Source organism: Hymenobacter ruricola, assembly GCF_015694525.1.
Classification (GTDB): domain Bacteria; phylum Bacteroidota; class Bacteroidia; order Cytophagales; family Hymenobacteraceae; genus Hymenobacter; species Hymenobacter ruricola.
Genome location: NZ_JADQDM010000014.1, coordinates 54,527 through 110,459, shown reverse-complemented (window position 1 = coordinate 110,459; position 55,933 = coordinate 54,527). Strand labels below are relative to the sequence as shown.

Genomic DNA, 55,933 nt, shown 5'->3' with positions numbered 1-55,933 from the left:
GGCGGCGTTTCTTACTTCCGCGTCCTTGCCATAGGCCAGCTCGGTTTGGGCCAGGGCCACCCCCGTTTGGTGATGCACCTGCATAATCGTGGCAAAATCAGCATCAAGGGTGCCGGGCAGGGGCGGTGGCTGGCGCAGGGGAGCCAGCGCGGCTGTGATGCGGCGCACAAACGGGTCCTGGGCGTTGCCCGGCCGGTATTCCTGGCCCGCTGGCGGCTGCCGGGTGAGGGCCAGCGTGAGCACGTGGTTGTCGCGCTCATGGCCCTTGAGCACGTGCTGGGCCAGGGCGCGCAGGGTTGAGTCTTTGCCGTGCGATAGTTCTACCGCCGCCAGCCGCTGGGCCCCGCCGTGGTGCACGCTCATCAGGCGGGCAAAGTCCTCGTCCCAGCACCCGAGGCGGCGCGCCGTATCGAGTTGCTGCGCGAGCAGCTGCAGGGTATCGCCCAGGGCCGGGGGCGCGGCCACGGGTGCCGGCTTCGGCTTAGTTCCGGCGTGCACTTCCAGTTCGTGCTCATCGGTATCGTGCCGAGAGCTGCAGCTGCTGATGAGCCCGCTTCCTGCCAGTAGCCAGACCAGAATCAAGAATGAAACCTTCATGTTTCGTGCTTCGGGTAATGTCTGATGGGCTTACGTTTTGGCGGGTGCGGCTTTGCTGGTGAAGTCCATCCGTTGAATCCGCACGGCGTTGAGAATGGCCAGCAGGGCCACGCCCACGTCGGCAAACACCGCTTCCCACATGGTGGCCACGCCGCCGGCCCCCAGCGCCAGCACGATGCCCTTCACGATAAAGGCCAGCCAGATATTCTGCCACACCACGCTATGGGTGGCGCGGGCAATGCGGCGGGCCGTGGCAATCTTGCTCGGGTGGTCGGTTTGAATCACCACGTCGGCCGTTTCGATGGTGGCATCGGAGCCCAGCCCGCCCATGGCAATGCCCACGTCGGCCAGGGCCACCACCGGGGCATCGTTCACCCCGTCGCCCACGAAGGCCAGCTTGCGGCCCTCGGAGAGGTACTGCTGCACGTATTTGGCCTTGTCTTCGGGCAGCAGCCCGCCGTGGGCTTCGGTGATTCCTAATTCTTTGGCTACGCGCTGCACGATGCTGTCCTTGTCGCCGGAGAGCATGACCAGCTTGCTGATGCCGTCGGCTTTCAGCTCCTGCACGGCGCGGGCCGCGTCCTCTTTCGGGGCGTCAGCCACCGTGAGGTAGCCGGCATATTTTCCGTCCACGGCCGCCACCACAATGCTGTCCACCACCTGGTCGACTTCGGGCGGGTAGGCCACGCTGAACTTGGTCAGCAGCTTGGTGTTGCCCGCCAGTATGTCGTGGCCATCCACCTTGCCGCGCAGGCCGTGGCCGGCAATTTCCTCCACGTTATCGACGGGCACGCCCGCCGCAGCCGCCCCGACGTGGGCCACTACCGCCTTGGCAATGGGGTGCGTCGATTTGGTTTCCAGCGCCCCCACCAGGCGCAGCAGCTGCTCGGGGGTAGTGCCGGCCGCCGGCTGCACCTGCTGCACGGCAAACACGCCCTGCGTGAGCGTGCCGGTCTTGTCCATTACCACGGTATCAATTTCGCGCAGCACGTCCAGGAAGTTGGAGCCCTTAAACAGGATGCCCGCTTTCGAAGCCGCGCCTATGCCGCCGAAGTAGCCCAGCGGAATGCTGATGACCAGCGCGCAGGGGCAGGAAATGACCAGAAACACCAGCGCCCGGTAAAGCCAGTCGCGGAACACGTAGTCGCTCACCACGAAGTAGGGCACCACAATCAGCAGCACGGCCAGCCCCACCACGATGGGGGTATAGATTTTGGCAAACTTGGTGATGAACTGCTGCGTTTTGGCTTTGCGGCCCACCGCGTCCTGCACCATGGCCAGGATTTTCGAGAGCTTGGTGTCTTTAAAAGCGGCCGTCACGGTCACCTGAATCAGGGATTCCAGGTTAATCATGCCGGCCAGTACGGCCTCGCCCGGCTGCTTGGTTTGCGGGGCCGACTCGCCGGTAAGGGCGGCCGTGTTAAAGCTGGCCTCCTTACCGTTGAGGGTGCCATCGAGGGCTACTTTCTCGCCGGGCTTTACTTCCATCACGTCGCCTACCTGCACCGCTTTGGGGTCGAGCACCAGCGACTGGCCGCCGCGCACCACGGTCACTTCGGTGGCCTGAATTTCGAGCAGGGCCTTGATGCTGCGCTTGGCCCGGTTCACGGCCGCGTCCTGAAACAGCTCGCCCACAGTGTAAAACAGCATCACGGCCACCCCTTCCGGGTACTCGCCAATAGCAAAGGCCCCGAGCGTGGCCAGACTCATGAGCAGAAACTCGTTGAAGATGTTGCCGCTGGGAATGCTGAGCACGGCGGCTTTCACCACCTTCCAGCCCACCAGCACGAAGGCCAGCCCGTACCAAACCAGGCGCACATAACCAGCAAAAAAGCCGACTTTATAGTAGTCTAGCGCGATGCCGGCTAGCAGCAGCGCGAAGCTGATGCCCGGCACCAGGTAGGGGTTGTCGCCGGCCGGGCCGTGGTCGTGCCCGTCGTGGTCGTGGCCCGCGTGGTCGTCATCTTCCGCGTCTCCCAGGCTCAGTTCGCCGGGGTCGTGCTGATGGCCGGCGTGGTCGTGGGGCGCTTCGGCCGGGGCGTGGTCGTGGCCGGGTACGTCGTGGCCCTGGGGAGCGGCCGCCGCGTCGGGCGTGAGCTGCGCCCGGGTGAGCGCGCCTGCGTTTTCGGGCTGCACCTGCTTGGCGGTGTTCAGCTCCTCGTCGAGGTTATTGGATGAAGGGTCAGGCATGGAGTCAAGAATGAGTGTTCAGAATAGAAAAAGAACCGGGCGCAGCTGGCGCTACCAGTCCACGAAAAAACCGGCCACGCCCACCAGCACCAGCACCGCGCCGGTTAGCCGCCGCTCGTACCGGGCCAGGCCGTCGAGCCGGAGCCGGCCGAGGCCCCGGTGCGCCAGCGCCACCAGCGCGCACATGGCCGACACCGAGGCCAGCAGGTACACGCCCATCAGCCCGGCCAGCGCCGCCGGGCCGTGGGTGCCAGCGGCCAGAAAAAAGGTTTGAATTTCCAGGCAGGGTGCCAGGAACATGGTGGCCGCCAGCCCCAGCACCACCCGGCGGCGGGACCGGCGCAGCTGCACGGGGGAGGGGTCCGGATGCGTGTGCCCCCGTCCCGAAAAAGCGTAGAGCACCCCGATGCCGATGAGCAGACCCGGCCCCACCCACCCCGCGGCCCGCGCAAACCGCCCGGAGAGCTGCCAGCCCAGCAGGCCCAGCGCCAGCCCGATGCCCACCGTGCTCAGCACATGGGCCAGCCCGGCCACCGCCGTCACGCCCACGGCCCGCCGCAGGGGCCACTTTTCGGCGCGGGCCACCGCCAGCACCGGGGCCCAGTGGTTGGGGATGGTGGCGTGCAGCAGGCTCAGCAGCAAAGCTCCGGTGAATAATTCCAGCATGGGGCAGGTTGTCAGGGGTTAATCTTCCTCCTCGGCGTTTTTGAGCTTGCCGAGCAAGGCATAAGCCCCCTCTACGACAAAGCGCAGCGGTTTGCCCTGCTCGGTGGCCGGCAGGTGAAACTCGGTGTAGCCGTCTTCGCTCACGCCGCGCGTCACGGGCACGAGGCGGTAGGTGGCCCGGCCGGCGGCCGGGCCCGAATCGGTGGCCACAAACACGTAGGACTGGGCCCCGTACTGCACCACCGCTTTTTCCGGCAGGGTGGGCACGGTCACGCGGTTGGTTTCGATGACGGCCCGCACGAAGGTGCCCGGCAGCAGCTGCTCGTCTTCCCGGTCCAGGTGGGCGTGCACCCGCACCGTGCGCTCGTCGCTGATGGTTTTGCTGATGAGGTACACGTGGGCCGTGCGCTCCCGGCTCAGCGAGTCGTTGCCCAGGGAAAAGCGCACCAGTTGATTTTCCTTCACCTGCGGAATGTCCTTTTCAAACACGGTCAGCTCGACGTGCAGGTGCTCGGGGTTGACGATTTCAAACAGCACGTCGGTGGGCGTCACGCTCTGGCCGATGCTCACGTTCACGGCCTTCACGAAGCCGCCTTTAGGGGCACGCAGGATGGCCGTGCTCACGATGTTCCCGCCGATGGGCAGGCCGGCCAGGCGCAGGCGGGCGGCCTGGGCATTGGTTTTCACTTGCAGGGCCTCGTACTCAGCCTGGGCACGCTGGAAGTTCTTTTGGGGCGCTACCTCTTGCCGGTATAGCTCGCCCTGGCGCTCGTATTCAGCCTTCGCAAACTTGAGCTGGCTGCGGGTTTCCTGGTAGTCCTGCTGCAGCTGCACGAAGTCGGGGTTGCGGATGACGGCCAGCACCTGGCCGACGCGCACCCGCGAGCCCTGCAGCAGGTCGGTCCGGTCCACAAAGCCGCCCAGCGGGGCGCTGACCGATACCAGGTTTTCGGGCGGCACGTCGAGTACGCCGTTCACTTTTAGCCCCCCGCTCATGGGGCGCTCGGTGAGGGCGCCCAGGCGCACGCCGCCCACCTGCTGCTCGGCAGCGGTGAGCGTGACGCGGTCGGCGGGGCCTTTCTCGGCCGCTTCCCCGCCGGGGGCTGTGGAGGCCGTTTCTTCTTTTTCCGTGGGGGCTTCCTTGGAGCCGCAGCCGCTTAGCAGGCCGAGCAGCACCAGGGGGAGGGCTAGGTATCGCATGATGATTCTGAGGTTGAAGGGAGAAGGCGTAGCGCGGCGCGGGCCAGGCTACTGGCTGCCCAGGAGGTATTCCAGCTCGATAACGGTCTGGTTGTGCTGCAGCAGCGCGTCGAGGTAATCGAGGCGCAGGCGGCGGGCGCGCTCCAGGTTGAGCAGGTATTCGGAGTAGCCGGTTTCGCCGGCCTTGTAGGCAATCGTCGACAGGCGGGTGATGACCGTGGCCTGCGGCAGGGCCGTGCTTTCGAAGTAGGCCAGGTGCTGCTGCTGTTCGGTGCGTCGCAGCAGCAGCTCATCGAGCTGGCCGGCCAGCTCGGCCCGGTAGCGGTCGAAGCCGGCCTGCGCCACCTGCTCCTGCAGGCGGGCGGCCTGCACCCGCGCTTTCTGGGGCCGCCGCCACAAGGGCACGGCCACCCCAGCCTGCACGCCCTGGAAGCGGGAGCCCCCGCCGAAGTAGCGCTCGGTGCCGGCCGCGTCGAGGCGCTGGTAGCCGATGATGCTCTGGTTGAAGTAGCCCACGGTGAACTCGGGCAGCCCGGCCGCCTGCGCCACGCGGGTTTCCGCCCGTCGCTCGGCTACCTGCTGGGCCAGCACCCGCGCCTGCGGGTTGGTGCGCTGGAGCAGCGTGTCGGCCCGGGCCGGGGCCGTGGTATCGGCCAGCTGGGCGGCCCCCAGCAGCGCGAGCGGCCGCAGCACGCTGTCGGCAATGGCCACGGCGGCCGGCACTTGCAGCAGCGCCTGCAGCTGGCGCTGGGCCACCCGGAAGTCGGTGCGGGCTGCCCGCAGCTGGGTGCGGACTTCGCCCTGCTGCACCAGGGCCGTGGCGGGTTCGAGCCGCGCCGCCTCGCCGGTCTTGAAGCGCAGGTTGGCCGAGCGCAGAAACTCCGAGTAGAGGCTGTCCTGCCCCCGCAGCACCCGCAGGCGGTGCCGGGCGTGCACGGCCTGCTCGTAGCTCAGGCGCACCTGCCGGCGCAATTCGGCCTGCACCTGCGCCAGCTGCGCCTGCTGGCCGGCAATGCGGGCGTCGGCCAGCGCAGCGGCGCTGCGGTACACGCCGGGCAGGGCCAGCGACTGGGTGAGGGTGAACTGGTTGTCGCGGTTCTGGGAGTTGTACTGCCCGTAGCTGCCGGTAAGCGTGGTGCGGCCGAAGTCGTAAGCCGTGCGGCGGATGGCCTGCTGGGCTTCCAGCGCCCGGGTGCCGGCCAGCACGGTGCCGTTGGTTTGCAGGGCCTGGCTCACGGCCTGCGCGCCGGTGAGCGGACCCTGCGCCCGACCCAGCAGCGGCAGGCCCAGCAGCAGCAAAAGCAGCCCCGGGGCCACGGGCAGGCTTTTCGCGGGGGCAGTTGAAGTAACTTCTGGTTGCGGCTCCGCATTCGGGCCGCCGGTTTTTACGCGCTCGGAAAGGGCGTAGAGCACGGGCAGCACCAGCAGCGTGAGCAGCGTAGCCGACACCAGTCCGCCGATGACCACGGTGGCCAGCGGGCGCTGCACTTCGGCCCCGGCAGACTGGGCCAGGGCCATGGGCAGGAAGCCGAGCGAGGCCACGGTAGCCGTCATCAGCACCGGCCGCAGGCGCACTTCGGTGCCGCGCAGAATGCGCTCCATCAGGTCGTTCACCCCTTCGGCCTTAAGCTGGTTGAAATAGCCGATGAGCACGATGCCGTTGAGCACGGCCACCCCGAACAGGGCAATGAAGCCCACCCCGGCCGAGATACTAAAGGGCATGTCCCGCAGCCACAGCGCCGCGATGCCGCCGATGGCCGAGAGCGGGATGGCCGTAAAAATCATCACCGACTGCTTGAAGGAGCGGAAGGTGAAGAACAGCAGCACAAAAATGAGCACCAGCGCCACCGGCACGGCCACACTCAAGCGGTCGGTGGCCTGGCGCAGGTTCTCGAACTGGCCGCCGTAGGTGGTGTAGTAGCCGGGGGCAAACTTGAGCTGGCGGTCAATCTTGCCCTGCAGCTCTTCGACCACCGTTTCCACGTCACGGCCGCGCACATTGAAGGCCACGCTGATGCGGCGCTTGGCGTCGTCGCGCTGAATCTGGTTGGGCCCTTCGCGCAGCTCCACGCTGGCCACCTGCTCCAGGGGCACCTGCCGGCCGTTGGGAGCGGCGATGAACAGGCGGCGCACGCTGTTGATGTCCTTGCGCAAATCCTGGCGCAGGCGCAGCACCAAATCGAAGCGCCGCTCCTGCTCGAATACCTGGCCGGCGGTTTCGCCGGCGAAGGCCGTTTGCACGGTGCGGTTTACGTCGGCCACGTTCAGGCCAAACTGGGCGAGGCGGTTGCGGTCCAGCGCCACCACGATTTGGGGCAGGCCGGTGACCTGCTCCACGTACACGTCTTCGGCCCCCTTCACCTGGCGCACGAGCCGGCCGGCCTGCTGGGCGTAGTCGGCCAGCTGCTGCAGGTCCTCCCCGTAAATCTTGAGCACCACGTCCTGCTTGGCCCCCGAAATCAGCTCGTTGAAGCGCATCTGGATGGGCTGCTGAAACCCAAACGTGACGCCGGGCATGACGCTTAGGGCATCGGCCATCTTATCGGCCAGCTCTTCGCGGTTGTGGGCGGAAGTCCATTCCTTCTGGTCCTTGAGAATCACCATCACGTCGGCGGCTTCTACCGGCATGGGGTCGGTGGGAATCTCGCCGGCCCCGATTTTGGCGACTACTTCCTTGACTTCGGGAAACTGCTTTTTGAGGATGCCCCCGGCCTTTTGGGCCTGCTCAATGGTGTAGCTCAGCGAGGAGCCAGTGAGCACGCGCATCTCCACCGCGAAATCACCTTCGGTTAGCGTCGGGATGAACTCGCCCCCTAGGGTGCGGAACAGGAAAAAGCTTCCCACCAGTAGGCCCACGGCCGTGAGCAGCACCGCGGCCTGGTGCCGCAAGGCCCCTTTAAGCAGCGGGTGGTAGAGGCGGGTGTAGAAGGCCATCATCCGGTCGGAGATAGTCGGTTTGGTTGTAGTCGACCGGCTCAGGGCCAGGGCCGACATCATCGGCACGTAGGTCAGAGACAGGATAAATGCCCCGAGAATGGCGAAGGCCACGGTTTCGGCCATGGGCCGGAACATCTTGCCCTCGATGCCAGCGAGGGCCAGCAGCGGCAGGTACACGATGAGAATGATGATTTCGCCGAAGGCGGCCGAGGAGCGGATTTTGCTGGCCGCGTGGTAGGTTTCCTCGTTCATCTGCTCGGTGCTCAGGCGGTTGCCCGGCACCGTGAGCTGCCCGCCGTGCAGGCGGTGAATGATGGCCTCGACGATGATGACGGCCCCGTCCACAATCAGCCCGAAGTCAATGGCCCCGAGGCTCATCAGGTTGCCCGACACGCCAAACAGGCGCATCATGCTCACGGCAAACAGCATGGCCAGCGGAATGACCGAGGCCACCACGAGCCCGGCGCGCCAGTTGCCCAGAAACAGCACCAGCACGAACACGACAATCAGGGCCCCTTCCAGCAGGTTCTTGCTCACCGTGTGAATAGCGCGGTCCACCAGGTTGGAGCGGTCGAGGAAAGGCTCCACACTCACGCCTTCGGGCAGGGTTTTGCGGATGGTGGCCATGCGCTTCTGCACGTCCTTGATGACTTCGGCGGCGTTGGCCCCCTTGAGCATGAGCACCAAGCCGCCTGTCACTTCGCCCTGGTCGTTGAGGGTCATGGCCCCGTAGCGCACGGCCGCGCCGTAGCGCACTTCGGCCACGTCGCGCACCAGCACGGGCAGGCCGGTGCTCGTGCTGCGGATGACGATGTTGCCGATGTCGGCCGGCGAGGTGGCCAGGCCCTCGGTGCGGATGAAGGCCGCGGTGGGGTTCTGGTCGAGGTAGGCCCCGCCGGCGTTCTGGTTGTTGGCGGCCACGGCCTGGTATACCTCGTTCACGGTGACGCCCAGCGAGCGCAGTCGCTCCGGGTCGAGGGCCACCTCATACTGCTTGAGCAGTCCGCCGAAAGAACTCACGTCGGCCACGCCGGGGGTGCCCAGCAGCTGCCGGCGCACTATCCAGTCCTGAATGGTGCGCAGCTCGGTGGCGTTGTATTTCTTTTCGAAGCCCGGCTTGGCGCGCACCAGGTACTGGTACACCTCGCCTAGGCCGGTGCTGAGCGGGGCCAGCTCGGGGCGGCCCGTGCCGGCCGGAATCTGGCTTTCGGCCTCCTGCAGTCGCTGCGATACTTGCGTGCGGGCCCAGTAAATGTCGGTCTGGTCCTCGAACACCACGGTGACCACCGAGAGGCCGAAGCGCGAAAACGAGCGCACTTCAACCTGCCCCGGGATGGTGGCCATGGCCTGCTCCACGGGAAAAGACACCAGGCGCTCAATCTCCTGGGCGGCCAGCGAGGGAGCCACCGTGTAGACGACAACCTGGTTACTGGTAATGTCGGGCAGCGCGTCAATCGGCAGCCGGCTCAGCGAGTAGCCGCCCCATGCCACCAGGGCCAGGGTTAGCAGCCCGATGATGAGCTTGTTGTGTATAGAAAAATGAATCAGCCGGTCGAACATCCGCTGGTTGGGGGTTAGGTCTAACGCTTCCGTGAAACCCTGCGGCCCGGTGGCTCCGGCACAAGCGGCGGGAGCAAAGGGGGCATAACCGATTCAGCGCCAAGCGCTAAATCGCCCGTCACGCACCGCGACGGGCCACCCGGAGGGGGTGGTCAGCAGGAAAATAGGGGAAGGGTTAGGCCTGGGGCGGCTGCCACACGGACCCGAGCGCCCGCGTTGGAGCGGCCACAACCAGCCGGCCGTGCCGGAGGCTGGTAGCCCACTCAGTGGGCGGAGTATAGGCCACCTGATTGCCCAGCGGTACGGGCATCACGGCCCCGCCGCAGCAGTGGCACTGGCACAGCGGCGAGCACCAGTCGCCCAGCGCGCCGGCCCCGCAGTCGGAATGCGAAGCGGCCACGGTTGTTTGCTGCTGGTCCTTGCATACGGGTACTTCGTCCGTGCAGGAAAGGCACGAGAGGCAGGCGAAGTAGAAGGCAAAAAACAGGGCGAGCAGGCGCATGTGCTGGCAAAGATAGCGAATCCGGGTAAACGAGCCGGGATTTTGGGCCGGGTCACTTACCGCGCAACGCCTCAAAAGGGGCGTACTCCGCTAGGTACGGGGAACCGACGCGGACAGCTGATACGTCAGGGATTTTCCGTGCTGGCCCCGCATAAAGTCCATGAATACCGCCAGGTCCTCCGTCACCCGGCTCTGCTCCAGGGCCTCGAAATACGCCTGACGGTCCTCCCGGAATACAATGGTCAGCGGCTGGCCGTAGTAGCGCTGCACGTAGTTCATCAGCAGCCGGGAAGTACGTCCGTTGCCGTCGTTGAAGGGGTGAATGCTCACCAGCCGCTGGTGGGCCTCGAAGGCCAGCTCCAGCTGCTCGCGCAGGGTGGCCACCGCCGGCATCCGCTCGCGCAGCTCCCCCACCAGGGCCGCGACCAGGGCCGGCACCTTCTGCGCGTTGGGAAACGAGCTGGCCCCAACGATGAACACATTGTTGCGGCGCAGGTCGCCCTGCGTGGGGTCCACGGTGCCCAGGGCCGTATTGGTAAGCCGGCCGGTGCTGCGCATGACGGCCCCCGCCAGCTCCCGCAGAAAGGCCGGGCCGGGCAGCTGCCGCGCGTCGGCCCGCTCCAGGGCTAAGTCAAGGGCGCGGGCGTGGTCGCCCAGCATGTCGTAGCCTTCCAGCGGCTTGCCCGGCCCTAGGGTGGGGGCTTCCCCTAATAGGAAATCCATGGCTTCGAGCACCGTCACGCGGGAGCCCTCAATCATGGTGGAGTGGGCCGATACCATCACCTGACTAAGCTGCTGGCTGGTTTGCTGGCGCACCGGGGGCAGCTGCTGCACCAGCTCGGTGAGGTGCTCAATCTCGGTCCACGTCATGCGGCCTGCCGCAGGGTGGCCGCCCGGAGCGCCGCCACGTCCACCGTGGCCAGGGGCAGGGGCGTAGCCAGGCCCGCCCCGTGAATCAAATCGCCGGCCCAGGCTGCCAGGTCGTGGGCGTAAACCATGCGCCGCCCCGCCTCGTCCTGGTACTCGGTTTTGCCGCGCATGAAGGCCTCCAGGCTCGGCCGCAGCGCCGCCGGTACCTCCACCAGCGCCTGGTCGGGGTGGGTGGGGCTGAGCAGCGAGTTGAGGTAATCCCGCAGGGCCTGATAAGCAGCTTGGCTGGCAGAAGTCATGGGCTGAAGGATTGGAGCGAGTGGCTGAAAGTGTTGCCAAAAGTAGCAAATCCAGGGTTAATGCCATGCTCAGCGATGGGGTAGCAGCTATTGTGCTGGAGAATGGTTGGGCGACCCTATTCGGGCCGGGCTGTCCGGAACTCCGGCTGCGCCTGCGGTCCTGCGGACTGGATTCCTCCCATCCCTTTCGCGAACCAAAGGAAAAAGCCGGGCGACGAATCCCTTAAGAGGCAACAAGCAGCGAGTGGATTAGGCCGGAGAGGAGCGAATAAAGAACAAAAGGGAAAAATCAGAATCCATGCCAGATACAACGATAAAATGCGCAATAATAGACGCTTTAATTTAAAGATTATTGAAACATTAATGCGGGCTTTTGCGTTTAAATAGTATAAGCAGCAAGCACAAAACCAACCTGTTAAGCCATGAAAAAGCCCGCTCCTTTTGCTCCCCGCCCCGACGTGTACGAAATCATCACCAACCGCATAATTCTGGCGTTGGAGAATGGCGTGACCCCGTGGAAGCAGCCGTGGAACGCTGCCCACGGCGCGCCCCGTAACTACCGCAGCAAGCACGTGTATCAGGGGGTGAATGCCCTGCTGCTGGGGATGCTGGAGTATGAGCACCCGTATTTCCTGACCTACAACCAAGCCAAGGAGCTGGGCGGGCAGGTGCGCCGGGGCGAGAAGGGCATGCCGGTAGTCTTCTTCACCGTGACCAAGAAGGACGACGGCAAAGGCGAGGAGAAGAAAAAGGCTTTTTTGAAATACTCCACGGTGTTCAACGTGGCCCAGATTGACGGCGTAGCATGGAGTTTTCCCGAACTGCCCAGCCGCGAGCACACGCCCGAGCAGGCCGCCGAGCAGGTGCTGGCCGGCTACGCGGGTGGCCCCCGCGTGCTGCATAAGGGCAGCGAAGCCATGTACCGCACCAGCACCGACACCGTGACCATGCCCGCGGCCAGCGACTTCCACTCGGCCGAAGACTATTACCACACCCTGTTTCACGAGTTGACCCACTCCACCGGCCACGCCAAGCGGCTGGACCGGGCCACGCTCACCGAATTGGCGGCCTTTGGCAGCGAAACCTACGCCAAGGAAGAACTGGTGGCCGAGTTGGGGGCCTCATTTCTAAGCCACGCGGCCGGGCTGGACTTAACCCGCACCGAGCCCAGCAGCGCCAGCTACATCGCCAACTGGCTGCAAGCCCTGCGCAACGACAAGCAATTGATTATTTCGGCGGCCAGCCAAGGCCAGAAAGCCGCCAACCACATTCTGGGCATCGTGCCCAGCTACGAAGCGGAGGAAGCCCCGAGCGCCGAGGAGGCTCCGCAGTAAGGCCAACGGCCGCCCGATGGAGCTATTCCGTCGGGCAGCCATTGGGGCGGGCAACAAAAGGAAATTGCAATTGCAAAAAGGCAACTGCTAATGCTATACAAGAGGGAAAAATGCGGCCATAAGATTACCGGCATTCCCTGCTTAAATAGTCAATAATTATCATTTTAATTTAAATAAAATTGAAACATTATTACTGAATTTCGCGTTTAATAGGTATGAGCAACGAACGATAAAACAGCTCTTTATCCATGGTTGATGCAGCTTTTGATTTAGCCCCCGGCGAGGTATGGGCCGACCGATTTGACCCCGCCGACGAAGCGCCCGGTGCACCCCCGGTAATATCCGCCGCTGAACTGGCCGCCTGGGAAGCCGCCCCCTGGTTTTAGCCGCTCTTTTCACCTCAAACCCGTTTTCAATATGAACGCCCCCGCCGCATTCCGCCCCGCCCGCCGCATTCCCGCCGCCCGCTTAGCCCGGCTTCGGGCCGCCAACGCCGCCAAACGTCAGGCCCGCGAGGATGCCTGGCAAGCCCGCCAGGATGCTGCCGCGCAGCTGACCAACCCGGTGCCCGAGTTCGAGGCCGCGCCCCGCTTAACGATGCTGCCCGGTGGCTTGCATTGGTCGGCCCAGCAGCCCGTGCCAGCAGTGGGGACCACGGTAACGGTGAACCGCGACGGACACCCGGAGCGGGCCGAGGTGAAAGGCTACACGCATGCCGCCGGCTTTTTGGGACTGGTAACCGAAACCACTCACCACGCCAGGACCGCCAGCCGCCGGAAGCGCAGCAGCCCCCGCGCCGGCGTGGTATTCGGCAGCCAGTTGGCCCTTGCCGCCTAGCCCCCGGCTCGTCTTATCACTACTCCCTTTTCCCTTCGATATGATAACCCCCGCCCCCAAGCAGCCCCAGATTAGCCCGCTCGATTGGTCCGGTGACCCCGAGCAGTGCCCGCAGTGGGTAGGCTACCCCACTCGCGCCGGCTTACCGGCCGGCCTGCTATGGTCAGGCAGCGGTGAGGTGCCCGCCATCGGTGCCCGCGTTCACGTCCACATGAACAGCATCGGCCCGGCCGAGGTGAAAGCGTACTTTCACGCGGAGGGCTACTTAGGGGTACTTTGCCAGCCAGATAAGATGCCGGAGCATCTGGCGAAGCACAGCGTCACACTAGGCCATTTTTTCGGTCGTGAGCTGGAGCCCTATACGCCCGGCCCCGCCGCGCCGGCCCAGGTGCCCGAAGTGGTAGAAATCATCTTGCAGGACTACCGGGTGATTCCGGCCCCGCTTTACTACCGCAACATGCCCACCGGCCGCATTACGGTGGTGTACGGCGGGCTGGCCGACTACTACGGTTTCTACGATGTGGAATACTTCGCCGGCACGGACCGCCAGGACGCGGCCCAGCTGGCCGACCCGGCCAACTGGAAAGACCTTCCCGAGCACCATTACCTAGAGATTCACGAGGCCAGCCACGAGCGCAAGGGGCCGCAGATTTTTGCCCTTCGCGACGGCACGGCGGACCAGGTGGACTACCTGACCGAGCAGTTCCACGGCCCGTTCCGCATCCCCGGCCGCGAGGCGTACATTTTTGACCAGTACGACACGCTAGGGGCCCTGGCCGAAGCGATGAAAGAGCAGGGGGAGCAGTACCGGGGCCGCATCGTGGAGAATAACGAGTGGCGGACGTGGGTAGCGTTTGAGGAAGAAATGGGCGGCAGCGGGGAATGCCTGTGGGAGCGCGTAGAGCTCGACTTGGGGCAGCTGCCGCTCGACAGCTACGTCTACATTTCGGGCCGCCGGGCCACGGCCGAGGAAGGGGAGGGCAACGGCCGGGTTACGCTTTGGCAGCAGCCCAGCGGGCAGTACTACGTGGAAACCGAGCCCCGTTTTCACTATGGCCCCAATTACCCCACGCTAACCCCGCTAACGCTGGCCCAGGTGCAGGAGCGGTATGCATTCGAGTTCATCCCCAACGGCCAGGAGCCCGCGCCGGTCGAGCACGGCGACTGGATTCCGGAATACCCGCCCCAGGAGGGCGACGAGCTGGCCGACAACCAGGACAGCACCGAGTACCCGGAATACCCGGCCGACGAGCAGCGTGACTAACCCCACTTTTTACAATTGCAAAATCTGATGTTACCGAACCTTCCCGCCATCGAAACCCACGCCGGCCGCATTGTCATTGGGGCCACCGTCCGCAGCACTCGTTACCGCGATGTGCAGAGCCTGGTGACCGCTGTTTACTGGAACGGCAATCACTACGCCATCAAGGTAAACGACCGCCACAGCGACGACGCGGGCCAGTACGAATTGCTGTCCCCGCCCACACACCAGGGATTCAACTACGTTAATTCGAACACCCAGCAGGTGCTGGGCGGCAGGTTTGAGGTACTGCTACCAGGGGAGGGGACCGGATATATTTTGTCGACACCGTCGAGCAGGGCATTGCCCTACTCGCGGCCACCATCGGCCTACGCAACCAAGCGCGGGAAATCGAATACCTGAAGCAGCGGGCCGAAGCCGGCCCGGTGGACGAACTTCCTTGGCGCGGGCAGGCCGTGAACAGCATTGTTGGCCAACTGGCTTACGTGAGCACCGGCAACGGTAGGCAGCCCAAATTGCTTAGTCTCGGGCTCATCAAAGCAGAGAATTTTCCGGGCCACTAAATAAGTGGGCTGCTACAGGCTTCAACGATAAGCCGATATAAACGTAAATGTTGAGCTGTAAAAGGTGTCAGTAACTGCCTGAAAGACAAGAGAAGCGCGGGCAAAATTTAACTGGGCTGGTAACAGGGCATTGTATATTTACCTGTGATGCCCACCTCACCTACATCTGCCGGCACTACTGATGGGGAGCGTTACCTCGCCCAGCTTTGCCAACGCTCTTTTCTTTCCCTTTGGAATTACTCTAATCCGTACACGGACGAAGGCAAAACACCCCCGGCTAACGTGGGAAAGGAGTTGTGTGACCAGTTGGTTATATTTGGCAACCACGTTATCATCTTCTCTGATAAGGATTGTGCCTATCCGGTTACCGAGGACGAGCAGGTGAATTGGAGCCGGTATTTTAAGAGAGCCATCTGGAAGAGCGCGGCGCAAATCTGGGGAGCAGAAAGCTGGCTGAAACGGTTCCCAAACCGCATTTACGAAGATGCGACTTGCCAGCGGCCCCTACGGGCCACCCTACCGCCACCCTCCGATATGAAGGTGCATCGGGTGCTGGTGACGCACGGGGTATCGGCGGCATGCCAAGCCATTTATGAGGGTATGGGTAGCCTACTCATCGATACTAGTATAGTAGGCGACGCACACTTTCAGCGCCACCCTCAAGGGCCCACCACTCAGCCCCGCGAGCTGGAAATCTTTACAGTAGGACATCTAGACCCGACTCGGGGGTATGTGCATGTTTTCGATGATGCTAGCCTAGTGACAGTGCTGCGCACGCTCGACACCATTGGCCTTGGTTAAAAGTTTGGTACAAAAGTTAATCGGCGGCCTTGGCAGCGGCTGGCTTTCGGTGGGCGTGGATGACCACTTTACGGTGGCGTAAGTACTTATAAAGGGTAACCTTCGTTTTAGTGAACAAGCCAGCTGGCTATTTTTAGGATTTCCTTCCTGCTCCATGGCCCGCTACTTGTTTTTACTCGACGCGACCCAGCGCCGTGCCTTCGACCAGCCCCCTGTTTTCAATCCGCCCCAGCGGCAGCTCTTCTTTGCGTTGCCCGACTGGGCCACCCGGTCTCTGGCTACGCTGCTGGCCCCGCACAGCCGGGGCGGCTTCGTACTGCAGGTCGGCTACTTCAAGACGACGGGGTGCTTCTTTCCCGTGGACCGGTTCCTGGCGACTGACCAGGCGTACGTGCAGCAGCGTTACCACTTGGGAGCGGTGGAGTGGACGCGCTACGGCAAGGTCACCCGCTTTAACCACCAGCAGCAGATTCTGCAGCAATTCGGGGTTCCGCCCTTCGAGCAGGTCGAAGCCGCCGTGCGCCAGCAAGTGACGCATTTCGCCCGCCTATTAGGACCGCCTTTTTCCGTATCTATTCAGGCACTGTCCTGCCTGCTTTGGCTGAAATCATTTTCTCCGATGCTGACCCGAAGGCCCGTTGACCCGCTAAAAAGGCCATCCTGGAGGCCAGGCCAGCGCGGCGGCGGCGGGTTTCGCTACCTTTAAAGCGCATGAGTACGACCGCACGGCCCCTGGAACGGCAACTATCTCCGCCCCTGGTGAGCGGCTCCACCATTGCCCTGGCGTGGCTGCTGTTCAGCGGGTTCATGGTGCTGCTGATTTTTGTGCAGAACCTCTCGGCCGGCACGCCCACTGACTGGCGCGAGGCCCTGGGCGGGCGGCTGTTGCACGGCCTGATTTGGGGCCTGCTCACGCCAGTGGTGTTCGCCCTGGCGGCCCGCTTCAACCTCACCGAACGCCGGCACCGCCTCTGGCACCTGCTGGCCCACGCGGCGGCTAGCTACGTCCTGACCCTGGTGTACCGCCTGGGCTACGCCGCCGTGATGCACGGCAGCGGGGCCACGCCGGGCGGCTTCTCCCTGCATACCGTTGTGGCCAATGCCAACAACTGGGTGCCCATCTACTGGATGCTGCTGTGCATCGCCTACGCCGTGCAGTACCGCGAGCGGTACCGCGAAGGCCGGGTGCGGGCCGCCCAGCTCGAAACCCAGCTGGTGCAGGCCCAGCTGCAGGCCCTGAAAATGCAGCTTCAGCCGCACTTTCTCTTCAACTCGATGAACGCCGTCTCAGCCCTGATGACCCAGGACGTGAAGGCCGCCCGGCGCATGTTGGCCCAGCTCAGCCAGTTTCTGCGGCTGGTGCTGGAAGGCACCGACGAGCAGGAGGTGACCCTGGAACAGGAGCTGCGCCTCACGCGCCTCTACCTCGAAATCGAGCAAACCCGCTTCCCCGACCGGCTAGCCGTGCGCTACGACATCGCCCCCGATACCGAGGGCGCGCTGCTGCCTGCCCTGCTGCTGCAGCCGGTGGTGGAAAACGCCGTGCGCCACGGCCTGGCGCCCCGCGCCGGGGCCGGCGAGCTGGCCGTGCGGGCCGAAAAACAGGGCGACCGACTCGTGCTGCAAGTGCACGACAACGGCCAGGGCGCGGCCGATACCGCCGCCCGGGGCATCGGCCTGCGCAACCTGGAAAGCCGCCTGACTACGCTCTACGGCCCAGACTACGCCCTGGCGGTGGAGTCGGCCCCGGCGTGCGGCTACTGCCTGCGCCTGTCCATCCCGTTCCGGCTGGCAGCGGCCGGGGTTACGCATCTATCCGCATGAGGCCCATCCGCACGCTGCTGGTCGACGACGAGCCGCTGGCGCGCAGCCTGCTGCGGGAGCTGCTGGCCGATTTTCCGGCGCTGACCGTGACGGGCGAAGCCGCGAACGGCACCGAAGCCTTGGCCGCCCTGCAAACCGGCGCGTACGACGTCGTCTTTCTCGATGTGCAAATGCCCGACCTCGATGGCGTGCAGGTGCTGGGCCGGCTGCGGGAAGCCGGCCAGCCGCTCCCGCTGGTGGTGTTCGTGACGGCCTACGACCAGTACGCGGTGCAGGCCTTCGCGCTCCACGCTGTCGATTACCTGCTCAAACCGCTGGACCCCGACCGGTTTGCCGACTGCGTACGCCGGGTGCAGCAGCAGCTACGCCTGCGCCAGTACCAGGCCCGCGTCCCCGAGCTGGAGGCCCTGCTGCACAGCTGGACCGCCCCGGCAGCTGACTACCAGGACCAGTTCCTGGTGAAGCTGCCGGAGCGCAGCTTCTTCGTGCCGGCCGCCGAGGTGTGCTACTTCGAGGCCAGCGGCAACGGCGTGCAGCTACACGCGGCCGGCCGGCACTACCCGCTGCGCACGGCCCTGGGCCAGCTGGCCGAGCGGCTCGACCCGGCCGTGTTCCTGCGCATCCACCGCTCGTGCATCGTCAACCCGGCCCACATCGTGGACTTCAGGCACTGGTCGCACGGCGAGTACCTGTTTCGCATGGCCAACGGCCAGCACGTCACCTCCTCGCGCAGCTACAGCGCCGGCGTACAGCAGTTGCTCAAGCGATTTGCCTGAGCCGGCCCGGAACCTGGAAGGCCAGTTCACCCCGGGATAGGTCCAGTTGGCCCGTGTCGGGCGTTCATTTTTGGAAGTTGCCCGTTAGTGCACCAGCCCCCCACTCATGGGACGGCAACAGCGCACGACATGACCAAACCCTTCCTCTTTTTGCTGGCCTTCACCTTCGGCGGAGTCGCGACGGCCCGCGCCCAACACCATACCCCGGCTGGTACTACATCAATGCCGGGCACGACCCACTCCATGACGGGCATGACCGGCCTGAAGATGGACCACACAGCCGCGCCCGGCACCCCGGTCGCCGCCTTCCAGCACGGCATGGATTCGGTGATGGTGGTGATGGACGAGGGCATGCGCCGCATGGAGGGGGCCCGCCCCGACGACATCGACGCCAGCTTCGCGGCCATGATGCTGCCCCACCACCAGGGGGCCGTGGACATGGCCCGTCTGCAGTTGCTGTACGGCAAGGACCCCGCCCTGCGCCGCCTGGCCCAAAGCATCATCGCCGAGCAGCAGGTCGAGATTCAGCAGATGGCTGCCTGGCTGAAACAGCACCCCGTGGGCACGCAGAATCCTGGCAAATAGTACCTAATTCCGTTTAAACCGTCATGCTGAGCTTGTCGCAGCATCGCTACCGCTTCGTTGAAGAAGTGTTGATTAGTAAAGAGGTAGCGATGCTGCGACTTCGTTCAGCATGACGTTCTTTTTTCCCTATCCCATGAAATTCCCTCTCCTCCCCGGCCTGCTGCTCATTTCCAGCGTGGCGGCGGCTCAGGTCGTCAGCCACCGCGACCGGGTGTACACCGCCGACCAGATTTCCAACACCGTCTCGGTTATCGACCCCATGGATAACAAGCTGCTGGGCCAGATTATTCTGGGTAAGCCGCAGCCCGACTTGCTCTCGGCGCTCTACAAGGGGCAGGCGCTGGTACACGGCCTGGGTGCTTCGTCCGACCATAAGCTGCTGGCCGTGGTGTCGGTGGGCTCCAACAACGTGACCTTCATCGAAACGGCCACTAACGTCATCAAAGGCAGCGTGTACGTGGGGCGGGCCCCGCACGAGGCCACCTTCCGGCCCGATGGCAAGGAGGCCTGGATAACGGTGCGCGGCGAGGACTACCTATCGGTGATTGACGTGGCCACGATGCGCGAAACCCGCCGTGTGCCCGTGCCCAACGGCCCCGGCCAGATTGCCTTCAGCCCCGACGGCAAGCGCGCCTTTGTGTGCTCCAGCTTCTCGCCCGAGCTGGCCGTGGTGGACGTGGCCACTTACAAAGTCATCAAAAAGGTGCCGGTGGTGAGCCCCTTCTCGCCCAACATCTTCCCCACCAAAGACGGCCAGCAAATCTGGTTCACCCACAAGGATGTGGGCAAGGTATCGGTACTGGATACCAAGACGCTCACCATCAGCGGCGTGCTGACAACCGGCCCCGTCACCAACCACGTGGCCACGGTGGATGTGGCGGCCGGCAAGCTGGCCTACGTGACCGTAGGCGGCGAGGACGTAGTGAAGGTGTACAGCCGCGCCCCGGGCTTCAAGCAGCTGGCCACCATTCCGGTGGGGGCTAATCCGCACGGCATCTGGCCCTCGGGCGACGGCAGCCGGATGTACGTGGGCCTGGAAAACGGCGACTCCGCCGTGGCCATCAGCACGGCCAGCAACCGGGTGCTGGCCAAAATCAAGGTAGGCCAGGCCCCAATGGCGCTGATGTACGTGCCCAACGCCGTGCCTGCCGGCGCGGCCACAAACACCGGCCTCGGCCGGCAGCTGGTTGACCAGCCCGCCGTGGTGCGGACGCTCAAGCCGCCCACCGCTGGCCCCGCCACCGGCACCATGACGCTGCGCTCGGAAGGGCTGGTGGATTTGGCCACCTTCGCCCTGCGCGGCCTGACGCCGAACACCGACTACGACATCTTCCTGACCAGCGGCACCAAAGCGCCCTACGCGCGCGACTACGCCCTGACCACCGTGCGCACCGATGCCAAAGGCGGGGCCATGGGCCAGGCCCTGGGGCCGGTGCAGCGCATCGCGGGCGGCGAGTTGAACCCAGCGGGCAAAAAGTTTTCGCGGGTAATCGTCGCACCCAAAACCACTGACGGTGAACCCGCTTTACTGGCCGAATAGTCCGGCTTAGACTGGGCGGCAAAACCAGCATTTCATCCCTCCATGCGCATCACTACCTTATCCACCTGGGCCCTGGCAGCCACGCTGTTGCTCGGGGCCTGCTCGAAAAAGAACAGCGAGGAAACCGAGCCCGACATGGTCATTCCGCCCGACCCCGGCCCCATCGCAGCCAGCGCCGCCGACCGGGTGTACCTGGCCGACCAGTCATCGAACACGGTGTCGGTGCACGACCCGAGCACCAACCGGCTGCTGGGCGTGATTCGCTTGGGCAAGGGCCGGCCCGAGTTTCTGAGCCCGCTCTACGACATGGAGTCCAACGTGCACGGGCTGGGGGTGTCGCCCGATGGCAAGACGCTGGGCGTGATTGCCACCCTCACCAACGCGGTGATTTTTATCGACCTAGCCACCAACACCGTCAAGGGCAAGGTATACGTGGACCGCAACCCCCACGAGGGCTTTTTCACGCCCGACGGCAGACAGTTCTGGGTGGCGGTGCGCGGCAAGGATTACGTGACGGTGATTGACGTGGAGAAAATGCAGGTGGTGAAAAACATTGCCACCGAGCACGAGCCGAGCATGGTCGTGTTCCGGCCCGATGGCAAAGTGGCCTTCGTGGACCACTCCGAAACCGCTACGCTCGACGTAATTGATGTGAAGAAGCGCGAGGTCATTGCCCGGGTGCCGGTGGTGAGCAAGTTCTCGCCCAACCTGGTGGTGACCGAGGACGGCCAGCAGGTCTGGATGACCCACAAAGACGTGGGCAAGGTGACCGTGGTGAACGCCCAGACCTACGCCGTGGAAGGCGTGATTGACACCGGCCCCGGCACCAACCATGTGAACATGGCCGGCCCCGGCGGCGGCACCCGCTTCAGCGGGGCCAGCGCCGGCGACTTCGCTTACGTAACCGTGGGCGGCGAAAACGCGGTGAAGGTGTATTCGCGCCAGCGCCAGCTGCTGGCCACTATCCCGGTGGGGGCCAACCCGCACGGTGTGTGGCCCAACGGCGACGGCAGCAAGCTCTACGTGGGCCTGGAAAACGGCGACGCGCTGGTCAGCATCGACACCAAAACCAACACCAAGCTCACCGAAACCGGCAGCGGCCAGGCCCCGCAGGCCCTGCTCTACGTGGTGAAAGCCGGCGGTGGCAGCCCCGGCGCCAGTGGGCTGGAAGCCTTCACGCCGGTGACGCCGGTGAACATCCGCCTGGTGCCCGTGGGTACGCAGCCGGTGCCCGGCGTGGGCGGCGGGGCCACCATCCGCCCCACCGAAGACCTCGACGAAATGGTACTGGCCCTCAAGCAGCTGGCCGCCAACACCACCTACACCCTGTACCTGTCGGACAGCAAAACCGCATTGGTGGCCCCGGAGCCGGTCATTTCCTTCAAAACCGATGATGGTGGCGCAGTCGAAGTCAACGCCTACTACCAGATTCGGCTGCGGCTGGCAGGCCGGTTCGCCGTGGTGGTGCTCGGCGACAAAAACCCGGCCGGCGCGGTCACGCTCACGCAGCCGTAAGCCGGCTGCTGACCAAGAAGGCCCCTGGTGCATGTCGCATCAGGGGCTTTTTTAGGGGCGCAAACGCTTTTGCTTCGGGTAGCACCGGGGTTTTTTGTTGCTCAACTACCTTCGCCGCTTGCTAGCTGGCAGGCCGCCAATTCCCGGCAATGGGCCCGAAAGCGCAGCAGCCCGACCGTCAGCACCAGCCCCGCCACCGCCAGCGCGGAGTAACCCAACCGGCCGCCCCGCTCGGGGTGAAACTGAAGGAGCGCCAGCCCGAAGCCCACCAGCGCCAGGCTGGTGCGCACGTAGGTGAGCAAAGTGCGCTCATTGGCCAGCCGGGTCCGTTGCAGGGCCAGCCGGTCCGAGAGGGCGAGTGGGTTGGTGGGGGGGGTAGCGGCATAAGGGAGTAGGCTACGGGAGGGTAATGGCATCGCCCGGTTCGGCCAGCCGGTGAAACACGATGCCGTGCTTCTCAAAATACGGCCCGTAGTTCTCGTAGCGCTGCTGGATGAAGAAGGGCTTGAGGTAGCCGTCGTGTACGGGCAAAATTTGCCTGGGACGCATTTTCAGGGCGAAATCGGCCACCACCAGCTCCGTGAGAAAAGGCGCGGTGACGGGCAGCAGGAGCATTTCCACCCCCGCGAAGGGCAACAAATTGTTAGCAAAAGAGTCGGCGGGATTTAGCACCTTGCCATTCACCAGCCAGGCGGTCATTTGCGGCAAGGGGCTGTCGAGAATGGCCTCGTGCTGCACCGGAAGGGCCAGCAGCTGAAACACGCCCAAGTCTAGGCGACCTTCCTCGTGGATTTGCACCGTGAGGCCGTGCGCTTTCAGTTCGGTTGCCACCTCGCGGTTAGAGATGATAATGACCTGACGCAGGGCCACGATTTTCTGAAGCGCCGCCACGTCGAGGTGGTCGGGGTGGTTGTGGGTGATGATGATGACCGATACGTCTTTGAAAACCTCGGGGTGCACCAAGCCTTCGATGAAGGAAAACTTGCCCGGGTCGAAAAGAATCTGTTGGCCGTCGAGTTCGAACAGCAAACAGGAATGAATGTATTTGGTGATGCGCATGGCATTGAAAATGAGGTTGTTCTAGCTGCTTCGGTAGTCCAACTTCCTCCGTGCGCTTTGCGCTATACCGTGTGCAGAATCACGTAGAGCGAGCCAGTCGAAATCACCAACCAGAGCAGGATGCCCAGCACGTAGGGCTTGATGCCCACCGAGCGCACCACCTTGGCCGACAGGCCCGCGCCGATGAAAAACAGCGTCACCGTGAGGCCGATTTTGGCCAGGTTCACCATCACCGGGCCCAGGGGCTTGGCGGCGGGCACGAAGGTGTTGAGCAGCATGGCGGCGATGAAGCCGAAGATGAAATAGGGAATTTTCACCTTGACGCCCTTCTGCTTGAAAATCATGGCCGTGCCAATGGAAATCGGGATAATCCACAGGGCCCGGGCCAGCTTCACGGTGGTGGCTACTTCCAGGGCTTTATTGCCGTAGGCGGCCGCCGCGCCCACCACCGAACTGGTGTCGTGGATGGCAATGGCGCACCAAAGGCCGAACTGGTTCTGAGTCATGGCCAGCGCGTGGCCGATGGGCGGGAAGGCAAACAGGGCCAGCGCGTTGAGCACGAACACCGTGCCCAGGGCCACCGACATCTCCTCGTCCTTGGCCCGCAGCACCGGCCCGATGGCCGCGATGGCCGAGCCGCCGCAAATGGCGGTGCCGCACGAAATCAGATGCACCACGTGCCGGCCCAGCCCCAACCACCGGCCCACCACCAGGCCCAGCAGCAGCGTGCCGAAGATGGACACCACCGTGAACAGGATGCCCTCCTTGCCGGCCTGCACCGCCGCGTGGGCGTTCATGCCGAAGCCCAGCCCGATAACCGAGAACTGCAGCAGCTTGGCCGTGGCCTTTTTGGTTTGGGTAGTGAAGGGGTTGCCGATGGTCTGGGCCAGCACCAAGCCCAGGGCCAGGGCAATGGGCGGCGAGGCCCAGGGCGTGAGGCAGAACACGAAGAACAGCACGAACACCACCTGCTTCAGGGTGAAATCCTGCCCGAACAGCACGCGGGGCGTGTGCAGGTGGCGGAAGAAGCCGGTGGTTTCGTTGAATTCAGGAGCGGCCGGTTCCTGCGCCGGAGCGGGAGCGAGCGGCGAATCAGGGGCTTGCGGAGTTGCGGAATGAACCGGGAGTGCCATGAGCGGGAGGGGGTTGTTTCTGAGGCAAATATACGGCGACCCCTACGCAAAGGATTATCCAATCGTGTTATCCTGCATAACCAAAAGTTATTTATAGAATAGCTGATTTTTGCATTCCCGCCAGTCTTGAGCCGCCCGGATGGCCGTGGCAGCAGTTGTTACGGCACCGGCAGACCTGTGCCATCGCCAATCTGCCGTTGGACGAACCACCCGGTTCACCTCCTGCTGTATAAGTACAGCCGCTGCCAGCTGACACCGAATGGTTATCCGGCATCGCCAGCCTTTATTTGGCCCCCTTGAATTGCCCCTGCACGAAGCTCAGAAACCGCTGGGCCGGCCGGGCCAGCACCTGTCCCTGCACCCAGAGTGCCTCGAACTGCCGGGCCAGGTGCAGCCCTTTGATGGGCACGATTTCGAGCAGTCCAGCCGCCAGCTCGCGGTCCAGGGCCCGGCGCGACACGAATCCCAGGGCCGCCGGCGCGGCTTCGAGGTAGCGCTTGATGGCTTCCGTATTGTCCAGGTAAAGGGCTACGGAAAGGCTGCTGAGCTTAATGTGCTGCGCCCGCAGAGCAAATTCGAGAATTTCCAGCGTGCCCGAGCCCCGCTCGCGCAACACCAGCGGGTGGGCCAGGGCCTCGGCCAAGGACAGCGGCGTGGCGAGCGGGGAACCGGGCGCGACGCGGCGCACGGCCACCAACTCGTCGGGCAGCAACGGCTCGTAGTGCAGGTCGTGGCTTTTGGTGCGGCCTTCTACAAAGCCCAAATCCAGCTCGCCGCGTAGTAGGGCATCGGCAATGCGCTCGGAATTGGCGTTCAGGAACGAGAGCTGCACCTGCGGGTAGCGGGCCTGAAAGGCGGGCAGCAACCCCGGCAGCACGTACTGGGCCAAGGTGGTGCTGGCCCCCAGGCGCAGGCGGCCGGCGGCCTCTTCGGGGTCACGCAGGGCCAGGAGCTGGTCTTCGAGCTGCTGCTGGGCGGCGGCGGCGGCATCGGCGTGGGCGTGCAGCAGGCGGCCGGCCTCGGTGAGGCTCACGCGGTTGCCGCGCCGCTCCAACAGGCGCTGGCCGTACTGGGCTTCCAGCTCACGAATGTGCTTGGTGACGGCCGGCTGGCTCACAAACAGCTCCTGCCCGGCCTTGGTAAAGCTCAGATGCCGGGCCACGGTGGCAAATACGCGCAGACGAAAATCGGACATGGCGGCAAGGTAGGCAGTTTGCTATAACCTCGGGGCGGACCCTCCCCGCTCATTTCGGGCACTCATCCGCCCACCCTGCCAACGCCGCTTACCGAACCAGCTTCTCCAGCGCGGCCTTGAACTCGGGGGTGTAGTACGCGGCCATGCCGTCGTGGCAGGTGACCACCTGGCCGTCGGGGCCGATGATGACGGTGGCAAGAATGGAGTTGGAATCGAATGGGGCAGGCACTTCGGCTTTTCAGAGGCCGATATAGTACAGCGAGGCGAGGCCCAGCGAAAGCCTGACGAAGCGGATACTACCTTCCCAAGGCGCTGGTTTACGCCGAGGTGCAGCAGGTTGATAGACACGAAGTAGGCGAGAAATTGGTCGGACGCATTTCGGAGTGGCAGACACAGGTGTTTCGGTGCGCCGGGCGGAGCCGTGCCGGCCGCCTCCCTTACCATCCAGACCAAACTCCTTATCTCTCCCTCAATGGTCTACACTCCGTCGGCGAGGTACGGCGTACGCTGGCGCAGTACCAGCAACGGCTCAAGTTACGGCCAACCAAATGAGTGTAGTAAGCAGGTATAGGGTAACCAGAGCGTGACGCTGACGCAGCAGCATTAGCACAGCTTACTGCCCAACGTCCGTTCTAATTTGGCAAAGGGCGTTTAACCTTTGTACTAAACTTTTAACCAAGGCCACCATTACGGACTTCGTAGAGTATCTGGAACGCAAGGAGGCCTATTTGTTAAAGCCAGGACGCACAGTGTGGGCCGCCGGCGAAGAAGACTTATTGGCTTACTACTTGCGTCATACCGATGCGCAGGATGCACACTGTTTTCCGGCTGATTCAGCGCAGGCCATTACGGATGAAGAGTTTGAGGAAGGGGGTTGGGCTCTCTTCGCCCGTGAGGAGCTACCTCGTAGGCTGGCCAACGACCAAGTGAGCTACACCTGGGATGGGGTAATCGAATTTGTGACCCGCCATTTCGAGGCAAATACACTGCACTTTGCCACCGACTACAGTTACGAGGCCCACGAAAAGGCCCTGCGTTTCTTAGCGCAAGAACCACGCTTTAGCCGGCGTGTGTTGGCGCGCCCGTTGGCGGACCTTATGGCCAATTCCCCCGTCACAAACCCCATAATGCGCATGGCCGACTCACCGTCCTACCAAGGCGTGCGCTTCGTATATCTGGCGTATCCACGGCAGTCAGGCCTTACGGATGAGCAGTATCGACAGCAACGCTACGCCTACATGGAAAGCTACTGTCGGGTAGTTAAGTTGGTTTTCTTTGACGACGTAGACCACATTATCGGCATTTCGTTCGCAGGTGGGGGCCGGGCGAACATTGGCAATGTGGATTTATTTTATTATCCCGCCCAAGGATGGGCATCTAGGGAGCGTGAATTGGCGGTGTCCATTCAGCAACAGACGGGCTTTTTGAGGAATTACCAACAATCCACGCGGCAAGAGGACGAGTACCCAGACTAGTGTTTCGAACTGCCCTGTCAGAGTCCTGTATAACTACTATTTTTCCAGTTGCTCTCCAATGGTTTTCCAAATTGAAATCATGCCGAAAGCTGATAAGTTGTTCTGAACAGCCTTTAAGGTAGGGATTAGCTGGATGTAGTCATACATGAACTTAGCCAGTACCACCATTGCGACGCCAACGGAAGCATCTGCCATTTCCTGCTGCTGCACCAGATTTCTGCTTTGTTGAATCTGGATTACGCTCAGCCGGCTGGAATGAGCATAGCCACATAGAAAACTGTATTGCTGCTTAAAAAATCCTTCGTCAAACCCAGCATTTACTGCCAATTGTCTCCAACTTTTATCAACGCGCCAGTTTCCTCTCAAAACTGCCTCTTGCTGCTTCTTACTCAACGTGCTAAAGGGAAGAGATGCTTGAATCTCGGTAGTAAGGGCACTAATAGACTTGCGTTCACTTTCTTTCAACTCAATCTGAGCTTGGTTCTTGGGTTCAAACCCCATTCTGTCCAAGAAGCCGGCAAGATGCCAGCATAGAAAATTAAACTTAGCCTCTTCGAGTGTTTTTGCCGATATAAAAACGTGATTAAGGGTTAAGTACGTTTCCAACGCTGCTCTGACCAGTATTGCTAGTGAAGCAAAATCAATTTGTACCGGATACTGATTATTGCCTACTATCAACTGTTGGCCATGATATAAGTGGCGAACGGATATGGTGTGGCTTATTATTTTTTGCCCAAGCCCTTCTGCATAGTATAAGCTCTCTTGGTCAGCCGGCTTTTTTTGCCCTGTTAAACGATTGCCAATTTCGATAGCTGAATTAATTAAAATGTCTAAATCTAATTTGAGATTTTTCTTCATTATAAGTAACTAATTATACATGAATTTTATTGAGATTTAATTCTCCGATTATCAGGATTAATTTGCTCTCCCACGCTTACCCTTATGGTAATTGTGTGCTTTGGGAGAAGTTGAATATTGTCAGGAAATGTTTCATTACTAATTTCCTTTATTCGCTTGACAAGTTCATTAACCTCCTTTTCGTCACCAGTTAAAATACCATTAACGAGTTTATTGCTGTCAAAATTTGAGCTAGTTCTGCTGTTTTTTTCAACCAGCCTCTGTTGTTGTAAGAATCTGTCATTATCAGAAAAGTTCATAGCAATAAACCAACCTAATGGAAAGGTAGAATTCAAAATTCCAGCATGAACTTGGCCGAAACTTGGATTGGCGTTATCAGTATCAATAAGGAAGATACCCGCCTTCAATGTTTCTGCGCCGGTCACTAATTCCTTATATATTTCAAGCCCACTTGTAAAGTCAAAAATCTGCTTTGAGAGCGTTGTGTTCCGCAAGTAGGCTAGCTTGACTTTTGTGTCATCATCAACCCCATCTGGTCTTGGGCAAAACAGAAGATATTTTAAATAGTTGTCTCCTAGTAATTTATTCATTAGGTCAATACGCGCTTTCTGATTTTTATCAAAGCTTGTGAACCCAGATGACTCAGGATAAGTAAGCGGAGTTATACTTTTTGGAAATAACCTTTTAGCTTGTAATAGATAAGGCCGAGTCCACGATAGACTGGGCTCAATTTTATTATCAAAAACTAATCGTAGGCCAATATCACTTTGTGATATATAACGCTCATGTGCTGGGTTAAACTCAATAGTTTCGATATAAAGATTTACACCGAATAAACCATCCTCACTTTTTAAATCATTCTGTAACTGCTCAAAAGTGTAATTGATTTTCCCATCTGCCTGAGTTTCCTCATCCAGCATATCGCATAACAACGAAGTCAAAGACGGCTCACTCCACGGCCGTTTACGTGTCATTCGGGAAGACACTACTTTATCAATCTCATCAAAATGCTTGATTATACAGCCAAATGCTTTTGGGGTTATCATGTTTAGCAGAGCCTCTAATGAAGAATATTATAAATTAAGTGCCTGCTGTACAATTAGCTTCGCCTCAGCGGCTTCCTTTTTTTCATCAATCTTCGCCTGCTTGGCATCTTCCAGCGCTTGCTTGCCGGCCCGCACGAAGGCCGCATTGCAGTAGCGCAGCTTGTCATCAATATGCCGATTGGAGCGGTTCTTCAGCTCCCAGGCCTTGAGCAGCTCCAGGGCCCCTTCCTGCTTGAGGATGGGGGCGTACTTGACGATGTTGGCATCGGTCACCTTCCAGTCCCGCAGCCGGGCAATGATGCTGCCGGTGGCCGCGTTTTCCAGCCAGGAGGCGGGAATGTCTTTCAGCGTGGGTCCTTTTTTCAGCTCGAACCGAAACCGGATAATCTTCTTACGACCCCGGGTGGGCCGGGTAGTTTCGTAGATGGGAGTGAAAGTGAACTCAAAGTCGGTACCGGCCAACTCCTTCTCCGGCTCCTTCATGGTGTTGGCAATGAGCAGCATGGTATTGGGGTACTTCATCAGCGCCTTGCCGGTCTTACCCTTCTTTACCTGCCCGCGCTTGTCGTACTCGTACCAGCAATCCATGTACTGCCGATATTCCTCCACCGGCACTTCCCAGTAGCCCTTGTCCTGCCAGGCGGCCAGGATTTCGAAGAACCGCATGCTATACCAGCTTTTCAGGTTCATGTAGCCATGCAGCGGAAACTTGCTGAAGTGGGCAGCCTTTACCAGGTAGGGGGCCAGCTGCGGGTTGAGCAGGATGGTGATGATGCCGTCCTTGTAGCCCACGCGCTGCTCGCGGGTCGTGTCGAGCAGGTGCCGGAAGTACCATTCCTTCTTTTCTATGCTCTCGAACTCCCACTTCACGTCGGCCAACTCGTAGAGCGCCCCCTTGATTTTCGAATACGCCGTTTCCGGCTCGATGTCGGTGCCCTCCAGAATGGAGGAGATGTGCAGCTGATAGAAATCTCGCAGCTGGTAATCGTTGTCCCGAATCTGGTCGATAACCCGCGCCATGATGCGCTTGCCGTACACCGAAATCTTCTTCTGGTGGGCAAACGTGACGTTCCAGTGCTGCTTGACTTCCCCCCGGTATTCGGGCTCGTACTTGAGGTCAAGCTCCAGCATGGGAGCAGCCGGGACGCGGGAGATACGTTTGTCAGCCATGGAGTTGAGCAGCAGGTAGCGGTGGGAAGCATACGCAAGATATACCAAAACGTCTAAAAAGGTAAGGTGCCACTTCGCATACCTTACCTTTTGACTTAGTCCGTCGCCGGGTAGCCACCCTTCTGATGTGGCTGGCCACTGCCAGTACTACCTGTCCAAACCTTAGTTTATTCGCTCAGTGCAGCCAAACTCCACATATCGGGAAAGCAGTGCCCAGGGCCGGACACCTGTCCAAACCTTAGTTTATTCCGCTCGGCAACCAGCAGCAGTTACCCAAAGCAGACGAGACGATGTGGATAACCCACCTGTCCAAACCTTACTTTTTACCTGTCCAGAACTTACTATTTGATGGCGAAAACCTGTCCAGAACTTAGCTTTTGAAACTGCAGCACCTGTCCAAACCTTAGCTTTTACCTGTCCAGAACTTAGCTTTTGGCCGTTTACTCCTTATAGTAAACTATTATGTTCTTTTTAACTAATCAGTAAAAGACTACTATTTAGTCTGTCGACCAAGAGAAAGCATTTAGGACCGAAGGGATATACCCCACCGGCATATGGGCCGAAAGGAAAACAAACAACAGAGTTTAAAAAGGTAAAAAACCGGTATTGTACTTTTCTACTTTTTTATACTATTATTACAAGTTGATAACTTCTTCTTGTACTGCTAAAGTACTGGAATAAGTATCAGCAACTCAGAGAACAAGCAGCAGCAACAGTTTCTGGAGCACCCACCCCAGCCGAGCAGCCCCTCAATAGCATCCGACTAACAGATTGCTCACTGAAAACGAAAAAACTAAGCCCTGGGCATCATTATGGCGATAGTGGCCCAGAAAAACGCTGAGAAGCTGACTTAAAAATGAACAAGAGGGAAAAATCAATGCATGGGCCAACAGGTCAGACTAAACCATCATAATTTGACACTTTATTATTAATAAAATTGAATTATTAGTTAGTTGTGAAAGTACCAATTAAACACAATCAAAGTACAAAATAACAGACACTTAGCTATAAGACTTAGCCCTGTGCTGTTGTGCTGAAATCACCAGTTTTATACTGCGCATAATCAGCAGATTTAGATGCCCACAGAAGCCACAATGTGGGTTTTGAATCCGAGCCAGATGCCTTAGTCGACCATGCCAAGTTGCTGGAAAGGGTTACGGACGGATAATGATACGTGAGGATAGAGAAATCCTATCGATTTAGTCAATAATAGAAACTTTAATTTAAATAAAATTGAAACATTATTATCGGTTTTTGCGTTTAATTAGTGTCCGCAACGCAATAAAACAGCCTTTTGCTTATGAGCGCCAAGCCCGAAGTCGTCGAAGAAGCTTATACCATTCTATCCCAGTTAGGAGGCCGCCGCTTCCTGGTGATGACCGGAGCCGACAAGCTCATGGCCGCCGGCCGCACGGCCAGCAACCCCAATCCCTGGCTGCGGATGGACCTGCGCCGCAACCAAGCCCAGGTGAACCGTCTGAAAATTACCCTCATGCCCACCGACACCTACAAGGTGGAATTCTACCACCAGAAGCTGGTTGACTGGGAACCGGTCATTACCAACCAGCAGACGTTTGAAATGGTGTACGGGGAGGATTTACCGGCTCTTTTCACTTCGGTCACGGGCTACGATACCCACCTTTAGCCCCTTCCTGATGCGTGCCAGCGAAGCTCCCACCATCATCCAGCTAGGCTGGAACCAGTATCGCAGCCGGGTTATCGCCGCCATTACCGACGTGGAAATGCTGATGCTGCAGCTGGGCAAAGGCCTTGACAGCGACGGCCTGACCGCCGAAGTGGCGCAGCGGCTCAGGCTCCGCATCGATACCCAAACCGATTTCGACGCGCTTAACACCCTGGTGCGGGCCGTACGCCCCATCGGCCGCGAGGCCCTGCGGGCTACCCGTGAGGACCAGGGCGGTCAGTTTTCCCTCCTGCTACTTTAACCCTGATGCCATGCCCCAGTCCCAGGATTTAGTTGTTGGCGAAGCCGTGTATTATGCCCGGGAGCGGGCCGTGGGCCTGATATACACCACCTACGAGCGGGGCCGACACGAGCGCCCCGGCGTGCAGCTGCTGCTCAGCGACGGGCGCGACCTAAGCGGCTTCAGCGCCGAAGAGGCCGACCAGTTTCTGCAGCCTTTGGGCGATACCGGCCTGCGCTACGAGTTTGCCAACGTGGGCCAGCTGGCCCGCGACTACCAGCGCGGCGTGTTCGGCCAGGCCTTCCACAACGCCCGGGTGCTGCTGCTGGCGCGGGAGCTGGCCAGCAGCAGCACCCGTTAGGTAGCCATTTTCTCTCATTTGTTCTTCTTGCCATGCCCCCAACCACTCAGCACCCCCTGAATAGCCCCGTTTTTGCCCCGCAGCTGGCTTATCTGACCGTCGAGCAGCAGCCCACCGATTCCACCGAAGCGCAGCGCCTGGAGCAGTTGCGGCAGCTTATCGAGGCTGCGCCCGATACGGCCGACCTGCGCGAGTTTGCCGAGCCGGCCCGCCAGCTGCTGGGGCCTGGCTATTGCGTGCACTGCGGCAGCTCGCACGTTTGGATAAAGCGCGACGACCAGCCCGAGCGCCTGGCCATCGTGGCCGACCGCTATACCACCGCCTACCGCGAGTGGGATATCCCTTTACCCACCTTGAGGCTAGAATAGCCGCTTATAAAAAGTGGTTTTTCAGTTCTGGCTTTGCCTTAACTTGCCTCCCTAACGCCTGACTATTCGCCCCGCATGTACAACTTTCAGAACCTCACAAAAAAGGACTGGGTTACCGACTACGGTTTCCGCAAAGCGCTCGAAGCCGACCCCGGCACGATGAAGTTTGCCGGGCAGCCCGTGGGAGCTGGTCGCCGAGACATCGTGGAGTACTGGCAGCGGGAGAAAGACCACTACCGGCTCTGGGAGCTGTTGCTTTACATGGGCAGCCACACGGTGCCGCAGACGGTGGCCTACTTCGACCTGCCGGCCGACACGGCGGACTTTCTGCGTTGGGTCTACAATGAGGTATCCCACGAGCAGCGAGAGCAGGTGGCGGAAATGGTGCAGGGCTTCGCCAGCGGCTTTGACCAGATGAATTTCTTCCCCTACGCCGAGTTGTACGCTGTCTGGCAGCGCGCCGATGAGCGCCAGGCCCGCGACGGCAACGTGCTGGTCTACCTCGACCGCATCACCGAGCCGGACGGGGCGGAGATACTCCGCTACCAGGCACCCACCTTTTTTGAATAGCCGAACTACGGGGCGGCCGGGGCCGTAATGTTGCAAAAATTGACTAATCTTTGCTCGTGTTAGACCTCTTTGCGGCCCCGGCTATGCTCAAACCAAGTTCCTATAATTCGCTGGCCGAACTGATTCACGCCCTGGGCATGCGCAGCGACACGGCCAAGCACATCGGCATCTCACACAACACGCTCAACGTGCGTATGGCCAAGCCCGGCACTTTCACGCTGGATGAGTTGGTGAAGGTGGCCGAGCTGGCCAAGTCCGACCTGCTTACGATGACCAAGCTGGCCCAGAAGCAGATGGACAACCCCATCGAGCCGCCTGCGCCGGCGTTGGGCCGCCCGCGCTTTAAAAAAAATCAGCCAGAAGTAAGTTGATTGTGATGAACTTAACCAGCATTTATTCGGACTAATGCTGTGTGCTCACCAATAAGAAGAGCGTCCTCACATTGAAATAATCCTTATCGCAAACGATGGGTAACTGCTTGTTTACTTGACGAGGTGACCCGTCCGGCATAATTTCATCCGTTGAGACGAAACTAGTCGCCCCTTCGTGTTTGAAAGTAATATACACAGTGGAAGCCTCAATTACCTGAGCAGACTTGTATTGGTATTTCCTTTCAAGTTCTAGAAGAGCCTTGAGCGCTGTTGAGTAGCTGCATGCAGTAGGGAAGCCAGATGATGCGGGGGAATTAGCCAGATGCGCATATAGGCCATGTTGATGCAGCATGGACGGGCTGAGCGTTTCTAGTTTCAGGATTCTGCCACGACCGTTAAGCTCCTTTGCCAACCGATAAGTATCTGTTCCATAATCAGAACAATCAGTATCGTTTGACAAAAAAAGATAGGTTACATCAACCTCCTCAATTGACAATCCATGATTATCATAGCCGAGTGCTGAAAGCTTTTCAAACAGTCTTTTCCGGGCTAACCTTATTTTTTCAAGTTCTGCACTTTGCAAAAGTTCAGCCTTTTCCTCTGAACGTCGGTGTTTCGCTTCTATCCAACTCATTGTATAAGTTTACTTGATTGGCTGTAGAGTTGGAACCCCTTGCTATGTTCCTGCTTCGCGGCAAGTTATACAGAGGCCGCAAGTCGAGACTATTGGTGCGGTCGGGGAATACTAGTTTTTAGTCAGTAAACGCATAACTCAGGCACCAACTTGGCTACCACTCGTAGCCAGTTTCTGCACTTCACCGCCGACTTTTTACCACTCGTCCTTTTTTCCGAGAAGGGCTAATTGGGCTTGGTAGTTTCGCTGCGTACTAGCTACCCAGCATGAAGCTTATTATCGTCGAAAGCCCCAATAAGATTAAAAAAATCAAGGGCTACGCGGGGCCCGATTACGAAGTAGCCGCCTCGGTGGGCCACATTCGGGATTTGCCCGTGGGCGGGGCGGATATTGGCATTGACCGCGAGCACGGCCACGCCCTGAAATACATCGTCAGCGACGATAAGAAGTCCGTGGTGGCCAACCTGCGCCGCCTGGCCAAAACCGCCGGCCCCCAGGGCGTGTATCTGGCCACCGACCCCGACCGGGAGGGCGAGGCCATTGCGTTTCACCTCTGCGAAGTGCTGGGCCTCGACCCGCGCACGACCAAGCGCATTGCCTTCCAGGAAATCACCGAGAAGGCCATCAAAGCCGCGCTGGCTGCGCCCACCACAGTGGACCTGCACCTAGTGCACGCCCAGGAAGGTCGCCGGGCAGTGGACCGGCTGGTGGGCTTCACCATCAGCCCGGTGCTCAACCGCAAGCTGGCGGCCGGCCTCTCGGCGGGCCGGGTGCAGTCAGTGGCCGTACGCCTGGTGGTGGAGCGGGAGCGGCAGATTCAGCAGTTCACCGACACGTTTACGGTGCCGGTGGTGGCCACGCTGCAGACCAGCCAAGGCGAGCAACTGCGCGCCCGCCGCACGGCCCCGCCCTTCGCGGCGCTCGATGAAGGGCAGGCCTACTTGTTGCAGATTGGCCGCGGCGCGGACTTCGGGGTGCTGAGCGTGGAGAAAAAGCCGGTGGAACGGCAGCCCGCCCCGGCCTTCTCCACCTCGACGCTGCAGCAGGAGGGCGTGAAAAAGCTGCGCTTTACCGTGCAGAAGGTGTCGGACCTGGCCCAGAAGCTCTTCGAGGGCGGGCATATTACCTACATCCGCACCGACAGCGTGAACCTGGGCGAAGAAGCCACCCGGCAGGCCCAGGCGCAGATTACCGCGCAGTTCGGGGCCGGCCAGTTCCAGGCCCGCCAGACCAAGAACAAGGACGGCGCGCAGGAAGCCCACGAAGCCATCCGCCCCACGCACTGGGAGCAGGCCCAGGCCGGCGATACGCCCGACGAGCAGGCCCTCTACCGGATGATATACTCCCGCGCCCTGGCCTCGCAGATGCTGGCCGCCCAGTACGACCAGACCACCATAGCCCTCGCGCCGGCGGCCGATGCTGCCGACACTTACACCAGCTCCACCCGCGTGCTCACCCGCGCCGGCTACCTGGCCGTGTACCAGGACGCCGAGGAAGAAGGGGAGGAGCCCGCTGACGACGCGGAAACGACGCTCAAGCATCCGGTGCAGGAGGGCGAGGCGCTGACACTGGTAAAGCTGGAGGCGCGGCAGAGCTTTGCCCGGCCCGCCAAGCGCTACAACGAGGCCACCCTGGTCGCGGACCTGGAAAAGCAAGGCATTGGCCGGCCAAGCACCTACGCATCCATCCTACGCACCATTTTCGCCCGCCAGTACATCAGCACCGGCAGCGTGGCGGGCAAGAAGCTCACTGCGCAGGTCCTGACCTGGCAGGGTGGGCAGCTGAGTACCAGCCAGCGCAGCGAGACGCTGGGCGCGGATAAGGACAAGCTGCTGCCCACGGCCACCGGCACGCAGGTCACGGAGTTTCTGGAGCGCAATTTTCCCAAGGTGATGGACTACAAGTTCACCGCCGGCTGCGAGGCCGTATTCGACAAGATTGCCCGGGGCCAGCAGACCTACCAGCAGTTCGTGCCGATGTTCGACCAGAACCTACTGGGTTGGGTGGCCGCCGCCGACCAGCTCACGCCGGACCGGGCTGAGCTGCAGAAGCGCCTCATCGGCCAGTTCGAGGGCACGGAAATGCTGGTGGGTACCGGCAAAAACGGGCCCTACATTCTGCACGCCGAGAAATACTACAACATTCCCGAAAGCATCACCCCCGCGCAGCTGAGCGAAGCGCAGGCGCGGGACCTAATCAGCCAGCGCCGGGCGTCGGCTCCCCGCGAGGTGGGCCTGCATGAAGGCAAGCCGGTGGTAGTAGGGCAGGGGCCGAAAGGCGTTTACCTGAAGTGGCGCGAGCAGTACTTCAACGTGCCGGCCGGCATATCGGCCGCGGCCGTTACCCCGGTGCTGGCCGTCAATTACCTCATCAAAGCCCAGGCCGAGGCCGCCAAAAACGTGCTGGCCACCGTGGGCAAGTACACCATCGGCCGCAACGAGTGGGGCCTCTATGTCACCGATGGGGAGGTAAAAGCTAAGTTTAAGCCCGACTGTACGGAAGAGCAGGCCCGAACCACCACGGCCGAACAGGCCGCCGAAATGATTAAAAGCTACAAAGCATGGAAGAAGAAAAACGCGGGCCGGAAGTAGCGCCCCTGAGCTTTCCCGACCTGAGCCTGGCCCTGCCTTATCAGGACGCGCTGCACTACGCCCAGAGCCGGTTGAAAATGATTGCGCGGGGTGGGTTGCTACCGTTTTGCGAGGCGCACAAGTTTCCCTACACCACCATCATCAATCTGAAAAACGGCAATTTGAAGAAGGAGGAGCCCCGGTTGCTGCACCGGCTGTTACGGAGCCTCGACGTGCCGAACGAGTTGCTACAGTTTCCACCGGACAGCCCCAGCCAACGCTTCCTGTTGCCGAATGCTAGAGCATTGGCTACGTTTCAGGAACAAATGGCTTATCTAAGTCCGGTTAATAATCAAGCGTGATGCCATTGAAAGGAAGTCGACCTCTAAAACTCAACGCTGCTTATTGAATTTATAAACCGTAGCTCCCTGAATATTTTCAAAGGAACGGCCAGCAATGATAACTTGTAGTTCTGCTTCCGTGCCGTTGCATAAGTCGATGAAAGGCTGTACTAAATAGTTTTCAGCTTCGTCTAAGGATGCACCATCAGCAAGAGCAGCTGGAAAATCAATGATTAAGAAGCCAGGGTACTTGTATTGTTCATTAAGCGAAAGGCGCAATAATCCATAGTGATAGGCAAGCAAGAAGTAAGCACGTAGGGTAGCACCAATAGACGACCATTTTGTGCGACCAATATTAAAATTAAATCCGCGCTCATTGATGGTTAAGTCAATTCGACCTTGCAGTGGCCATCGGTCAGGCTTATTCTTCGCAATTTCATTGATATAGTGCATCATACCTGCTGTTAAATCATCAGCAGGCTGTTGGAAGTCGACTGGAGCTTGTTGAGCTTCATTCTTTTCCAATACCTGAATTTGCTTGGTCACCACCTCGATATCACGTACCAATTGGTTACGTACTTCCAAGCTCCGAGCAATGCGGCGATAATTCTCAATTTGCTCTGCAATACGACCGCGCTCAGCATCAATCCGACTTAGGCGAGGGTCAACAAGTGCTGTAACTTGCTCTCGTAAAGGAGTTAGGTCCCGGTCTACACGAGCTGCTTGTTCCACCAGTCTAGCTTCTGTATTTCGGATGGCCGTTAACTCGGTAGCCATCTTAGCGATGATTTCCAGTAGTTCCCTGCGTTCATCTCCTAACTGTTTCAATTCATAATCTAACCGGTTGGATACTTCCTCAATAGGGAGGGGCCGGTGACATAAAAAACAGTTGTCGGGGTCAGACTCATCGTCAATAACAGGCTGGTCGCAGGCGGGGCAGTGAGTCACTTTTAGGTCGGCAAATACACTGCCGGCGGTTTGCAAGCGGTTTAATCGGTCTAGTTCCAGGTCGACGTTGGCTAGAATACCTTCAAACTTCTGCAATCGTGTTGTGTGGCGCTCCCGGTCTTCCGCAGTCCGTTCTTGGTCGGCAACGAGTGACGCTTTTAGCTGCGATAAATTGACTTCGACTGAATTACCAATATCAGTACGTTGAAGAGCTGTGCTTACCCCACCCGAAATGACATCGTTACGCAACTTTAATAAAGTGGCGTTTTTAGCTTGTAGCTCCTGAATACGGGCTTGGGCTGTGATATCATTGGAGTAAACAATGTCGCTCCCTCCTTCGTGATTAAATCCTCGCACAATACGGTCAAGCACAGATTCGAACTGCTTTTTCTCTGCCTGTAAAGCAAGCAAAGCCTTACGGCGTTCCATAATCTGCTCAGTGATAGGTGAGAAGATGGCATCTGTCAAGCTCAGCATCTGGGCTAGCACTGCATGTTGTTCCACAGGAGGCTGGCGTTCAGCAATATCGTTCCAGAATCGCTCCTGCAAGTACATATGCCGAAGCATCATCCGGAAGCTTATCTCCACCAATTTAGAGTCAGCGTAGGGATTGCCCTTGACAAACCGGTGTAACGGAATGCCGAGCTTCTCCATCATGAAATGCGAGAATTCCTCTGGCCCGAGCGCTGCTCCATCGACAATAGTTTTGGTTTTTAGGCCGGGCTCTTTCCAGTGTCGTTCCAGCAGGAATTCTTCATCCCCAATTCGCACTACTGCCCGAAGCGCCACATAGGAATCAGTTAAAAGCATTCCGTTGACATCTTCAACACCAAATGCCTCCTCCACGCCGCTACGGTCACCCAGTAGATAGTCCAGCATCGACAGCCACACCGTTTTACCGCTATTAGTAGGCCCCACGAGCAGATTAACCCCCGGCTCAAATTCGAGGGTTTCTTCTGCTCCATCAGCCTTTATACGGGTAATGTGCTGGATGAAAAGTAGCCGGGCCATTAGATGATGTCGTTAAGTTTTTTATTGGCTACTTCTTGCTCAAATAGTTTGTAAATCAACTCTTTTAGTTGATTCCCTTTTAATGGGCTCATTACCTCTTTTACTTTAGCCATTTTAGCTACCAAGGATTCGAAACCCGTACCTTCACTTAACTGCCGAGCAATGCGAGTGCCTAACTCGGTCAGTGTAAAATTGTAGGCACTGCCTTTCTTAGTAACAGTTAACAGCCCTTTGGCTTCCAAATAGGGAATAACTTGGTAGTAGCGTTTATCCCAAGGGCCGTAGTGAAAGCGAATCATCTTGGAGTCGGAGTTATTGTTTTCTGTTGCCACGGTATTATGCCCCAATGCTTGGGCGGCTCGCTGAAAGAACGCAGGATAACGAACAAAAAAATCAAGCTTTGCCAGCTTAGTCAATCCTTCGATTTTCTGGGTGGAGGTAGCGCGGTCTTTGCTGCCACACAGTAACACAAGCAGCAGCAGACGCGAAGCGTGGGACTCAATAAAATCATCCGAGGTTAGGGTTAATCCCTTGGAGATTCTGCCGGCAGTTTTCAGCGATTCCATGAGCTACGCGGGATTAATAAATTGTACGAAGCACCGGTCCGTTGCTTGATACATATACCCCACAGCCAAAAACCCGGGAATAGGCTTATCCCCAATTGCACCATTATGTAGCATCTCTCCTTGCAAGATGGCCTTGGCCGTCTGCGCGCACAAGTCATGGAATTCTCTTGGGCTCAAGGTAGAGCCGGGGGCATACTTTTCGCTTCGTAGGGCAAGCAGAGCATCCAGGATTTCGCCCTCCAACAACCGTAAGGTTCTGGGTTCGCAAAAATCATTGGAAAGGCATTCGCCTAAGTATTTCAGTTTCAGTTCCTGCGCTGCGGCGATAGTTTCTGCTGCAAAGCCTGCAGCACGCAGCTTGGTGCTGAGCGAATTTGTATCGGCTAGCCCTTGGTTGAATTTGTATACGCGCTCTGCCAGCCAGTCAGTTAATTCTTGGCGCTCTAGCTTAAAATTGGTCCTTTCCCGATAAGGCTCCCGATAAGAGCAGAGTTCTACCTTACTCAGCAACTGGAGGTACAGCTCATCGCGATGTTCGATTTCCAAGCGCAGCCCTTTTACTTGCAAAACCCTATTCAATTGCTGGATATTCAGAGCCCATAAGGCTTCAATACTGTCAGGGCATTTCTCCCACCAGCAGTTTTCGGCCCAGTAGGTGATATCCTCTCCTTTGGGACTAAGTGGTGGGCTGCCATTAAAGCGCCGACTAATACTAGCAATGAGAGCCTGAATTTGCGAATGCTGGGTGGCGCGTTCAGGCGAACCCAGAGGTAGCTTAATGGGTTTCAGCGTGTCGTTGACATCGTAGGAAGTAGCAATGCGGAACCTAGCTATTTCCTGGTGACGGCTCTGCGCCAAAGATTTTTCGCATAGCGAAGTGCCTGCATTACCGCCATCCCGGTGCGTGATTTTCTCTACCGTCCACCGAGATGGTAATTCCATATGCTTCACTTGCACGAACTCGCATACCGCTTCTGGAGTACCAGTGTTCCAGAGCAACGTAATGTCATCGTGGCTTTCCATCCACACTTGATGCAGGCTGGTATCCAGCAACATTTCAAGGCAAAACCGAGCCCCTAAATGGTTCTGATAGATAAAGCCGCGTTGTGCGTTTCGACCGCTTTGGTCGGATAAAGGCTGGTCAAATATCGACTCGGGCATTAAGCACAAAAGTTATAACGGCCCATGCTGAATGCCAGTCTGGAAATTTGCTTGTAAATAAAGCCAGTTTTTCTCAGACGCCTTCATTAGAAAGCAACTGCTATACCTCCCGCAATACGTTCAAAAAGTCGTCTAGCTTATAGGCCCCGTCCACCACGCGGCGCTCGTACACCATAAAGTAGCGGAAGGCGTTGCCAGCTTTCTGCGCCCAGGTGGCTATTGAAACTTCTGAAATAGAGCAGTCCAGGCGGCAACCACTTCGTCGGTCAAGTCGCGACGGCCACGCTGAAGTAGTCGGGCTTTTGTTAGTTTAGCCAGCTCTACCTTCCAGCCCCCAGGCAATATTACCTGATGTTTCGCAGCGAACTGTTGTATCTGGTTGATGATAGGCAGCTTAGGGTCATACACGTCTTCAAAAGCTTCATCGTCTACCGCACGAAACAGCTTATTGATGCCAAATGCCAGCAGCTCAATCGGGAACAGGTCCTCAATCTCCGCCTGGGCCATGCCGTTGAATTCTTGCACCTGTAGTACCCGGTCGTCACTGCCCTTGTACAGGTCACTCAACAGCTTGGTTCGCATATCCAGGCCAGACTTATCAGAGTCAAGCAGGATAAATGGCAGCTGGTTTTCCTTGGTCGAAAGAATAGACGCCAAGCTCTGCATACCACGAACCCCACCCGAGGGCACAAATACGATTTCCTGATGAGGTGCAATAAGCTTTTCCCCAATGAGAAAGAGCTTCACTGCGCTCAGATAATATTGGTCGGAAGTGCCTTCCACAATGACGGACAAGCAACCCTGGAGAAATACTTCCGAAATGCTCAGATTGAGCGCCGCATGTACGGCATACACCGAGCGCCCTTGCCGCACCTGCTCGGCTTGCGGAGCCTTCAAATCACTCGATGTAACCGTGAAGCCATTGTCGTCGACGAATACCACTTTTGCCCGGTCAATGTGATTCGTATCAATCAAAAAAGGCGAGTGGGTGGTATTGATAATCTGGTTGGTGGTGGCCAAATGCTCAAAAAACTTGCTAAGGTCTTTCTGAGCAATTGGGTGCAAGGACAAGCCCGCTTCGTCAAGCAGCAGAATGGCCCCTTCGTGTGCGTCACGGCTTTCGACTAGGAACACCAGGTAGAAGCTCAAAAACCACTGCAAGCCTGTGCTGCGGTTTTCCAGTTCAATTTCATCTGGGCGCATATTGTCTGATACCCAGATGCGGAAGTGGCTGCCATCGGCGGCAAAACGGAAAGTATAGTCGCCTTGCTTCCACCACTCCCGGAATTTGCGCGTCAGCAGCGACGAAGCTGATTGCAGCAGCACGTCGCGCTCCTTCTTCTGCTCGGCTACTTCCTGTATCTGTTTTTCTGTTATCTCCGAGTATTGTTCGGGTTTTGCCTCATTGCCCAAGGTCAATATCTCCTTCGGGTCGAGCCCCACAAAGTCAAATAGCACCCGTAGGGTTCGGGTTTTAGCCTCGGTAGTGCCACTCAAGTCAGTGCGACTGAGGTTTTTGATTACGTGCGGTAGGTAGATTTCCGAATCGAGGTTGCCGTAGTTGGAGTAGTACACGAACGAAGGCAGCTTCGCAACAATGAGCTTGCGAACTTCTTCCAGGTTGTGCGGGGCCGGCTTATTCAGCGCGGTTTTTAACCCTTCCAGTTTCTGTTTCGCCTGCAGCATCAGCGGCGCAATAGTGGAGCCTTTTAGCGCGCTGCTAGTCACCCCAGAAAAGAGCTGAATTACTTCATTCAGCGTTTTTTCATAGATGCGGCCAGTTGCGCTTAGCCCTGCTTCTAGTAGCGCTTTGGCTTCCGCCAGCGTTGCTGCCGATTTGTCTTTAATGCCTGCTTCGCCTTTGCCCACTTCAGTAGCAGCAGCCAACTGCTCAAGGGATGCTGCCAGAATACCACTGGCTAGCTCAGCGGGGATGCCACTGGCTGTAGTTGCGTCTGGAAAGCGCACAAACCGCGTGCCGCTGAAGTCACGCGAGACTTCTACGAATCTGACATTTGCAGGAATAGCGTTGGAAAGCTTCACTACCTGCGCCACCACTTCGGGTGCCAGCTCAAATTGGGTTTCGATAAAGACCGGCTTCTCTTCCGCATCTCGCCACTCGGCATAATGCCGCCTTGGCATGTCCTGCAGAGGATTTATAGCCCCGCCCTGTGCTGGCTTGAGCTTCCACAAAGCCAGCAGCAGGTTGGATTTTCCTGCCTCGTTAACTCCGATTAGCGTAGTAACATCATCGCAATCAATCCATCCGCTATCCATAACAGAACGGAAGTTGGTAACCCGGTATCGAATGAGTTTCATGCTACGTTATAAGGGAGAAAGGCTGATAAGGCGCGAGCCACATCGTAATCAAAATTAAGCTAAAGAATTTGGCTTGCTAAGGCTGGATATTAATTGCTACTGAACGATTAATAAATCCTCCAACCGCGTAGTAAAAGCCGGGGAGCGCCACTGCGCTTTACCCTCCCAGGGAGCGGCGTGGGCTTTCCCGACTACCCCACCACGCCCTGGGGCTGGCACTGCGGCAGCCAGGCGTACAGTTCCCTTCCCAAAGCGGGAATTCAGCGCATCCAGACTGGCCATCAAAGCCGGTCGGCCGGTTGCTGCAGTTTTTTCCTCCCTTTTGTTTTCGGGTTCAGGAGGCGTGGGAGCGAATAAAGTAAGCTGTTGGCCTACTCCGGGTGGCTCTAGGCCATCAAGCACCACGCCGGCCTTATGGTAAACTGTGCCTGGCTCCCAAAGTCGATTAAGCAACGCGCGGGCATAGCTCAGCAGCACCGTAGTATCGGCAGTTGGCCCGATGGGCAATGTTAGCGTGGCTGACCGCGAAAAGGGCGGCTGCACGTTGGTAGCAAAGCGGTTTTTGCTGATGTAAACGGTCAGCACATGGGCCGTGTCACCTTGTGCCCGCAGCTTTTCGGCCGCCCGGGAGAGAAAGGCTGATACCGCCCCTAATACATCCGAGAAAGCGCTGAGCGGCCGGCCGAAGGTACGCGAGCAACTGAGGCTTTGCCGGCTGAGGGTGCCATCTTCCGAAGGGTGCAGCCCCGCGCAGGGACGGCCTTGCAGCTCCTGCACCAGGCGCGCCCCCACCACCCCGCCCAGGTGCTTGCGCGCCCAGGCATCCGGTACGCGGGCCAGGTCGGCGGCCGTGCCAACGCCGGCCGCGGCGAGCTTGGCGGCGTACTGCCGGCCGATGCCCCACACGTCGCCCACCTCCACTTGCGTCAGGGCCCAAGCTCTGCGCTCGGCGTTGTCGAGGTAGAGCACCCCGACGAGGTCCGGGTTCTTCTTGGCAATGCGGTTGGCGAGCTTGGCTAAGGTTTTGGTAGGGGCCACGCCCACGCAGGTAGGAATGCCCGTTCGGGACTTGACGCCCGCCCGAATCTTCCGGGCGAAGGTATCCAGACTGCCGTGGTATTTTTCCAGCCCCGCCAAGTCCAGGAACGCCTCGTCGATAGAATACACTTCCACGGCCGGTGCCGTCTGGCCCAGATACCACATCACCCGTCGACTCATGTCCCCGTAGAGGGCATAATTGCTCGAAAAGACGGCCACATCATGCTGGTGCAGCAGTTCCTTTACCTGAAAATACGGGTCGCCCATTCTCAAACCCAGCGCCTTGGCTTCGGCCGAGCGGCTGATGATATTGCCGTCGTTGTTCGAAAGCACCACTACGGGCCGGCCTTCGTAGCGCGGCTGGAAGACTCGTTCGCAGCTGACGTAGAAATTGTTGCAATCCAGTAGACCGTACATATTTATTCGCGGGTATGAAGTAAGGCGTGCAGCTTGCCGGGTATCAACTCGTGCACGACGTGGGTCACAACTCCCCAGATTCGCAGCCCATCCGGGTCGGTAATCTCGTAGGGGCTATAAGCAGGGTTTTCGGGCATCAGCCACCAGGTTTGGCCCTTGCGCACCAGCCGCTTGACGGTTACTTCGCCCTCGACCACCGCGACCACCACGTGGTTATGGTCCGCTTCCAGGTGCTTGTCCACGGCTAGCAAGTCGCCGGCGTGAATTTCCGCGCCCGCCATGCTCTCGCCCGATACCCGCACTAGGTACGTGGCATCCGGGTGCCGCAACAGTAGCCGATTCAAGTCGAATAAGCCCTCGACTTCAGCGTGGTCGTTCGCTGGGGAAGGAAAACCAGCCGGCACCAGGCAACTGAAATAAGGTAGCAGGAATGGAACTGAAGTAGGCGCTGGGACTCGTATTAATTCTATTTCGCGCATAGCTCAACATGATAAGTGGAGCGCAAAGTAACGTGTGCCAATTTAATTAGTAGAACAGTAACTAATAAAATTGGCAATAGGTTACACTTGCGCAGTATTCACCGTTGACCTTGTGCCCTGAATCAAGCCGACCTTTTGCGGAGCTACGCACTGCTAATGGCTATCCTTGACAGGGCAAGCAAGTTGCTACCTTGCGGAAGGTTTACTCTCCTAGTTAATGCTCATTAAGCCTCACGTATGCTGGAATCCGTTGTTAGAAAGCTGATTGCCTCAAAGCGCGAAGGGGAACACTGGGATTTCAAGGTCAAGCACCACGACAACAACGCCGACCTGTTGCATGACCTGCTCTGCCTAGCTAACTCCCTGTATCAGGGTAAGCGGTACCTGATTTTTGGCGTCGAGGACCCAGCTAAGGGCGCAAACGTCGTAGGTCTTTCTTCAGTGGAATCTGGTCGAAAGAGCCAGGCTAATTATATCGACTTTATCCGAAACCAGCATTTTGCCGGCAGTATCCGACCAGAAGTTGAGTTGGAAACGCTGGTGCTGGACGGCAAGGAAATAGACGTGCTGGTGATTTTCGACAATCCCTACAAGCCCTACTGGCTGACGCAGGATTATCAGGATAGGGGCCGGAAGGTAATGGCTCACCACGTCTACACGCGGGTAGGAGATACCAATACGCCGCTGAACTCATCAGCCGACTTATTGCGCATCGAAAAAATGTGGCGGCAGCGGCTCGGGCTGGATATGTTGCCGGTTGAGCGCATGAAGCACTTGCTGGGCCAGCCCGAAGAGTGGTTCAAAGACCTGGGCAACAAACGATACGCCTACCACCAGAACTTTCCCGATTATCGGATTAAGTTTTCCGCACCAGAGCCTTTCTGGGAACCCTACAGCTACTTTTTTACCAATAAGAATTCCTTTCTGGGCACCGCTACTTTCAAGCTTAACTCAACTACACTGTTTGAGTTGGACTATGTTTACCTCGATGAAATGCGGCTCATGCTGCCAGCGCCGGACGTCGATTACGTAGAGTTGCCAGACCGGGAACTGCGTTACTACTTCTATGACATGAGCACGGCCGAGGGCCGGTTCTTGATTTTCCTGACCGAAGGACGCGGCAGAATGGAGTCGAGAGGGAGCACCTCGCCATTTTTGATTTTCAAGCATGAGAATGAACGACAGGCATTCAATGAATTCCTGGTAGCCAATGCAGCACGCTTTGAGGAGGCCCAAGCTAGCTACGCGGCCCGGCATGCAACGGAGCTTATGCGGAAAGAGGGCAACGCCGCTGCCATAAGTCCTCTGGATATTGGCAAAGTAGTTGTCCTCTACGAGGCCTGGCGACAAGGCCCTGTGCGGGATTTGTAAGCGTCAGCTGCCGCTTCCCCCTAGTCAGGGCGGGGGAGGTCATCGATTACTTCCTATAAGCGCAGCGGCCACAGGGGCGGCGGCCCAGTTTCAGAGCAGCAGCCTTGGTGAGTGGTTTTACTGTTCGCGTACACCAGGCCAAACCCTCGCAGCGCGGTGAAATGTGATAGGCGTAGGAAGCAGACCCTTCACATACATACACTGGCGCGGGCCGGGGTGAGGACGAAAGAAGCAACAGTAGCGCGGGTAAGTATGAAAGCATCGTGTGTCAGAGTGAAGCTCTAAAGTAATCGGACGTGACTACTCATGACTTTGCAATTGCTTATTTACAATCATAAAATCACAATTGCGTTTTTGCAATTGCAAATAAAATTCGTATCTTAGGTGTGCCAATTAGCCATAAAACCCATTCCATGAGCCAGCAAAGCATCAAACTAGACCGAGCTACCACCTGGGACGCCCTTTGCTTTCCAGTCGAGGCCTTACCATTGGAAAGCATTCTGCCAGTTGGCTACCGCATTGTGCCCAACGACCGCAAGCAGGCCATTATGGGGGAGCTGCCGGATGGGACGAAAAACATATTCGCCATGCAAAGCGGTGAATACAGTTTGATTAAAAACGAAGTGTTGCGCGAGGCGGCGGAACTATACCTACCGGAGCACACGATTGATGCCAGCTTCACGCCCCAGGGCGAGTTTTCTATCAACCTGATATTACCGGACGAAATCAATATCTCGTCGGGCCCAGCGAATGCTAAAGTGAAGGACCGGCTGTATAAGTCGATGATTATTAATAACTCGTATTCAGGAAAAACTCCTTTTTCCCTGCAAGGCACGGCATTGAAGGAGCACTTAGAAACCACCACCACGTCGAAAATGCGGGTGAGTTACTACCGCAAGGTGTGCACCAACGGGCTGATGGGTTGGGCCGATGACTACATGAGCTTAGACCAGTACCTGACTTGGCTGCTGAACGGCAAGCCGAAAAAGTACAAGGATGCCTTGAAAATCAAAGATGCCGAGTTGGTCGAGCAAACCGAGCGCAAGGAGCACCGGGAGTTGGAGGTGCTGGTGGAGAAGAAGTTTCACCACAAAGGCCTCAACCTGGACGTGTTCAAAAAGCAACTAGCCATCATCTTCACGGCCTTCCAGCGCCAGGCCCATTCCCTGAGCCCCACCATCAGTGTCTACAAGGAATTGGCCAAGCAGCCCACGCCCGAAGATTTGGCCAGTGTCATTGCCGAAAGTGGCGTCCCGAAGATGTTGGCGCGTAATGCGATGGACCGCCTGGCAGAAGAAGTAAAACTGCTGGAAACGCCGGCCAATCTGTGGCTGGCCTACAACGCAGTGAACTATGCGCTGTTTAACAGCCGTAGCTCACTTTCTATCAATGACCGGTTTCGGCTGGACGAGGCCGCTTTTCACCAGCTGGCCACGTTGGCGGTGAGCTAGCCCACGGGGGGCATACGCATGGCCGCGTGGTCGTAATGAAGGGTAGCCCACCCATTGGGATTGGGGCTGCCTTTCGTGCGTTGGTGCAGAATGTCCCAGATTTCAGCGTAAGGAATACTAACGCGCGTCCAGTGAGCGAGGCGGCGGCCATCGAGTAGCACATCAAGCTGCAGCGCATCCGGGCCTAGCTCAAAGTTTCGCGACGTTTCCTCGTTGAGCCACATGACGGCCAGCCACCACCGTTCCTGGTCGCCATCGACGTGGTCGTAGTAGTTGGCTTTTACGAAGTAGTGGTTGGTGGCATCGGGCAAGCCGGCGGCCACCGCTTGCAGCGCCGCAGCGAGGGGAGCAGGGCAATTCACGATTCCGGGATTAAGCTTTGTTGGTAGGCCCAGTCTGCGGGCGACAGGATGGCCTGCATGAAGGCGGAATAGCCTTGGTCGCGCCGTTCAAGCGCGTGCCGGCGTAGCGCCAGACTGCTTTTGCTTTGCTCGAAGCCTTCCTGCTCGACCACGCGGCGCATATTGGCGGGCAAGCCTTCGAGCCAGTCCAAGTAGTCGGCTTCGGTGATTTCGCCCACGGCCTGCTGCTGATAGCGGTAGCTGGCATTGCCCAGCCGGAACAAGCGGGCGTGCTCGGCCCGCTGCTCTTCGGGGAGCGCAGCTAAAAATTCCAGTTGCGACTGGTGATACTTATCAAGCGGGTGCCGAGGCTGGAGCAGGTGTTCCATCCTGTAAAAGTGCGAAACAACCTCGATTGAACTGGGGGCTATAGCCCCAGAGAGCGGCCCGCATTATACTTGATAATGTCATCGAGCCGGGTGTAGCGGCTAATCATAGCGTCCGTTTTCTGCTTGGTCTGGTTCTTAATAAAGTCGTTGCTCTGGCCAGCTAGCTTGGAAGTCGTAATAAACGATACCCGTAGCGAGTGAGCCGAATACTTCGCGCCCAAGTGCTCTTTCACCAGCAGGTTGACGCGCCGGTCAGCCAAGCGCTTGTCTGTGGGCTTGCCTGGCTCGCCCGGCCGGCTTCGTTTGAGTGACACAAACAGCGGGCCCTCAGTGCGGCCCCCGAGTTGAGCTATCCAAGCATTATAGGCCCCGATTGGGCAATACGCTGGATTCTCACCGTAGAAAATGATTTTCTGCTCGACTTCACCTGCCTGGTTGGCTTTGCTTTTGGGCAGGGTAATTACCAAGACCTCGTCGGTCGCGTCATGCACCATTTCCAGGTGCTCCAGATTAATGTCTACCAGCTCCGAGCGGCGGAAGGCGCCCGCGAATCCGAGCAGCAGCAGCGCCCGCGCCCGCAGCCCGTCCGGCCGCGATAGGTTCAGCCGGTCGATAGTGCGTTTGAGGTGCGGCACGGAGAAAGCCGGAGCCTGCTTCTGCTTTTTGCCAATTTCCCGCGCCACGCCCTTGCGCAGCACGTCGAGCGCCGGCGCATTGATAGCCGAGGGCAGCCCGAGCAACTGGTGGTTCTTCTCGATGGCCGCCAGGTGCCGGTTGATAGTGGCCAGCTTGCGGCCCACGTCGGCCAGGTGCGCCACGTAGCTGGCCAGTGTTTCCAGGGCGGCGGGCCAGGGCGCGAACTGGTGCAATTCACAATAAGCCTCGTAGGAGCGCAAATCGGCCGAGTACGCTAGGCGCGTATTGTCCGAGCCTTCGAGGCCACGTAGCAGATACCGTTCGACATTGGGGGCCACGCGGCTCGCCAGGTCGGCGGCCAGGGCCAGCGCCGGCCGGTCAGCAGCTACTACGGTCAGGCCTTTTTCTCCCTTTGGTTCTTGCTGCTGCTTACTCATGGGTGGCCAGGTGCGTATAAGTGGCTTCAACCATAATGGCAAGAACGTTGGCCATCGCCGGCTCCAAGCGGCGGTCGGAGCGCAGCAGCCGGGCTACCGTCGCCGCCGTGGTTTCGGCAGGTGCCGCCACCGGCGCGGCGGCGCAGTACAGTAGCCGGGCCGGCGACACGTCGAGCCAGTTGCAAAAGTGCAGGAATACCGGCAGGTCGGGCACGCGCTGTTGCTCGACCCGAAGTAGCGTACCCACGCTGACCTGGCCGATGGTCTGGGTGATTTCCTCGGCTGCCTCGCGCAAGGTCTGGGTAGCGCGCTTCGTGCGAACCAGCGAGGCCAGCAAAGCAGTGTCGACTTGGTACAGCATATTTTGCAATTGCAAAAAGGTAGTTGTGGGATGTGGTAAAGATACAGAGAGTTTAGGGCCGATAAGTAAGTCTTATGGTTCCTAAACTCTGAAACGGGGAGAAGACGGACGTGATTGGAGCCGCCCGAAAAACCAGGCGGTGCGCGCCCCGAAATCTTCTCATTATTTTTACTATCCGCATTCCCACTCCGCTGCTCACTTTTATTGTATGGCCAAAAATTACCCGCTGCTTTTTCTACTCCTTATTATAAGCATCCCTGCGCTGGCCCAGCGGCCCAAGCCGGCGGCCGTGAGTTTGCCCCCGGCCGACACGGTGTATTTCGACCGCGACTGGGAACGGACCGAAACGCTGGAAGAAGTTGCCTACGCCCGCATTGCGCACCACGACGCGGCGGGCAAAACGATGGGCACCGTGCGCGACTACTTTTACCCTTCTTGGAAAAAGCAATGGGAAGGCAAGATGGCCAGCGAAAAGCCCGACAAGCCCACGGGCCTGTGCTGCGGTTGGCACGAGAACGGCCAGGTCAGTTTTCGGGGTACGTATCTGAACGGCGTGCAGCAGGCCGACTTTCGCAGCTGGCGTGAGGACGGGCGGGAAATCAAGTGTGCATCCCGTCTGGTAGAGGCCTTGCCGCTGAGCAATGCTTCCATTCATTGCAGCAACTGCATGCACTCCAGCCGCAAGGTGTTCACGGTCGATATTCCGGACGGCACGGTGGGCATCGTTTACAAGCTCGACGTGCGCGACGAGGGCCAGCCGCCGGTATCATGGTCTACGGCGCTGGCCATGGCCGCAGTGGTGGGCAGCGGCGGCACGGCGGCCCCAGCCCTGTTGGGCGCTGCCGCTTCGGCCCTAACCAAGCAGGGCAACAATGCGCCGCCCACGGTCAGCACTAAGTGCCACTGGTATATCACCGCCGACCCGGCCGCGGCCAACCAGTTCCTGGCGACGAAGGGTACTATTACAAATGTGCAGGCCTGCCTGCGGGCCGCGTCGAATACGCCCCAAGAAACCCGTCCCATTACTTTGCCGCCGGGCACGCGCCAGCTTTTTGTGTGCGTGAACAATGACAACTACACCACCGACGCTACTGCTACGCTGAGCGTGAGCGCCCTGGTGCAGGCGTGTAAGTAGCTTACTCCCTAGCCTCGCGTCCCAGGAGCTTCCGCAGCCAATTGCGCAGGGCGTAAATACGGGAGTTGAGGTAGCACTCGTGGCAGTGGCTGAAGCTCCACAAGCAATCCACCGTATCCGTAAACAGGTGGAACAGGATGCCCACGGCGACAATTTGCGTCGCTGGCAGCAGGAGCAGCAAGGCGTACACCGGTACGGCATAGAATGAGTGCAGCGGATGATAGCCGATGCTGCAGCGCCGCGGTTCGAAGATGGGTTTGGCCAGCAGGTGGTCCAGGTCAATGAGCATCGTGGCCAGCATAATCAGGTAAGCCGTTTGCCACATCAAGGGAAAAAACACCAGCGCCAGCACGGCCGGGAAAGCAAAGTGCAGGCTGTAGTGCACCAGCGTTTGGGCGCTAAATAATTTGAATGGCTTGCGTGGCTGGCGCGGGGCAGTGGGCTGGGTAAAGCGGGCTGTAGTATCGTTAGCTATTGCTTTGGCATACCTGCTGCCCAACTTCCTCGCCGGCTCCTGTTTTGTTCTGGGCACGTGGTCCCGCGTGCTCACGACCTGGGGCCGGACTTTCGTAGGTAGCGGCCGTTGCGGGATGGTAGGCGCATCGTGGGCGGTGATGGTTGCCACCGTATCAAAATGCTGTGCTGATAGCGGGAGATGGTACCCGGCGGTAGCGGGAAACTTCGGGACTACAACAGACGAACGGCAACCGGCCAATGCCAGGGACAAACTGGCGGCAGTGGATAGAATAACGCGAAAAACAGGCAGTAGGGGCATTACTTACCTTCAAGCTGCCGTTAGTAGTGGAAGGTGAGGCCCGCGCCCCAGCCGTACTGGTTGTCGTAGTTCGTGCTCAGCGAGGCGTATTTGCTGACCATGTAGCGGAAGCCGAGGGTAAACTCCCGGTCCGTATTGCCCCGGATGTCCATGAAGACGTTGTTGCTCAGCGGTATATCACGGCGCTCCAGTTGGGCCCGCACCTGGCCGGTGAGGTCGGTGCGCAGCTCGGCGCGCACCAGCAGGGGCAGCAGGTAGTACACGCCGACTTCGGCCTGCCGGCGGAAGTTGCGGTTGTTGTCCTCGGTGCGGCGGTTGCCGCCCTCGCTGTCCGACGCCGAGCGCAGGGTTTTGTTGTCGCGCAGGTCGTAGCCCACGAAGGCGGCCAGGAACTGCCGCTTGTCGAGGTAGCGCAGCAGGTGGGTTTCGGTTTCGTAGTTGCCCTGGTAGTTGACCCGGCCCTCAAATTCGAGGGCGTTCTTGTTATTGGAGAGGTTAGCTTCGAGAAAGCTGCCCTGCGAATGCACCGCTAAATCGGCCCAGGGGTAGAGCTTGTTGTCCTCGCGCTTGAGGTGGCGGTAGCCCGTGCGGGCGTACTCGTTCCGGGGGCTGCCCTCGTAGCTGATGACGCGGGCCATGCCCGACATCATGTGGTAGAGGGTGTGGCAGTGGAAAAACCAGTCCTGGTCCTCGTTGGCGTCGAACTCGATGGTGACCTTGCCCATCGACTGAATATCAAAGGTGTGCTTCAGGGGCGAGTACGCACCCTGGGCGTTGACGAGGCGGAAGAAGTGCCCGTGCAGGTGCAGCGGGTGGCGCATCATCGTCATGTTTTGAAAGACCATGCGCACGTTTTCGCCCTTGCGGATGGGGATGTTGTCGGATTCGGACAGGGTTTTGTTATCGAACGACCAGACGTAGCGCAGCATGTTGCCGGTCAGGGTGAGGTTGATTTCCCGCCACTGCTTGGTGGAGTCCAGGGTGGTGGGGTGCAGAGCGCGCAGCTGGTTGTAGTTGAAGTCGCCGCTCATGCCGCCCATGGCCATTCCGCCCATGTCCATGCCCCCCATGCTGCCCGAATCCTGCAGGCTGCCCATGCCCATGCCGCCCTTCTCCTGCTGGTTCATTGGGCGGTTGCGGGGCGGGGCGGTGGAGGTGGCCGGCGCGGTGCCGTGCTGCATGTCCATGCCCGCCGGGGTGGCTCCGCCTTCCGCCGCAGGAGCTTTCGCGGCCTGGCTGCCACTCATGTCCATGCCTTTCATGTTGTCGCCGGCCGGGGCCGCCGCGCCTTTCGGGCTCATCTGGCCGGCTCCGCCCATGCGCATCCCGCTCATGTTGCCCATGCTGTTCATCTCCCGCGTCATCTGGAAGTAGTTGAGCTTGGGCAGGTCGGGGGTGCGCATCGGCTCGCCCTGCCCGAAATAACCGGAGGTGTAGCCCGTCACGTCGGAGGAGGTGGCCCGCAGCTCGGCCGCGCCCATCTGGGGCACGCTGATGAGCAGGTCGTAGGTTTCGGCGGTGGCGATTTCCAGCTTGCTGGTCGGAAAGGGCTCCACGTTGATGCCATCGGCGGCGATGACCTGCATCGGCCCGCCGGCGTACTGCAGCTTGAAGTAAGACGAGGCGCTGCCGTTGATGACGCGCAGGCGCACTACCTCACCGGGCTGGGCGTCCTTAAAGTAGCTCAGTTCCTGCCCGTTCGTCAAAAACTTGTTGTAGAACACATCGGCCACGTCCATGGCCGGCATCCGCTGCCACTCCTGCTTGAGCTTGTCCTTTACGTAGCCGGCGGCCAGGGCCTCGCCGTAGCTCTGGGTCGCGCCTTTCTGCACGGCAAACCACTCGCCGGCCCGCTTGAGGTAGCGCAGCACTTCCTTGGGCCGGTGGTCGGTCCAGTCGGAGAGCACCAGCACGTACTCTTTCAGCTGATACTGAATTTCCTTGGGCTGCACCACGATGGAGCCGTAAAGCCCGGCCTGCTCCTGCAGCATGGTGTGCGAGTGATACCAGTAGGTGCCGCTCTGGCGCAGCGGAAACGTGTAGGTGTGTACCGTGCCGGGCTTAATAGGGTCCGTGGTCAGGTAGGGCACACCGTCATATTGATTGGGCAGCAGCAGGCCGTGCCAGTGCACGGAGGTTTCCATGGCCATCTGGTTGTGCACCCGGATAACGGCGGTATCGCCCTCGTTGAAGCGCAGTGTGGGGGCCGGAATCTGGCCGTTGATGCCAATGGCGTGGCGCATTTTGCCGGTGAAGTTGACCATCCGGTCTTCCACGTAGAGGTCGTATTCAACCCGCTTGCCCACGTAGCTCGTCCGGGGCATGACCACGGTGCCCTGCAGTTGCTTAGCCGGCGGGACCGATTGGGTGAGGTAGGATTCCTGCGGCTGGGGCATGGCCATGCCGGGCATCGACTGTGCCCCGGCTCCGAGAGAAGCCAGCAGAAAAGAGAGTAGGAGTAATAATCTCATAAGGGGCTAGTGCTTAGGCGAGGGTTGGTTCCGGGCCGGGTTGTTGTCCTTGAAACGGAACTTGTCCAGGGGGTTAGGCATCTGCATGCGGGGCATCGAGCCCGTGGCGGGCATGACCTGGCCCTTTTCCATGCCGGGCATATCGGCCATGTTGCCCGGGGCCGGCGCGGGCTGGGCGACGGGCATTTTCATACCCGGCATATCCGCCATTCCTTCCATCCCGGCTTGCGCCTTGCCGGGCTTTTTCGCCCCCGCCGGTTGGCTCTTCATGCCCGGCATACTGGCCATCCCGGGCATCTCTTCCCGCTGATTCGGACTGGCCGAATGATTCATTTTCATGCCTGGAGGCATCTTTGACGAGGTTTTGGGGGCGGACATCTGCATGCCAGGCATGTCGGCCATTTTCTCCGATTTGGCCACCGGGCGCGCCGGCTGCGGGCTGCTCATATCCATCCCCGCCATGTCGGCCGAGCTGGGCTTTTCAGCCGGAGGCTGGTGGCCAGGCGCGGGATTTTCGGTGTGGTCATCCGCTTCCGCTTTGGCGGGTTGACCACCGGTTTCCATCTCCATGCCGGGCATTGCGCCCTCCTCATCGTCTTCGTGGCCGTGGTGCTTCGACACCAGGTGGCCCTGCGGCCCCACCCCTTCCACGTACACCAGCTGCGCGCCCCGGTGGCCGGCCACCGACAACACGCCGGCCGCCGCCAGGGCAAACCCGAGCACCAGGATTTCATAGGCGCGGCGCTGAATCTTAAAGAACTGCCCAATGCCGCGCAGCAGCAGCGTGATACCCGAGAGCCACAGCGTGTAGCCTGCAAACTTCTCGTGGGCCGCAAACACGGCCGCCGCCCGGGGAGCCAGGCCCGTAGGCATGGCGTGAAACGTGGTGCTGGCGGCCAGCGCCCCCGCAAAACCGCCGGCCAGTATGAGCAGCGTGCCCCAGCGAACCTGCTCCCAGTCCTTGAAAACCAGCACGGCCTGTGAGGCCGCGCCCAGCAGAATGAGCACGATGGGGACGTGCACGACCAAGGGGTGTAAGTTGGGGAAATCTGAAAACATAGTCAGGCGGTCAGGTAGGGTAAATAAGGGCAGTTGCGGGCTGGCGAGTGCTGTCCGGCAACCCCAGCGCCAACAAAAACGCCCGACATAAGCCGGGCGTTTTGAAGAGAGCAAAGGCTGTTTACGCAGCAGCTATCTTAAAGCCGGCCTGCTCGACGGCCTGCACGACTTCCTCCGGCGTGAGCTTGTCCGAGGTCACGGTCAGAATCTTGTCGGGGTTGGCCGTATCGACCTGCCAGTTGCCGGCTCCGGCCTGCTCGTTGAGGGTGGGCGTGACGGCCTTGATGCAGCCGCCGCAGTTGATGTTGGTTTTGAATTGAAGCGTTTTCATGACGAGTTGAGTTAAGAACCCACACCGGGTTCGTGCAAATACAACACGCAAAGCTGCGGCCAAGGTGGCACCACCGGGGTACAGAATTGCGCAGGGGGCTTGCATGATTTCCCGTCCCCCGCCATCAGCAGCGAGTTTATGCGGCTACGCTGATGCCGGCGCGGCAGGCTTCTTCGCAGCGGCGGCAGGCCTCGGCGCACTCCTTGCAGTGCTGCATGTGGGCACCGTGCTTTTCGCACTCGTCGCCACAGGCCTTGCAGACTTCGGCGCACTCGCGCAGCAGGTGCGCGGCATGCTCCGAGCC

Annotated in this window: 54 protein-coding genes (2 of these 54 cut by a window edge); 22 read left to right on the top strand and 32 right to left on the bottom strand. The window is 59.3% G+C overall.

The genetic code is table 11. The annotated features are described in order from the left end of the window. The 8 genes from I2H31_RS20050 to I2H31_RS20015 form a co-directional block, all read right to left on the bottom strand. Positions 1-597: the 5' portion of a DUF305 domain-containing protein gene (locus tag I2H31_RS20050; protein WP_196294836.1), read on the bottom strand. 84 nt of this gene lie to the left of the window's left edge; only the first 597 of its 681 coding nucleotides appear in the window; the start codon lies at positions 595-597; its stop codon lies off the left edge, out of view. A 30-nt stretch (positions 598-627) separates the two neighbouring features. Then, positions 628-2,787, bottom strand: coding sequence for a heavy metal translocating P-type ATPase (locus tag I2H31_RS20045; protein ID WP_196294835.1), 2,160 nt, complete (start codon positions 2,785-2,787; stop codon positions 628-630). Positions 2,788-2,838: 51 nt separating this feature from the next. Then, positions 2,839-3,453: a hypothetical protein gene (locus I2H31_RS20040; RefSeq protein ID WP_196294834.1), complete on the bottom strand. Its 615-nt coding sequence runs from the start codon at positions 3,451-3,453 to the stop codon at positions 2,839-2,841. Positions 3,454-3,471: 18 nt separating this feature from the next. Continuing rightward, complete coding sequence (locus I2H31_RS20035) at positions 3,472-4,653, bottom strand: efflux RND transporter periplasmic adaptor subunit (protein WP_196294833.1); 1,182 nt, start codon at positions 4,651-4,653, stop codon at positions 3,472-3,474. Between the two features lie 48 nt (positions 4,654-4,701). Beyond that, positions 4,702-9,150, bottom strand: coding sequence for a CusA/CzcA family heavy metal efflux RND transporter (locus I2H31_RS20030; RefSeq protein ID WP_196294832.1), 4,449 nt, complete (start codon positions 9,148-9,150; stop codon positions 4,702-4,704). Positions 9,151-9,325: 175 nt separating this feature from the next. After that, on the bottom strand, positions 9,326-9,652 hold the full coding sequence (locus tag I2H31_RS20025; protein ID WP_196294831.1) for a DUF6660 family protein: 327 nt from the start codon (positions 9,650-9,652) through the stop codon (positions 9,326-9,328). Positions 9,653-9,742: 90 nt separating this feature from the next. Next, entirely contained in the window at positions 9,743-10,522 is a 780-nt protein-coding gene (locus tag I2H31_RS20020; RefSeq protein WP_196294830.1) for a Fic family protein, read from the bottom strand. After that, positions 10,519-10,821: a hypothetical protein gene (locus I2H31_RS20015; RefSeq protein ID WP_196294829.1), complete on the bottom strand. Its 303-nt coding sequence runs from the start codon at positions 10,819-10,821 to the stop codon at positions 10,519-10,521. The genes I2H31_RS20020 and I2H31_RS20015 overlap by 4 nt, the downstream gene beginning before the upstream one ends. Positions 10,822-11,243: 422 nt before the next feature. Between I2H31_RS20015 and I2H31_RS20010 the strand changes: the two genes are divergently transcribed. From I2H31_RS20010 to I2H31_RS19965, 10 genes are all read left to right on the top strand, one after another. Continuing rightward, a complete protein-coding gene (locus I2H31_RS20010; RefSeq protein ID WP_196294828.1) occupies positions 11,244-12,155 on the top strand; it encodes an ArdC family protein in 912 nt (303 codons plus the stop codon). A 417-nt stretch (positions 12,156-12,572) separates the two neighbouring features. After that, the gene (locus I2H31_RS20005; RefSeq protein WP_196294827.1) at positions 12,573-12,992 is read left to right on the top strand and encodes a hypothetical protein; all 420 of its coding nucleotides are present in this window, start codon (positions 12,573-12,575) and stop codon (positions 12,990-12,992) included. 40 nt (positions 12,993-13,032) lie between these two features. Next, entirely contained in the window at positions 13,033-14,256 is a 1,224-nt protein-coding gene (locus I2H31_RS20000) for a hypothetical protein (RefSeq protein ID WP_196294826.1), read from the top strand. 27 nt (positions 14,257-14,283) lie between these two features. Continuing rightward, entirely contained in the window at positions 14,284-14,655 is a 372-nt protein-coding gene (locus tag I2H31_RS19995) for a hypothetical protein (RefSeq protein ID WP_196294825.1), read from the top strand. Positions 14,656-15,771: 1,116 nt separating this feature from the next. Beyond that, positions 15,772-16,323: a DUF4158 domain-containing protein gene (locus tag I2H31_RS19990; protein WP_044518448.1), complete on the top strand. Its 552-nt coding sequence runs from the start codon at positions 15,772-15,774 to the stop codon at positions 16,321-16,323. Positions 16,324-16,328: 5 nt separating this feature from the next. Beyond that, positions 16,329-17,441: a sensor histidine kinase gene (locus I2H31_RS19985; RefSeq protein ID WP_082017271.1), complete on the top strand. Its 1,113-nt coding sequence runs from the start codon at positions 16,329-16,331 to the stop codon at positions 17,439-17,441. Then, on the top strand, positions 17,438-18,217 hold the full coding sequence (locus I2H31_RS19980; RefSeq protein WP_044518450.1) for a LytR/AlgR family response regulator transcription factor: 780 nt from the start codon (positions 17,438-17,440) through the stop codon (positions 18,215-18,217). Before I2H31_RS19985 ends, I2H31_RS19980 begins: the two co-directional genes overlap by 4 nt. A gap of 129 nt (positions 18,218-18,346) precedes the next feature. Beyond that, the gene (locus tag I2H31_RS19975; protein WP_065814192.1) at positions 18,347-18,802 is read left to right on the top strand and encodes a DUF305 domain-containing protein; all 456 of its coding nucleotides are present in this window, start codon (positions 18,347-18,349) and stop codon (positions 18,800-18,802) included. A gap of 133 nt (positions 18,803-18,935) precedes the next feature. Further along, positions 18,936-20,342, top strand: coding sequence for a YncE family protein (locus I2H31_RS19970; RefSeq protein ID WP_044518525.1), 1,407 nt, complete (start codon positions 18,936-18,938; stop codon positions 20,340-20,342). 42 nt (positions 20,343-20,384) lie between these two features. Next, positions 20,385-21,857, top strand: coding sequence for a YVTN family beta-propeller repeat protein (locus I2H31_RS19965; RefSeq protein WP_084549015.1), 1,473 nt, complete (start codon positions 20,385-20,387; stop codon positions 21,855-21,857). Positions 21,858-21,958: 101 nt separating this feature from the next. On the opposite strand, the gene I2H31_RS19960 is transcribed toward I2H31_RS19965, so the two are convergent. The 5 genes from I2H31_RS19960 to I2H31_RS19940 form a co-directional block, all read right to left on the bottom strand. Further along, entirely contained in the window at positions 21,959-22,273 is a 315-nt protein-coding gene (locus I2H31_RS19960; RefSeq protein WP_044518453.1) for a DUF202 domain-containing protein, read from the bottom strand. Further along, a complete protein-coding gene (locus I2H31_RS19955; RefSeq protein ID WP_073285406.1) occupies positions 22,254-22,916 on the bottom strand; it encodes an MBL fold metallo-hydrolase in 663 nt (220 codons plus the stop codon). Before I2H31_RS19955 ends, I2H31_RS19960 begins: the two co-directional genes overlap by 20 nt. Before the next feature lie 62 nt (positions 22,917-22,978). Continuing rightward, positions 22,979-24,049 carry a YeiH family protein gene (locus I2H31_RS19950; protein WP_230687945.1) on the bottom strand — a complete coding sequence of 357 codons (1,071 nt, stop codon included), beginning with the start codon at positions 24,047-24,049 and terminating at the stop codon, positions 22,979-22,981. Between the two features lie 283 nt (positions 24,050-24,332). After that, positions 24,333-25,244: a LysR substrate-binding domain-containing protein gene (locus I2H31_RS19945; protein ID WP_073285409.1), complete on the bottom strand. Its 912-nt coding sequence runs from the start codon at positions 25,242-25,244 to the stop codon at positions 24,333-24,335. Between the two features lie 88 nt (positions 25,245-25,332). Then, a complete protein-coding gene (locus I2H31_RS19940) occupies positions 25,333-25,473 on the bottom strand; it encodes a hypothetical protein (RefSeq protein ID WP_179225616.1) in 141 nt (46 codons plus the stop codon). Positions 25,474-26,032: 559 nt separating this feature from the next. Here I2H31_RS19940 and I2H31_RS19935 point away from each other — a divergent pair. After that, on the top strand, positions 26,033-26,719 hold the full coding sequence (locus I2H31_RS19935; RefSeq protein WP_196294824.1) for a hypothetical protein: 687 nt from the start codon (positions 26,033-26,035) through the stop codon (positions 26,717-26,719). Between the two features lie 36 nt (positions 26,720-26,755). Here I2H31_RS19935 and I2H31_RS19930 read toward each other — a convergent pair whose 3' ends face one another. From I2H31_RS19930 to I2H31_RS19920, 3 genes are read right to left on the bottom strand one after another with little or no spacing between them, the layout of a single operon-like run. After that, positions 26,756-27,577, bottom strand: coding sequence for a DUF5677 domain-containing protein (locus I2H31_RS19930; RefSeq protein ID WP_196294823.1), 822 nt, complete (start codon positions 27,575-27,577; stop codon positions 26,756-26,758). A 26-nt stretch (positions 27,578-27,603) separates the two neighbouring features. Continuing rightward, positions 27,604-28,623, bottom strand: a complete 1,020-nt coding sequence (locus I2H31_RS19925; RefSeq protein ID WP_196294822.1) for a hypothetical protein — start codon at positions 28,621-28,623, stop codon at positions 27,604-27,606. Positions 28,624-28,650: 27 nt separating this feature from the next. Continuing rightward, on the bottom strand, positions 28,651-29,793 hold the full coding sequence (locus I2H31_RS19920) for a replication initiation protein (protein ID WP_196294821.1): 1,143 nt from the start codon (positions 29,791-29,793) through the stop codon (positions 28,651-28,653). Between the two features lie 1,300 nt (positions 29,794-31,093). On the opposite strand from I2H31_RS19920, the gene I2H31_RS19915 reads away from it, so the two are divergent. From I2H31_RS19915 to I2H31_RS19890, 6 genes are all read left to right on the top strand, one after another. Beyond that, positions 31,094-31,438 carry a hypothetical protein gene (locus I2H31_RS19915; protein WP_196294820.1) on the top strand — a complete coding sequence of 115 codons (345 nt, stop codon included), beginning with the start codon at positions 31,094-31,096 and terminating at the stop codon, positions 31,436-31,438. 10 nt (positions 31,439-31,448) lie between these two features. Beyond that, positions 31,449-31,739, top strand: a complete 291-nt coding sequence (locus tag I2H31_RS19910; protein WP_196294819.1) for a hypothetical protein — start codon at positions 31,449-31,451, stop codon at positions 31,737-31,739. A 10-nt stretch (positions 31,740-31,749) separates the two neighbouring features. Next, positions 31,750-32,079, top strand: a complete 330-nt coding sequence (locus tag I2H31_RS19905) for a hypothetical protein (protein WP_196294818.1) — start codon at positions 31,750-31,752, stop codon at positions 32,077-32,079. A 32-nt stretch (positions 32,080-32,111) separates the two neighbouring features. Then, complete coding sequence (locus I2H31_RS19900) at positions 32,112-32,447, top strand: hypothetical protein (RefSeq protein ID WP_196294817.1); 336 nt, start codon at positions 32,112-32,114, stop codon at positions 32,445-32,447. Between the two features lie 75 nt (positions 32,448-32,522). Then, the gene (locus I2H31_RS19895) at positions 32,523-33,017 is read left to right on the top strand and encodes a hypothetical protein (RefSeq protein ID WP_196294816.1); all 495 of its coding nucleotides are present in this window, start codon (positions 32,523-32,525) and stop codon (positions 33,015-33,017) included. A gap of 56 nt (positions 33,018-33,073) precedes the next feature. Next, positions 33,074-33,388, top strand: a complete 315-nt coding sequence (locus tag I2H31_RS19890; protein ID WP_196294815.1) for a hypothetical protein — start codon at positions 33,074-33,076, stop codon at positions 33,386-33,388. 31 nt (positions 33,389-33,419) lie between these two features. Here the strand turns inward: I2H31_RS19890 and I2H31_RS19885 are convergent, their stop codons facing one another. Beyond that, entirely contained in the window at positions 33,420-34,022 is a 603-nt protein-coding gene (locus I2H31_RS19885) for a hypothetical protein (RefSeq protein ID WP_196294814.1), read from the bottom strand. 266 nt (positions 34,023-34,288) lie between these two features. Between I2H31_RS19885 and topA the strand changes: the two genes are divergently transcribed. Further along, entirely contained in the window at positions 34,289-36,613 is a 2,325-nt protein-coding gene (gene topA, locus I2H31_RS19880) for a type I DNA topoisomerase (protein ID WP_196294813.1), read from the top strand. Continuing rightward, on the top strand, positions 36,583-36,954 hold the full coding sequence (locus I2H31_RS19875; RefSeq protein WP_196294812.1) for a hypothetical protein: 372 nt from the start codon (positions 36,583-36,585) through the stop codon (positions 36,952-36,954). Before topA ends, I2H31_RS19875 begins: the two co-directional genes overlap by 31 nt. Before the next feature lie 30 nt (positions 36,955-36,984). On the opposite strand, the gene I2H31_RS19870 is transcribed toward I2H31_RS19875, so the two are convergent. From I2H31_RS19870 to I2H31_RS19845, 6 genes are all read right to left on the bottom strand, one after another. Next, positions 36,985-38,892: a hypothetical protein gene (locus I2H31_RS19870; protein WP_196294811.1), complete on the bottom strand. Its 1,908-nt coding sequence runs from the start codon at positions 38,890-38,892 to the stop codon at positions 36,985-36,987. Continuing rightward, on the bottom strand, positions 38,892-39,458 hold the full coding sequence (locus I2H31_RS19865; RefSeq protein ID WP_196294810.1) for a hypothetical protein: 567 nt from the start codon (positions 39,456-39,458) through the stop codon (positions 38,892-38,894). The genes I2H31_RS19870 and I2H31_RS19865 overlap by 1 nt, the downstream gene beginning before the upstream one ends. A gap of 3 nt (positions 39,459-39,461) precedes the next feature. Then, the gene (locus tag I2H31_RS19860) at positions 39,462-40,619 is read right to left on the bottom strand and encodes a dsDNA nuclease domain-containing protein (RefSeq protein ID WP_196294809.1); all 1,158 of its coding nucleotides are present in this window, start codon (positions 40,617-40,619) and stop codon (positions 39,462-39,464) included. A 216-nt stretch (positions 40,620-40,835) separates the two neighbouring features. Further along, complete coding sequence (locus I2H31_RS19855) at positions 40,836-42,938, bottom strand: AAA family ATPase (protein ID WP_196294808.1); 2,103 nt, start codon at positions 42,936-42,938, stop codon at positions 40,836-40,838. A 96-nt stretch (positions 42,939-43,034) separates the two neighbouring features. Further along, entirely contained in the window at positions 43,035-44,393 is a 1,359-nt protein-coding gene (locus I2H31_RS19850) for a Y-family DNA polymerase (protein ID WP_196294807.1), read from the bottom strand. Positions 44,394-44,395: 2 nt separating this feature from the next. Next, positions 44,396-44,872, bottom strand: a complete 477-nt coding sequence (locus tag I2H31_RS19845) for a LexA family protein (RefSeq protein ID WP_196294806.1) — start codon at positions 44,870-44,872, stop codon at positions 44,396-44,398. Positions 44,873-45,109: 237 nt separating this feature from the next. Here I2H31_RS19845 and I2H31_RS19840 point away from each other — a divergent pair, with 237 nt between their 5' ends. Both I2H31_RS19840 and I2H31_RS19835 read left to right on the top strand, forming a co-directional pair. Further along, positions 45,110-46,243 (top strand): ATP-binding protein, encoded by a 1,134-nt coding sequence (locus tag I2H31_RS19840; RefSeq protein ID WP_196294805.1) that lies wholly within the window; start codon positions 45,110-45,112, stop codon positions 46,241-46,243. 413 nt (positions 46,244-46,656) lie between these two features. Continuing rightward, entirely contained in the window at positions 46,657-47,694 is a 1,038-nt protein-coding gene (locus I2H31_RS19835) for a hypothetical protein (RefSeq protein ID WP_196294804.1), read from the top strand. On the opposite strand, the gene I2H31_RS19830 is transcribed toward I2H31_RS19835, so the two are convergent. The 4 genes from I2H31_RS19830 to I2H31_RS19815 are packed head-to-tail and all read right to left on the bottom strand — an operon-like array spanning position 47,691 to position 49,858. After that, entirely contained in the window at positions 47,691-48,056 is a 366-nt protein-coding gene (locus tag I2H31_RS19830; RefSeq protein WP_196294803.1) for a hypothetical protein, read from the bottom strand. The two genes, I2H31_RS19835 and I2H31_RS19830, sit on opposite strands and share 4 nt — an antisense overlap. Next, entirely contained in the window at positions 48,053-48,424 is a 372-nt protein-coding gene (locus I2H31_RS19825; RefSeq protein ID WP_196294802.1) for a hypothetical protein, read from the bottom strand. The genes I2H31_RS19830 and I2H31_RS19825 overlap by 4 nt, the downstream gene beginning before the upstream one ends. Before the next feature lie 38 nt (positions 48,425-48,462). Next, positions 48,463-49,497, bottom strand: a complete 1,035-nt coding sequence (locus I2H31_RS19820) for a site-specific integrase (RefSeq protein ID WP_196294801.1) — start codon at positions 49,495-49,497, stop codon at positions 48,463-48,465. Then, complete coding sequence (locus I2H31_RS19815) at positions 49,490-49,858, bottom strand: XRE family transcriptional regulator (RefSeq protein ID WP_196294800.1); 369 nt, start codon at positions 49,856-49,858, stop codon at positions 49,490-49,492. The genes I2H31_RS19820 and I2H31_RS19815 overlap by 8 nt, the downstream gene beginning before the upstream one ends. Positions 49,859-50,066: 208 nt before the next feature. Between I2H31_RS19815 and I2H31_RS19810 the strand changes: the two genes are divergently transcribed. Further along, positions 50,067-50,993 (top strand): toxin-antitoxin system YwqK family antitoxin, encoded by a 927-nt coding sequence (locus tag I2H31_RS19810; RefSeq protein WP_196294799.1) that lies wholly within the window; start codon positions 50,067-50,069, stop codon positions 50,991-50,993. Position 50,994: 1 nt separating this feature from the next. On the opposite strand, the gene I2H31_RS19805 is transcribed toward I2H31_RS19810, so the two are convergent. The 5 genes from I2H31_RS19805 to I2H31_RS19785 all read right to left on the bottom strand — a co-directional run. Further along, the gene (locus tag I2H31_RS19805) at positions 50,995-51,378 is read right to left on the bottom strand and encodes a DUF6122 family protein (protein ID WP_317192248.1); all 384 of its coding nucleotides are present in this window, start codon (positions 51,376-51,378) and stop codon (positions 50,995-50,997) included. 410 nt (positions 51,379-51,788) lie between these two features. Next, positions 51,789-54,239, bottom strand: coding sequence for a multicopper oxidase domain-containing protein (locus I2H31_RS19800; RefSeq protein WP_196294798.1), 2,451 nt, complete (start codon positions 54,237-54,239; stop codon positions 51,789-51,791). Between the two features lie 6 nt (positions 54,240-54,245). Next, positions 54,246-55,268, bottom strand: coding sequence for a DUF2231 domain-containing protein (locus tag I2H31_RS19795; protein ID WP_196294797.1), 1,023 nt, complete (start codon positions 55,266-55,268; stop codon positions 54,246-54,248). Positions 55,269-55,419: 151 nt separating this feature from the next. After that, positions 55,420-55,629, bottom strand: a complete 210-nt coding sequence (locus tag I2H31_RS19790; RefSeq protein ID WP_196294796.1) for a heavy-metal-associated domain-containing protein — start codon at positions 55,627-55,629, stop codon at positions 55,420-55,422. A 136-nt stretch (positions 55,630-55,765) separates the two neighbouring features. Continuing rightward, positions 55,766-55,933 carry the 3' end of a four-helix bundle copper-binding protein gene (locus tag I2H31_RS19785; RefSeq protein WP_196294795.1) on the bottom strand. 174 nt of this gene lie beyond the right edge of the window, so only the last 168 of its 342 coding nucleotides appear in the window; its start codon lies beyond the right edge, outside the window; the stop codon is at positions 55,766-55,768.

Excerpts from the sequence above, each read along its gene's own strand:
- I2H31_RS20035 (WP_196294833.1), bottom strand. The coding sequence starts at position 4,653 with ATGCGATACCTAGCCCTCCCCCTGGTGCTGCTCGGCCTGCTAAGCGGC.
- I2H31_RS19810 (WP_196294799.1), top strand. The coding sequence starts at position 50,067 with ATGGCCAAAAATTACCCGCTGCTTTTTCTACTCCTTATTATAAGCATC.
- I2H31_RS19920 (WP_196294821.1), bottom strand. The coding sequence starts at position 29,793 with ATGGCTGACAAACGTATCTCCCGCGTCCCGGCTGCTCCCATGCTGGAG.
- I2H31_RS19990 (WP_044518448.1), top strand. The coding sequence starts at position 15,772 with ATGGCCCGCTACTTGTTTTTACTCGACGCGACCCAGCGCCGTGCCTTC.
- I2H31_RS19995 (WP_196294825.1), top strand. The coding sequence starts at position 14,284 with ATGTTACCGAACCTTCCCGCCATCGAAACCCACGCCGGCCGCATTGTC.
- topA (WP_196294813.1), top strand. The coding sequence starts at position 34,289 with ATGAAGCTTATTATCGTCGAAAGCCCCAATAAGATTAAAAAAATCAAG.
- I2H31_RS19965 (WP_084549015.1), top strand. The coding sequence starts at position 20,385 with ATGCGCATCACTACCTTATCCACCTGGGCCCTGGCAGCCACGCTGTTG.
- I2H31_RS19790 (WP_196294796.1), bottom strand. The coding sequence starts at position 55,629 with ATGAAAACGCTTCAATTCAAAACCAACATCAACTGCGGCGGCTGCATC.
- I2H31_RS19850 (WP_196294807.1), bottom strand. The coding sequence starts at position 44,393 with ATGTACGGTCTACTGGATTGCAACAATTTCTACGTCAGCTGCGAACGA.
- I2H31_RS20015 (WP_196294829.1), bottom strand. The coding sequence starts at position 10,821 with ATGACTTCTGCCAGCCAAGCTGCTTATCAGGCCCTGCGGGATTACCTC.
- I2H31_RS19930 (WP_196294823.1), bottom strand. The coding sequence starts at position 27,577 with ATGAAGAAAAATCTCAAATTAGATTTAGACATTTTAATTAATTCAGCT.
- I2H31_RS20030 (WP_196294832.1), bottom strand. The coding sequence starts at position 9,150 with ATGTTCGACCGGCTGATTCATTTTTCTATACACAACAAGCTCATCATC.
- I2H31_RS19960 (WP_044518453.1), bottom strand. The coding sequence starts at position 22,273 with ATGCCATTACCCTCCCGTAGCCTACTCCCTTATGCCGCTACCCCCCCC.
- I2H31_RS19865 (WP_196294810.1), bottom strand. The coding sequence starts at position 39,458 with ATGGAATCGCTGAAAACTGCCGGCAGAATCTCCAAGGGATTAACCCTA.
- I2H31_RS20010 (WP_196294828.1), top strand. The coding sequence starts at position 11,244 with ATGAAAAAGCCCGCTCCTTTTGCTCCCCGCCCCGACGTGTACGAAATC.
- I2H31_RS19980 (WP_044518450.1), top strand. The coding sequence starts at position 17,438 with ATGAGGCCCATCCGCACGCTGCTGGTCGACGACGAGCCGCTGGCGCGC.
- I2H31_RS19845 (WP_196294806.1), bottom strand. The coding sequence starts at position 44,872 with ATGCGCGAAATAGAATTAATACGAGTCCCAGCGCCTACTTCAGTTCCA.
- I2H31_RS19855 (WP_196294808.1), bottom strand. The coding sequence starts at position 42,938 with ATGAAACTCATTCGATACCGGGTTACCAACTTCCGTTCTGTTATGGAT.
- I2H31_RS19955 (WP_073285406.1), bottom strand. The coding sequence starts at position 22,916 with ATGCGCATCACCAAATACATTCATTCCTGTTTGCTGTTCGAACTCGAC.
- I2H31_RS19885 (WP_196294814.1), bottom strand. The coding sequence starts at position 34,022 with ATGAGTTGGATAGAAGCGAAACACCGACGTTCAGAGGAAAAGGCTGAA.
- I2H31_RS19925 (WP_196294822.1), bottom strand. The coding sequence starts at position 28,623 with ATGATAACCCCAAAAGCATTTGGCTGTATAATCAAGCATTTTGATGAG.
- I2H31_RS19895 (WP_196294816.1), top strand. The coding sequence starts at position 32,523 with ATGTACAACTTTCAGAACCTCACAAAAAAGGACTGGGTTACCGACTAC.
- I2H31_RS20000 (WP_196294826.1), top strand. The coding sequence starts at position 13,033 with ATGATAACCCCCGCCCCCAAGCAGCCCCAGATTAGCCCGCTCGATTGG.
- I2H31_RS19905 (WP_196294818.1), top strand. The coding sequence starts at position 31,750 with ATGCCCCAGTCCCAGGATTTAGTTGTTGGCGAAGCCGTGTATTATGCC.
- I2H31_RS19840 (WP_196294805.1), top strand. The coding sequence starts at position 45,110 with ATGCTGGAATCCGTTGTTAGAAAGCTGATTGCCTCAAAGCGCGAAGGG.
- I2H31_RS19820 (WP_196294801.1), bottom strand. The coding sequence starts at position 49,497 with ATGAGTAAGCAGCAGCAAGAACCAAAGGGAGAAAAAGGCCTGACCGTA.
- I2H31_RS19835 (WP_196294804.1), top strand. The coding sequence starts at position 46,657 with ATGAGCCAGCAAAGCATCAAACTAGACCGAGCTACCACCTGGGACGCC.
- I2H31_RS20045 (WP_196294835.1), bottom strand. The coding sequence starts at position 2,787 with ATGCCTGACCCTTCATCCAATAACCTCGACGAGGAGCTGAACACCGCC.
- I2H31_RS20040 (WP_196294834.1), bottom strand. The coding sequence starts at position 3,453 with ATGCTGGAATTATTCACCGGAGCTTTGCTGCTGAGCCTGCTGCACGCC.
- I2H31_RS19800 (WP_196294798.1), bottom strand. The coding sequence starts at position 54,239 with ATGAGATTATTACTCCTACTCTCTTTTCTGCTGGCTTCTCTCGGAGCC.
- I2H31_RS19875 (WP_196294812.1), top strand. The coding sequence starts at position 36,583 with ATGGAAGAAGAAAAACGCGGGCCGGAAGTAGCGCCCCTGAGCTTTCCC.
- I2H31_RS19910 (WP_196294819.1), top strand. The coding sequence starts at position 31,449 with ATGCGTGCCAGCGAAGCTCCCACCATCATCCAGCTAGGCTGGAACCAG.
- I2H31_RS19860 (WP_196294809.1), bottom strand. The coding sequence starts at position 40,619 with ATGCCCGAGTCGATATTTGACCAGCCTTTATCCGACCAAAGCGGTCGA.
- I2H31_RS20020 (WP_196294830.1), bottom strand. The coding sequence starts at position 10,522 with ATGACGTGGACCGAGATTGAGCACCTCACCGAGCTGGTGCAGCAGCTG.
- I2H31_RS19945 (WP_073285409.1), bottom strand. The coding sequence starts at position 25,244 with ATGTCCGATTTTCGTCTGCGCGTATTTGCCACCGTGGCCCGGCATCTG.
- I2H31_RS19985 (WP_082017271.1), top strand. The coding sequence starts at position 16,329 with ATGAGTACGACCGCACGGCCCCTGGAACGGCAACTATCTCCGCCCCTG.
- I2H31_RS19825 (WP_196294802.1), bottom strand. The coding sequence starts at position 48,424 with ATGGAACACCTGCTCCAGCCTCGGCACCCGCTTGATAAGTATCACCAG.
- I2H31_RS19900 (WP_196294817.1), top strand. The coding sequence starts at position 32,112 with ATGCCCCCAACCACTCAGCACCCCCTGAATAGCCCCGTTTTTGCCCCG.
- I2H31_RS19915 (WP_196294820.1), top strand. The coding sequence starts at position 31,094 with ATGAGCGCCAAGCCCGAAGTCGTCGAAGAAGCTTATACCATTCTATCC.
- I2H31_RS19975 (WP_065814192.1), top strand. The coding sequence starts at position 18,347 with ATGACCAAACCCTTCCTCTTTTTGCTGGCCTTCACCTTCGGCGGAGTC.
- I2H31_RS20025 (WP_196294831.1), bottom strand. The coding sequence starts at position 9,652 with ATGCGCCTGCTCGCCCTGTTTTTTGCCTTCTACTTCGCCTGCCTCTCG.
- I2H31_RS19970 (WP_044518525.1), top strand. The coding sequence starts at position 18,936 with ATGAAATTCCCTCTCCTCCCCGGCCTGCTGCTCATTTCCAGCGTGGCG.
- I2H31_RS20005 (WP_196294827.1), top strand. The coding sequence starts at position 12,573 with ATGAACGCCCCCGCCGCATTCCGCCCCGCCCGCCGCATTCCCGCCGCC.
- I2H31_RS19815 (WP_196294800.1), bottom strand. The coding sequence starts at position 49,858 with ATGCTGTACCAAGTCGACACTGCTTTGCTGGCCTCGCTGGTTCGCACG.
- I2H31_RS19950 (WP_230687945.1), bottom strand. The coding sequence starts at position 24,049 with ATGGCACTCCCGGTTCATTCCGCAACTCCGCAAGCCCCTGATTCGCCG.
- I2H31_RS19870 (WP_196294811.1), bottom strand. The coding sequence starts at position 38,892 with ATGGCCCGGCTACTTTTCATCCAGCACATTACCCGTATAAAGGCTGAT.